We start from the raw sequence: 57,671 nt of genomic DNA on the forward strand, positions 1-57,671 counted from the left end.
ATTTATAACCATTTGACTGGTCGCTCATTGTTCAGTTTTCAAAGAACAAATACTTGGTTTATTTCCTTCCGGCTCATGACCGGAATTAGATCTTATCATGATTCGAAACATGATTGCAAGCTTTATTTTTCAGCTTGTTTTCGTTTCGATCACCGCATCCAAGTTGATGTCTCGGAGGCAGAAATAGAATATACCATGGCTAATCATCATATGGCAAGTCTTTTTTGAAATTGTTTTTCCGGCTCCTTGAGTACTTATACCCCCTCTACTAATACATCAAACGTCCGGCATCCCAATTAATTGCAAGGAATGGCTGTTTATGTACGATGCCGATGCCGGCGTAGAAATTGCTGGCACTACGACTTTGACTGCCGATACTGGCGCAGCAAGGACAGTTGCTTCGTAAGAAAAACAGGTGTATACGGCATGTCGTTACGCAGCCACGAGATGATCGTACCGATCATAGCCGAGGAACTGTACCATATTGCAATATCTTTATGAATCCCCGAGTTGGCGAAATCGCGCTCGCATCCCGGACGTTCGACGCTTTCCGTGATCAACTTCGTCAACAGCTTCAGCAGCCGTTCCGTGAAGACCGTCGTTCGTTTGGCGGCAAGAATGACTTTATAGAACTTGAAATTCTCCGCGATATGCTCCAGTAAATTGACCATCAACGGCCAATCCACTTCTTCCGCTGAGCTCCGATTGGGCCTTGGCGCATTGATAATTGAAGTAATATCCTCAATCATATCGTCGGCCATCTTATCCAACATATCCGGCATATCGCGGTAATGCAGGTAGAATGTAACGCGATTAAGCGTGGCTCTCTCCGCGAGCCGATTGACCGAAATTTTCTCCAGCTCCATCTCTTGCAGCAATTCAATGAACGCATCTCGAAGCAAACGCCTCGTACGTACGATGCGGGGATCGACCTGATCCTTGGCATGCCCCATCTCAGCCTCTTCCTCTCTGCTTCACTATATACTGTAAACTATACAACACCATGTAAATCAGGTCTAGAACACAAATAACCGCACTCGGGCATACGCCCGAGTGCGGTTCATCGTCGTTACTAAGAGCTCTCGTTCAGCTAGCCTTTCACAGCACCCGCCGTTATTCCGGCCACAATTTTCTTATTGAAGAAGATGAACAGGACAAGAGGCGGAAGCGTGATAAGCAGAATGTTCGTATAGAGCAGATTATATTGCGAGATGAACTGACTCATGAAGTTGTAGAGTGTGAGCTGGACCGTTGCATTCTTGGAGCCCGGGAAGAAGTAGAGCGGGTTGGTAAAATCATTGAAGATCGCCACCGACGAGGTCACGATGATCGTCGCGTTCACGGGCTTCAGCAGCGGAAAGATGATTTGGAAAAACAATCGGAAACCGCCGCAGCCATCAACTACGGACGCTTCATCGATTTCTCGAGGGATCGCGCCCATGAAGCCGCGGTACAACAGCACGCCGAACGGAAAGCCGAGCGCCACCTCGACCATGATGAGTCCCAGCATCGTTTTGAACAGGTGAAGCTTATCCAATACCCAGATCGTAGGGACGATCGCAGGGGGAATGATCAAACCCGCCAGCACGAAGAAGCTGATCCAAGGCGTTACCCCATCGGAGCGTCTCTGCATAACGAAGCCCGCCATGGCACACACGAGCAACAATATGGCGATTGATAGGATCGTCAATGTTGTACTGTTAACGAAAGCGAGCACCAGCATATGATCGCGGGATTGAATCACTTCCTTGATATTGCCCCACAAATGGTTGGTCGACGGCCACGCCATGTTGCTCAAGGATGCGCCTCTCTCGTCTTTCATCGCATTTACAATGACGAAATAGAGCGGAATCCAGAAAATAAGAATCGAAGCCAACACCGCCCCGGATTCCAGGCTGAACCGGCGGAGCTTGCCCATCATAGGTCCACCTCTCTTCGGTTCAGGTAAAGCGACAACGGGAAAGCGAGCGCGGACACGAACAGAAATAATATGACGTTGCCGGCCGTAGCCAATCCATAGAAGCCGCCTTGATATTGCTTATAAATAATAGAGGCAATGACGTCCGTTGCAAACCCGGGCCCGCCCCGAGTCATCGACCAAAGGATGTCGAAGCTGCGCAAACCGCCGATAAACGCCAAAATGATGACCGAATTCGTTGCAGGCCGGCTCAGCGGAAGGATGATATTCCAGAACTTATGCCACGAATTTCCTCCATCGATCTGGAGTGCCTCGTAATATTCCTCGGGAATAGACATGATGCCCGCAATATAGATCACCGTAGCAAAGCCGACACCCTTCCACACATCCACGAAGGCTACCGACAACAAGGCAATCCGCGTATCTCCAAGCCAATCCGGACCGGATATGCCAAAGTACGCAAGCGTCGTGTTGATCAATCCTTCCGTAGGATGCATAAGCGTACTGAAGGCGATGCCGACGGCTATCGTGCTCACTAATGTCGGAAAGAACACGACGGATCTCAGGTAATTTTTCGTTTTTATTTTCGAAGTTAGGAAGACGCCGAGCAGCAGTCCGATTACCACCTTCAAGCCGCAGGTGACGACCGCATAGATGAACGTATTCTTGAAGCCGATATTGAGCGATGACTCTTGGAAGAACGTCTTAAAGTTATCCAATCCGATATAAGTCCAATCCTGAAGCGTCCAACGGGTCATGCTGAAGAAGAAGGACATGAACGTAGGCACAATAAAAATAATCAAGTAGATGATCGCCGCAGGCAGCAGGAAGTAGTAGGTATAGGTGCTTTTCCAAACCTTGTTCATTGCGATCCCCCTTGCTGGTATGGTTGAGAAATAAGTAAGCCGAGCAACGAGGTCGATGAAGAGAAGGGGCTCCCGAAGCCGTCCCCTTCCCTATCGCCTTCAGCGCTCAAGCCATTGATTCTACCAGCCGGCGAGTCCGAGCTGCTGCGCTTGTTTCTCTACGTCCTTGTCGTACATGGCCGCCGCGTCGGCTGCGTTCCGTTGGCCGGAGCCGACTTCGACTGTGATCTGCGGGAGGTTTGGCCCTTTGACCGGAGAGACGAATTCGAGCGCCGGTGCGGTTTTGCCGGAATCGAAATACGGGAGCATATCTTTAACGACCTGCGGAACATCGTCCGGGATCGCAGCGCCTTTGATCACGTAAGGGCCGGTAGGCTTGGATACCTTGCCGACTACAGCCATCCCCTCGGGCGAGGCGAGAAAAGCGATGAATTTCTTGGCCTCGGCAGCATGCTGGGTGTTTTTGTAAATATAGGCTGCCGTTGGCATCCACACCGTAAGTCCATTCTTATCCGCACTATCGCCGGGCTGAGCGAAGAATCCAATGTCATTGATGCTCTCGGGATTGTTCTGTGCGATGGTCGGGATGACGAAGGTCAGCATCGGATAATGCGCTCCCTTACCTTCAGCCAGCATCTTGAGCCCCGCATCTAAGTTAGCCGCAAGATAATCCTTGTTCATGTAGCCCACTGTTTCCTCAAGCTTCCGGAAGCCTCTTAACGCTATAGGCGTTGTCGCATACTTCGCCTTATTCGCGGTATAGTCGGCTGCGAAGTTCGTATCGTCGGCTTGAACGTTGTAATAGTCGGCCAGCATGATCAGCTGCGAGGTCCACGAATCCTTGTAGGTCCCGATAATGGCCGTAATGCCCGCATCCTTAATCTTCTTGTTGTTCGCCATCAATTCGTCCCAAGTCTTCGGCACGGTCAGTCCGAGGTTCGCATAGATCTTCTTGTTGTAGAACCAGCCCCCGCCCATTGTTCCGTTCGTTGGGGCTCCGTATTGCTTGCCGTTAAAGGTTACCGTCTGCTTGAAAGAGTCAATAACGTCCGCTTCCCAAGGTTCACTAGAGACATCCAGAATATTCTCCTCCGGATTAAGCGCTTGCATAAGTGAGCCTGCGTTGTAGAAGAAGACGTCGTTCATATCCCCTGTCGAGAGGCGCGTCTTCACGAAGTTATCGCCTTCACTGCCTGCCGGCCTGGTTTCCGTCTCGATGGTAATGTTTGGATTCTTCGCTTGGAATGCATCGACTAAAGCTTTGGCCACATTAACGGAATCTTGCGAGTTATCGACCAGCAGCGTTATCTTAACCTTTTCCTGCGAATTACTGGCAGATTCGGTTGTCGACGAGGATGTGTTACCGGATTGCGTTGTGTTAGCAGCTGCATTGTCCTTGGTGTTGGTATTAGTATTGTTGGAATTTCCACAGCCGACAAGCAGGCCGGCAAATAACGAAACGCACGATAGGACGGCTACATATTTTCTCGATATTGCTGCATTCGACTTCGCCATGAACAATGTCCCCCTGAATAAGTATCGTTCGTCAAGAAAGAAGTAATATAGGGCCCGGGTACCCATATCCCTATTATAAGTCCCGCGCTACATCACGTTCAGTGGGTCATTTCATTGTTCGACGTCCGTATTTTTTAGATCATTTCGCGGTATTGGCCGGGTGTGGTGCCCGTGCATTTCTTGAATACTTCGGAGAAATGCCGATACGTATGATAACCGACTCGCTCGCTCACCTCGTTCACCTTCAACCCTCTGCGGAGGAGCATTTTCGCCAGCTCCATGCGGTATCGGGTCAGAAACTTGATATAGGTTTCGCCTGTTTCCTCCTTGAACAGCACGCTCAAGTAGGCGGCATTCATGCCCACGTGTTCAGCTACTTCCTGCAGGGACAAGTCCCGATTTACATGCTGCACGATATACGTACGAGCCCGCTCCACTGCGGAATTCTTCGGCGTTTGGTCATCTCCCAACGTTTGACCATCCAAGTGTGCCTTCTCCAAGAGCTCCCGCTGGCTCTCCTCCCATTTTCTGCGAATGTCCATCGTTTCTCGTTGACTGGTTATCTTGCTGACGGCCTTATGCAGAGATCGCTCCACGCTCTCATCCGTTATGGGCTTCTCCAGATAATCCGTGACGCCAAGCTGAATTGCCTGCTTCACATATTCAAATTCATTGAAGCCGCTAAATACGATGCAGCAGGTGTCCTCCGCTTCGCGCATGATTTCCTGGATCAACTGAAGTCCATCCATCCCCGGCATCCGAATATCGGTCAACACAATGTCAGGTTTCACACGTCTGAACACCTCCAGCGCAGAGATACCATCACCTGCTGTCCCTGCAAGCTCGACCTCTAACCCTGTCCAATCAATGAGTGTTCGCAATGCCTCGATTACGATATATTCATCGTCAAACACAACGGCTTTAAGCACGGCCTACGCCTCCTCGCGGATAGGTTTGAATCTGACTTCCACTTTGGTGCCCACGCCTTCTTCGCTTGTAATATCAAAAAAACTGCTCGCCCCATAGTAAAGCTCAATCCGTTCCTTCACATTGGCAAGCCCATATCCTTGCTGGGTAACCGACATATCCGCGATTCCAACTCCATCGTCTTCGATGATGAAGACTAGGTACTCGCCTTCTTTTCTCCCGGAAACTACGATCTTCCCTTCGCCGAGCTTCGGTTCAAGTCCGTGGTAAATCGCGTTCTCTACAAGAGGCTGGACGATCAGCTTCAGAATTTCAATCCCCATAATAGACTCGTCAATGTCCGCGTGATACGTGAAGCGATTGTTGTATCGAATGTTCTGAATCGTCATGTAATGCTCAATATGCTTAACTTCCTTGAAGACCGGAATCGTCTCTTTCCCTTTATTCAGGCTGAGCTTGAAGCTCTCGGACAAGGAAAGCGCCATCTGAGCCGCCTCGATATTTTTCTGCAAACGGGCCATCCAATAGATCGAATCCAACGTGTTATATAGAAAATGGGGCTTGATTTGCGCTTGGAGTGCGCGCAGTTCCGCTTCCCTTTCCTTTAATTCCGAATGAAGCAGCCTCTTCGCCAGCTCCTCGTTCTCCGAGGAAATACGTTTGAATGTCTCGCCGATTGTCCCCACCTCGTCTTTGGAGAATGTACTGTCGAATTCCCGGGCTCCTTTGTTCCAATCGACCATCATTTTCTTGATTTGAATTAGCGGTTTCGTGATCGTACCCGAGATAATGACGGACAGCAACAGCGCGACAAGCGCAATTAATGACGCAATCAGCGTGGTTGCCGTACCGATCCGATTCGACTGCTTCAGCAGCTCCTTCTTCTGAATCAGATGCAATAACGTCCATCCTGTCGTCTGGTTACGATACTGGCTGACCAAATAACCTTGTTCGCGCAGCTTATTCACGGAAGCAGCCAGACCGCCTGCCGTCTTCGGCAACTCAATCGCCTGCTCCTCCGGATAGACCACCCGAAGCTCCTCTTCCGAAGAATCCACCGCCATGAACATGCCGTTATTATGGCTTTCGCTGAATACGCTGCCGAACATCGACTTGGATAGATTGACGATCAAGAGGCCGATCGCTCTGCCTTTGGGATCGCCGGAGTCGCGGAACAGCTTGACTGTCGAGAATGTATGGGATGAATCTCCGAGCACATTGTAGTTGAAGAACACCACTTTCCCCTTGGCGGCGACGGCTTGTTTATACCAATCTGCAGCTTCGATCTCTAGTTTCTTGGCAGGGCTCTCATAAATGCCCGCATCATCGGATTTGCCCAGACAATAGGTCTGGTAGTAAAGATCCAGCACGCACAGCGAGTCAACGTAACGGGAATCGTAAGAATCGCTGTTAATGACGCGCTGCAGACGATTGCTGGTCGTGGCATTCATCTCGCTTTGCTGCGTACTCGAATTAAGCTCGCTGGTGCGCAGGTCATTGCGAATCTCATCGTTTAAAACGATCGATCGGTTCAGGTTAAGCACATTGCGGAATAACAAATCGGCCACTTCATTGGACGTCTCCAGGTGGTCGATATTGGTCTGCGTATTGTTAAGCGTCAATGTATCTTTAGCAATATTGAAGGATATGTAGCCGAGGAGGAATAACGGAGGCACGGACAACAGAATCATTGCGGCCAGGAAACGACTTCTGACTTTGCGGAAACGAAACAGGGATAACAGCCTTGTTGTCCATCTCATAGGTTTGGCGCCCGCCTTTGATATAATAAACGGTCTGAACGTGAAGATCAGGCCGGATTCTACTTCATTATATATTATGGACCCATTAGGTAAAGATGGGATAGTTCGGATTTCATAGGATCGAGGTACGATAAAATTGGATATTGAAGTTTCCCGTAATTTAAAGTCAATACATCATTAAATATATATTGAATATAATTAATATGCATGATACGATATTTATGGTAAATAAAGCGCTTACTTTAACGCTTTTCCTCCATCTTGATGCAGCGCCAATTCGCCAATCGTCCATTACGTCTAGGGGTGTAGGTGGTGATCGAGAACGGTTAATGGGACATCTTCTGTTTCGCATAAGCAGAACATTTGAGATCCATTATTAAAGGAGGATAACAATGAAATTAACCAAGAAGTTAGGCTTAACGGTTCTGGCAACCATGCTTTTTGCCGCATCTGCTCCATTCTTCGGCCTGCCGAAAGCGGAGGCTTCGGGATTAACTTGGCCTTCAGGCCAAATACTCCCTTCCTTCTCGGCCCCTGCAGCGACTCTCGACGAGATAAACCTGGTAAGCGAATACCGATATGAAGCAGAAGGAACTGCGGCCTTGCATAACTCCGGACATCTGGACGGCAATGGCTGGCTCTCGCAAGTGGGCATTGACACTGCGAATCAGTACATGGTCTACGGTCCTTATGTTACAGACGTGCCAACCGGAACGAATACAGCCTATTTCGATATGATCGTCGACAACAACACGGCTAATAACGATGTCATCGTCACGTTGGACGTTAGAGACAACGTGAACGGTCAAATACTGGCGACTCGCAATGTGACAAGGCAAGAATGGACACAAGCGGGAAACTATCAACGATTCACCGTGTCCTATAACAATGCGACTGCGGGTCATGCCCTGGAATTCCGAGTGTACTGGTATGGGCGAGCTTACACCAAAGTAGATGCTGTCGGTACGATTCCGGCGGGCAATAAGGATGATGAAGCGCTCGTGTTCACGACGCTTAAAGGTCTCGTAAACAAAACACAGCCCCGAATTTATTCCTACGATAATGCTGTCCGAAACGAAGACGGCAAAGACAGCTGGTTGAATGCGCTGGGCATTGGACATACCGACGTGTCTAACAACTGGTCGCTGATCACCAAGTATGCCAGTGAAATTAACGGGATCGTCATCTATGACACAGCCGTGCCCGATACCGTAAATCTGGCTACGCTTATCGCTTCGCAATCCGGGGGTATCGTAGCGCCGCCAAGTTTAGTTACCACGCTTACCTCCGCACCGTACAACTTGCCGATCTTGGACGATCTGCGCGGCGATTTCAGCACCAAGCTCTCCGTCTATCAACATATCTACAATAATTACTGGTCCTCGCTTTCTCATAAGATGGTTGTCGGGCTGAACCCGGAAATTAAAGGGTACCTGCGCGATTACGCGATGGCAACCGGCGCAGCGGTTATCTGGCTGAACCCTGCCGTTCCGGCGGAGAAAACGCTGCTTCAATCCTTCCTCTCCGATATGCCTAACGGCAGCGGCGTCTACATGGGCTGGTGGCCGGATGAACAGTTAGGCGTTGAAACCGCATCCGCATACGGCATCTCGACAGTCGCCAGCGACTTCTCCTCCAACTTGACGGTATTCAGCGGTACTTCAAGAACGGTGAATGTGAAACCCGTACCGAATAAACCGACACTCCAGAATAAAATCTACGTTTCGCTGATCTTGAGTGACGGGGACAATCTGCAATATATGGAGCATCGCTTCAAGAAGCTATGGGATTCCGCGAACAGAGGTACCGTGCCTCTGGGCTGGACCGTTTCCCCCGCTATGCTCGATGCGATGCCGGGGTTGTTAAACTATCTGTACAACACCGCAACGCCAAACGATGCGCTTATTGCCGGACCTTCCGGCGTCGGCTATACGTATCCGAATGATTGGACCAATCAAACGTATCTGGACAATTTCGTTGCCTTGTCCAATGATTACATGAACCGCGCCGGCTTAAGAGTGGCTACGATTTGGAACACCATTGTCGGCGGCATCAATACGAATGTCGGCAACAGCTTCGCGCAGTATGCACCTTCTATGCTGGGGTTAACGGCTCAAGTCGGAGGCGGTGCCCTCACGGTTTATAACAACACGCTGCCTGCTCAAGGCCTGAACGCAAACTATTGCTACTCGGAAGCCACGCTCATTTACGAGATCAATCAAGCCATTGCAGGCTGGTCCGGCACTTCCCCTCGATTCGTCAGCATTCAAGCCAATCCTTGGGATGTGAATTACCAGAATTTCGTAAACGCGGTTAATAACTACAGCGCCAACAGCAACATCGTATTCGTCAGACCGGATACGTATTTCCAATTAATGCGAGAATACAATCAGCTGCCTATCGAAACGTCCACCATCGTGAAGAAACTCGAAGCAGAGACCCAATTCTCGCATGCCACCGGCGCCGTCAGCGGAAGCGACTGGTCTGCGAACGTAGCTGCATCCAGTGCCGCCTACATGCTCTCGGGACCTTTCGATACAACCGTTCCGGTCGGCACAAACACGGCTACTTTTAAGATGAAAATCGATTCGAACACAGGCACCAACGATAATGTCGTCACGCTGGACGTACGCAACAATACGACGGGAGCGGTTCTCGCCACTTACGATGTGTACCGGAATCACTTCAAGAGCAGCAATACCTACCAAGACTTCAGCCTGACCTTCGAGAATCCAACCGGCAGCTCGTTGGAATTCAGAGCTTACTATCGCGATAAAGCTACAATCAGCATCGATAAAGTTACCGTGACCAGCCGCATCGGCAAGTACGAATCGGAAGGCGCGTATATCGGGCATGGCGTCGGACGCGTAAGCGGCGATGGCTGGCAGGCTTCGTCCGCCTTGGATAATCAAGGGCATATGGTTTATGGACCCTATGATTCGAATGTTCCGATGGGCAATCGCAAACTCACCTTCCGCATCAAAATCGATAACAATACGCTAAACAATGCGAATGTCGCGAAAATCGACGTCTATGATGCCGCGACAGGCACGACAGTAGCGCAATCGGACCTTACAAGGCAGCAGTTCACCTCCGTGAATCAATATCAAAATTTCAGCCTCAGCTTCAATCAAGCACTGGGCAGGAACCTCGAATACCGAGTGTGGTACTATGACAATGCCACGATAACGGTAGATAATGTAACGATTAATTAAGGCTTCGCTAGTCCAATGCAAAGAACCGCCTGGGATGATTGGTTTCCCGGCGGTTCTTTCTCGTATTATCCGCGAATGGCTCGACAGCCACTTTTCTGTCTAGGCTTCATGAACAAAACTTTAACGGTTGCCAGCGTGGCTAATTGATGTAAATAAGCCTATTTAAAAGTCTAACGGTTGTGACAGACCTTATTTGCATCAAATGGATCGATTCCTATCGGAGAACGATCAAATAAGCTCTCTGGCAACCGTTAGACTTTATATAGGGCAAATTCATGCTAAATAGCCGCTTTCACAACCGTTAGAGCTGCAATACGACCAAGCATGCGCTAATGCACGTATCAGTATCCCGAATTGCATCTCTATCCGCCTGGAATCGTTGATTCTACGCGGTTTAATATCCTTTCCCGACACAGGTTTGTAGTGTAACATGGAGGTATGTCATAACTCTATCGGGAGTGAAATCGCATGATTAAGCTTCTAGTCGTTGAAGATGAAACCGTAACCAGAAAAGGTCTGATGAAGCACATCAAGTGGAGCGAGCTTGGTGTCGACGTTGTAGAAGAAGCCAAGGACGGAGTAGAAGGCCTCGAAGTAGCTCGCCGCATGCATCCCGATATCGTTGTATCTGATATAAGAATGCCCGGGATGAACGGCATCGAATTTACCGCCTCTCTCCGAGAAGAGTTTCCCGCATGCAAAATTATCTATATGAGCGGATATTCCGACAAGGAATACCTGAAAGCTGCCATTCGCATTCATGCTGTCAGCTATGTCGAGAAACCTATTGTTATAGAAGAGTTGCAAGAGGTGATACGAAAAGCCGTACAACTGTGCTTGGAGAATAACAAAGTCAATCATATTAACATGGCCCTGTCGAGCAGCCTTCCATTTATCAGACAGAATATCGTGAACGATCTGATTAGTAACCCAATCGATAGCGATGAACTGCGGAGAAACTTAAACCTTGCCGGCATATCCTTCAACCAAGGAGACTCCTATACGGTTTCCATCATAGTCCCTTCCTATGATGACGACGAGACAGGTGTCCTCAAACAAAGCTGCTGCAATCGTAGTATTGAATTTCTTCATCAATCGTCGCACGACTTTACCCATTTGGCGGTAATGAAGGATTCCACCCATATTATCGTCATCTCCGCACATAAACCGGAACGTAAGCAAGAGTTTGCTGCGGTCTATCATCTTCTTTCCGAGCATTTGAAAGAGCAAGGAATGACCTGCTCAAGATTATCCTGGGTAGTCGGAGGCACCTCGGCAGAAGTGTCGAGAATACGTGATTCCTATGAGACAGCAGCCGGCTTTCTCAAGCACCTTTTTTATTACGACTTTGGCAATATTTTTTACGCCGCCAACAGAGAAGTCTCCGTATACCCGATCCACGCCGAAATTCTAAAGTCCTATGCCGAACTCTTACAGGAGCTTCAGAAAGATAAAATCATGCAGTTTACAGAACAGTTATACACCGTTATTAGGACAAAGACCGGAACGCCTGTAGACGAAGTCAAGAATCTATTCTATCAAATGCTGCACATGCTGATTGAACAAGCAGCGAAGAGAGGATTAGATCTAAGCATCTCCGATCACCGGAAAGAGGAATATGATTGGGCGATGATGTCGCGAATCGATACGCTCAAGCATCTGAAAGGCTACTTCCTGAAGAAGGCAGCCGATCTCCTGGACCGTATCGAGAATATCGAATCCAACAGCAGAGCCGTTCTCGACGTGATCAAATACATACGAAGCCACTATAGTGACAAGGAAATATCCATAAATATGCTTGCCGATCACGTTCACCTAACGCCCACGTATCTCTCCTCGTTGTTTAGGAAAGAAACAGGCAAAACGATAAGCGAGTTTATTACAGAGGTTCGAATCGAGAAATCCGCTAATTTGCTAATGAAGCCGCAAGCCAAGCTATATGAGATCGCCGACCGATCCGGCTATAATGACGCCAATTATTTCGCAAAGGCCTTTAAGAAAATAACGGGAATGACACCTACGCAATTTAGGAGAAAACACAAATCGTGAACAATTCACTCCGGGCTCTGATCGGATTTTTTACCCATATGAACATTAGGGGAAAGCTTCTCATCTCCTATTTTATTCTCATCTTCTTCCCACTGGCGCTGCTAACTACGATATCCTACAAAAACGTATCCAGTGATTACGAGAAACAAATTCTCCACTCCGCAGATCAGTCATTCGACCAAGCCTATACGTTCTTAAACTATAAGGTGAACACGCTGATAAAGGCATCCGATGTCATCTATTTCAATGCTGACGTTCAAACGATTCTGGCAAGAAAGAAAGAAGAGTTTGAGAATGATTACGTGCAGCAGAACATCGATCGGCTGAAATTGGAAAATTTCCTGAGCAGCTTCCAGAACTCCGAAGATGTCTATCGGGCGAGCCTGTACGTTCCCGGCTGGTTTATGTATGCAGCGCAAAACTTCAACTTTTACGATAAGGACAGCTTCTCGCACACGCAAAGCTATCAAATTCTGATGGCATCCAAGGATAAGGTCAACTGGCTTCCACCCCATACCATTACCAACAACAGCAGCAGCCTCGACCCGGTACAGGTGATTTCCCTGCTAAGAAAAATCAGAAACACGGAGCAGACAACCGAATATATCGGCATGATCGAGCTAAGCATTTTAAAAGAAAACATCGAGGATATGATTCAAAAAGCAAATATCACGTATGACGGCGTCGTCTATATTCAAAACTCGAACGGCGATATCGTAAGCTGCTCCAACCTGCAAAATTTTAATCGCATCGACCCCAACACGGAGCTTATAAAGGAGCTTCAAAACAACGATACCACATGGAATAACGCGGCATTCGGCAACAGCGATTACGTTATTAAAGCAAGAGCCATCGAGAATACGGATTGGACGATGGTTACGGCGATCCCTAATACGGAAATATACTCGCAAAGCATCCGAATCAGAGACCTCATGCTTGTATTGATGCTGGTATGCGGACTGATCTCGTATGGACTTGCCTATTTCATTACAGGCGCCACCGTCAAGAGAATCCAGCTGCTTAGGAAAAAAATGAGGCTGGTACAGGAAGGGTTTCTGAACGTGGAAGTGAATTCCAAAATCCACGACGAGATTGGGGACCTGACCGACAGCTTCAATCATATGGTCAAACGAATCAAGCTTCTCGTTGATGAACAATATCAGAACGGCAAGGAGATCAAGAATCTGGAGCTCAAGGCGCTCCAGGCGCAAATCAACCCGCATTTTCTGTACAATACGCTTGAAATGATCAACTGGAAAGCCATAGACAATGACGTACCCGAAATTGCCGTCATCTCGCAATCGCTGGCCAAATTTTATAAGCTTAGCTTGAATAAAGGCAAAGATATCGTAAGTCTTGAAGATGAGCTCGATCATATCCGCATCTATGTCAAAATACAGAATCTCAGATTCGACGATAAAATCAAACTGGCTATCGACATTGACCCTGATCTATACAGCTGCGCTATTCTGAAATTAATACTCCAGCCGATTGTTGAAAACTCGATTATTCACGGCATACGTGAAGACAGGGATAAAGAGAAAGGCTCCATTACGATAACCGGATTTCCGGACAAGCATGATCTGGTCTTGATCGTCAAGGATGATGGCGTGGGAATGCCGCAGGACAAAGCCGAAGAAATACTTGCAAACGGAAATCCGGCCGATGAGGTCCATGGCTATGGCGTTCGAAACATCAACCACCGGATCAAGCTCTGCTACGGCCAGGAATACGGCCTGACCTACCGCTCCTCGCCGGGTAACGGAACAACGGTGGAAATCAGAATACCGGCGGTACGTCCTTCTAAATAACAAAAGGTTCAGGAAGGGTGACTTGATCCCTCCTGAACCTTTTGTTATTCTGCTTCCCGTTAACTATTTGTTGGCTGCAAGAAAGGCATCCAGCTGTTTCTGCATTTCGGCTATGATCTTATCCGAGCCGGCATTCTTGATTTTATCAACCAGCGTCTTGAGACCTTCTTCCGGATCCTTGATATAACCATAGTTGAGCGGAAGCGCATACTGCTGCACGACGTTGTTCACGGCAGCCATTTCGTTTTTGACGGGCTCGAAATCAGGCGTAAAGAGCGCATAAGGATTATCAAGTGCTCTGTCTGCCAGCTGCTTTCTCACTTCATCGATGTTTGGCGGAGAATCGACCGGCTCTTTATAGAACTCAGGCGATTTAAAGCCCCACGAGCAATACCCTTCAGGTGCAAAACCGTCCAAATCAAGTGCTTTCAGCTTGTTGTCCGCGGTAATCTCGTAATGCTTGCCCTCGATACCGTAAGTAAGAAGGTTATAGTAGCTTTGATCCGTTCTTAGCAATTCCAGGAACATCAGCGCCCGCTCAGGGTTTGCGGCCGATGCTGGAATGGCCATTCCGTCCTGCATGGCTGATGTTTTATACGTGTATTTGCTGTTCGGGAAGAATCTGACATCCCAATCCGGATGCTTCATGTAAGCACCTTTCCAGGAATCCTGGTTATGCAAATTGCTGGCCGCTTTTCCGTTCTCGAACATCTTGTCGTCTTTATTGGACAAGATCGATTTCGACCAGTAGTTTTTATCGCCCCACTCCTTCATTTTCTTGTAGTAATCCGATATGCCGTCGGATTCATACAAGTTGAAGATTTTAGCGGAAGTATCATCCATGCTCACCATGAACGGGGAATACTGCGTCGCCAGGATATTGTAGAAGCCATTTGCGTTTGCGTAATAGCTTTCAAGACCGCCCGATGAGCTGATCTGACCGCTTGGATCCAGCGCGGAATCGTTCTTCACGACGGCATCCAAATATTTTCCGTAATCATCCAAGTTTCCGATCGTTTTCAGGCCGTATTTGTCCATGAGATCGCCCCGCACGATATACCCCATATCTCCATACTGGAAGAACTGAGCGGGCATTGCGTAGAGATGACCGTCAACTTCAGTCTGTTTATACGCATCAGGGGTAATTTGAGCTAAGCTCTTCGGCGCATATTGCTTAGCCAAGTCCTCAATCGCCAGGAAAGCGCCTTTTCGAGCATTCGAATAGAAATTCGTCCATGTGGATGCATAAATAAGATCGATCGGTTCGCCTGATGCCAGCAGCAGCGGGTATTGTGTTCCGAAATCGGCCCAACCTACCCAGTTTACTTTGACCGTAGCATTTAAATCTTTCTCCAGCTTTTTGTTAACTTCGGCCAGCACCATATCGTAATCCTTGGCAGGCGAGCCGATCAGGTACATGTTTAATTCAACCTTTTTGGAAATATCCGCAGCTACGGCATTACCGGTATTTTCATTCGTGCTGTTCGTATTGCCGGTTGATTCATTGGATTCCGCGCCGCCGCAGCCTGTAAGCACAAGCCCCATAATGAGTGCCAAACTTAACAGCAGCGTTAGTCCTTTTACCTTCCTCACATGTACTCCCCCTTATAAATATTGTGTATGTGATAAACCGGCTTGACCGAGATTATCCTTTGATGGCACCGACAGTAAGGCCTTTTACGAAATACTTCTGTACATAGGGATAGACGAGGATAATGGGACCCGTAGCAATGACCGCCATTGCCAGCTTTAACGATAAGGTGGGGACATCGATCATGGATACGCTTGCGACGCTTGATAGTCTGGCTATGGCTTCGGACGATTGCAGCGTCGAGAATAACAAATATTGAAGCGGATACAGCTTAATATCCGTTATAAAGAGCATCGCGTTATACCAGTCATTCCAGTATTCCAGGGCATAAAACAGTCCGATTGTCGCAAGTCCGGGCTTCGTTAGCGGTAAAATCAGCTTTAAGAAAATGGTGAAGTCTCCCGCTCCGTCGATCTTGGCGGACTCGCTTATGGAATCGGGTATCGAGCTTATAAAGGTTCTCATCACGATCAAATAAAACACATTGATGATCAGCGGGATGATTAAGGAAAGCAGGCTGTTTTTCAAATGCAGGTATTTGACGAAGAAGATATACAACGATAGAATCCCGCCATTGAATAACGTGGTGAAGTAAAAGAAGAACGCAAGCTTGTTTCGATATAAGAAGTCCTTTCTGTTCAGCACGTAAGCCGTCATCGAAGTAACAAACAGTCCTACGGCGGTTCCAACCACCGTTATGAAGATGGATACCCCATATGCCCTTAAAATGTCCTGGGGGTATTTGAACAGAACTCTATAAGCCTCTAGTGAAAATTCGGCCGGGATGATTCCGTAACCATGCTGCGTAATGGCGCTTTCCGAAGTGAACGAGCCGGACACCAGCATTTCAAATGGCAGCAGGCATAGGATGACGGCCACGATAACCACCGAATAACTGATTATGTTGAATATCAGATAGGTTCCTTCAATCTTCTTGTGCGTTTTTTCATTCGTGCCGGAAGCATAAGTTTGCTGCATTGTTCTTCTCTCCTGTTCCTAAAACAGAGCGTTGTCCGGTTTTGTCTTTCTGATGATGCCATTCACCACCATGATCGTGACGAAGCACAGCACGGATTGATAGAAGGTTGCCGCAGCCGGCATCGCGATATCGCCGCTTGTAATCAGCGACCTGAATACGAACGTGTCGATCACGTCGGTGGCGTCGAAGAGCTGGCCGTTATTCCCGACAATCTGGTAAAACATCTGGAAGTCGCCGCGTAATATCCTGCCCAGATTCAATAGGAAAATGATGAAGATGGTCGGCATGATCGATGGGATGGTGATATAAAATATTTTCTGAAAAATATTGGCCCCATCAATTTCCGCCGCTTCAAAGCACTCGGAGTCGATGCTGACAATAGAAGCAATATAGATAACCGACGTATAGCCAACCCATTTCCACGAGTTGAAGAAACAAATGATGAATACCCATACATAAGGCATGCTGTACAGATTGACCGGATCCAGGTTGAATGCCTTCAGCACCGTGTTCAGCGTTCCGGTCTCATAGTTGAAGATGTTGAAAACAAAGACGCCAACAATCGTCCACGAAATAAAGAAGGGCAAGAAAATAATCGATTGCGATATTTTTTTGAAATATCGGCCTCTCATCTCATTGATAAAAATCGCGATCATAATGGCAAACAATTGAGAGGTTACCAGATTCAGCATGTTGTATAGGATGGTGTTTCTCGTAACCAATAAACCTGTACCTGAAGTAAAGAAGTATTTGAAGTTCTCGAACCCGTTCCATGGACTGCCAAACACGCCAAGGTTAAACCTGTAATCCTTGAATGCCAGTATGATTCCGGCCATAGGGATATAAGCGATCAATAGAATCAAGGCGATTGCAGGTAAAGCCATCAGAAATAAGGTTCTGTTTTTTCGAAGTTCATATAGAAAGCCGTGCTTGTTCAAACCATTTCACTTCCTTCGTCTGCAAGTCATAAGGAAACTAGTAGCAAACCCTATCCATATACAGCTTGATAAAAGCTTCCGAATCCACGTTTTTGGCAGCCTGGATGACGGACTGCTCCGCATTGCCGCGCCAGTAGAGCGCGGTTTTGTTATAAGTCGCCCCGCGGGTGAACTCCCCCTGCGTCTCCACGACAATTTCATCCCGTTGGAATTCCAGAATGGTATTGTCGAATACCGCGCAGATCGCCAGAGGATCATGCATCATCGGATAATGATCCGTTACCTGCTGCCACCGTCCGACTAATTCTCGAATATAAGCGGCCGATCGTTTAGGCTTGGTGAACAACCGGTCGACATCTTCTTTGGTCAGTACGCATTGGACCGTAACATCCAGTCCGACAGCCTTTATCGGTATGCCTGATTCAAACACGATTCTTGCGGCTTCCGGGTCGCATCTGATATTCCATTCACTGAGGTGGCTGTAGAAACAGCCTCCCATCATGACAATCTCTTTCACCTTGTTTCTGAGCTCCGGCTCTTTGAGAATAGCTACAGCTATATTGGTCAAAGGACCGATCGGCACCAAGGTAATATCTCCATCCGATTTCATGACCATATTGATAATGAAATCGATCGCATCCGTACCGTATCCCTCCGCATGTCCATCCTTTTCTTCGGAGAACTGGTTCGGAATTTCGTTTAAATCAACCTGATTCAGAATCGGTTTGCCGATTCCCGCGTATACGGGGATATCTGACCGTCCGGCCATTTCGAGCATGTTAACCGCTAATTTGGCCCGGGCCGTCACATTTTTAAACACTGTAGTAATGCCTATAACTTCCAGTTCGGGCGACTCCAGAGCAAAGGCGATCGCCAGTGCATCATCGATATCGTCACCAATATCCGTGTCTATGATGATCTTTGTTCTGTCCATATTCATCCTCCTTGAAAGGGCTTACATTCGCTTGCAAGTAATATTGTAGTCCTAATTCAGAAACGGATATATATACAAAAATATGATTATAAGTAAAAATATACGATGTTCTGAGTTTCCCCTCGTTCGATCCTATAACGCTCAGACAACAAAAAAAACCTTGATAGACGCTAGTCTATCAAGGTTTCTGATCTCAATCTCCGGCCGGGAGAACCACTTCCACTTTGTCTCCTGCCATACATTCGTACGATAATTGTACACCATTCACGTCAACTTGAAAGTGGAGTCCGTTGTGCATTCTGGTCACATGAAGATCGAAGCTTCTTCCGAAAGCTTGAATGGAACGTAGCGTCATGTTGTTCCATTCCGCCGGCAGCTGCGGGGCGCATGTGAAGGAATTTAATCCGGTCGGCTTTATGCCGAATACCCCTTCCGTAAAGATACGACAATATAATGCGCTCTCCGCGGATAAATGTCTCTGGTTTCCTTCAGGGAACGCTTCGACCGCATAGGGTACGTGGTCACCAAGAAGCCTTCTTCTCGAGTAGGCTTTCAGATATTGATGCGATTGCTCCGCTTCTCCCGCCATGAATGTCGCTTGAAATCCGTATAACGTCGAGCGATCCCAGAACGTCTTGTCTCCCGACTGCGTGGCAAGGCCATCGATCGTCCACAGATTAGGCGAATATAACGCTCTGACCGTGCCCTCTTTGCGATCCATGATCCCCATGGTCAGCGGCAAGCAAATCCAAGAGCGCAACGTTACATTTCCTTCGTAATAACGATAGGTTTCGTATCCATCGACGGTTGCGCCGAAATAACGTTCTATCGCTTCTCTTAATTGCTTTGCCTCCGTACTATACTTTTCTTCCAGCGCTTCTTCACTCAGAGATCGAGCTAATTTAGAGGCTGCACATAAAGCCCCGTAATAGAGGGAAGAAGTAGAGAGATTAGCATGCCCTGTGGGAAATCTGCCCTCAAGCTCATCCGAGTCCGATGCAACTACGCCTTCGCTGGTAAGCATTCGTTTGCAGTATTCCAAACACCATTGAATAGCCGGCCATAATTCTTGGGCAATGACCAAGTCCCCTTGGGCAAGCGTAAATAAAGAGGCGCCATATGCATACATGGCGGCATCTCCCCGGTCCCCGGCACCTTCCCAAATATCAACGCCTTCCGCAATGATAGAGGAAGGAATACGCGAATAATCGGGCCCCATGAAATTGCGATATAACCGGTAGCAGTTCAAGGACGCTTCGATTCCTGCAGGGTCTCCCAAGTACGGAAAGAACGGACCCACGTACTCCGCTTGATCATTGGCCCAAATAGCTGCATAATAGGAGCCTCCTCCAGGTCCATGCATTAAGCCGCCTTTTGTAGCAAATATGCTCTCCGACGCCCGTAACTTCGCAAAATCGAACATTTGGTTTAGAACGGGATCCGGTGTTTCAAGCTGCAACGTGGAGCGAATTCGACTAACGAAACTTTCCCGCTTCTCCTCTTCCTCTTGACCATGATAGACTTGTACCGCATCAAGCAGCTTTCTTCCGCTAATCGTCAAATAGAAGGAAAGTGCCTCATTCGGCAGCAATGTCGCTTGGGAAGGTGCATCGTGCACAGCTTCAAGCAAATAGATCCCGTAGATTCCTCTCCTGGTGAGCGTATGGGTCAGGGGAGAGATTTCAACCGTCATCGGCTGCTGCGAATCGTTAACAAGCGTGTATTTCTCCATAGCTGCGCCGTAATCCGTGCTTGGGAAGAGCAAATGTTCGATTCGAAGGTTGTTTTCTGTACGGCTCTTTATGGCCAGCATGCCATTAAACGTTACTTCGTATGGTTTCTCCGCCGGAACTCGCTCGCCATTGATGGTGAACGCCGGCATGATCTCCGCGCCATATTCTTGAATCAAGCTGGCATGCGTATCATTCGGAATCGTCCTGAGCATAGGCCAGATCACGCCGCGCTTCAGTACCAGCTCTCCTTGTCGATCCACGCCATAATGAACGATCATGGATACTCTCTTCCCGCTCATTTCAATATGATCCTCATGCGGAAGGCTTGGATCCTTCTGGATATCCCAGCTAATAAGATGCTGATTGTTTAGTGTCCAACGGTCGATTGTTTGGATCGCATTCATACCCATCACCTCTCTACTATTCGTTCGCTTCCTGCTACCCCTCTCTTATACTAGGAGACTTTAACAAAATTGAGGATGTACATACCTTCACGGCAATGTCTTTTTCATCACTCAATGACAACGTTTACATCAATATATCAAATGCGGTTCGGCGTTACTACACTCGAACCTAAAGAAGCCTCCATCCTCATCATGAGAGGACGGAGGCTTCCGGCCAATCCCCGTATCACGAGGGTTAGCCTGCACAAGCTTATTATTTACGTACGGCCGGCTGATAGTCGCCGGGTACCATAGCCGTAGAGATCGCCATGCGATTCCAGCAATTGATGGCATTAATCGCCATGATCAAATCGACGTATTCGGCTTCGTCGTAATATTCACGGACTTGCTCGTATAACTCCTGCGAAACGCCGCCGTCAGAAATCTTCGTCACGGCTTCCGTTAATGCAAGCGCAGCCCGTTCCGCTTCCGTGTAGAACGGAGCTTCCCGCCATGCGTTAAGCAAATACAAGCGTTGTTCCGTCTCGCCCATCGCGCGTGCGTCTTTGGTATGCATGTCCAGGCAGTAAGCACATCCATTGAGCTGGGAAGCGCGGAGCTTAATCAACTCGATTAACTTCGCTTCGAGGCCGCTCTTGTTCACATACCCTTCCAATTTCAATAGCGTCTGCAACGAATCCGGTTGTACCTTCATGTAATTTAATCTCATTTCCATCGATAAACACTCCTTTTATTATATGAGAAAATAATTTTCTTTATTAAGCTGCGTTTCATCAACTCCGGCAGCGCGATGCCGCATAACGTAATGCACACGCCAACCCACTGCTGCCAGCTGACCGTCTCCTTCAGTACGATGTACGACATCATGACAGCCATCGGCAGCTCAGCTGCACTCAAGATGGAGGCTAGTCCGCCTCCTATACGAGGCACGCCAATCGCATAGAATAACGGCGGAATGACGACACCGAAGAGTGCCAGCAGCAGCCCCCAAGGCAACAGCCCTTCGTACAAAGAACCATCTATGATAAAATGCGGTGGAAACACCAGCATGGCCAGAATAAACGAGCCGGACAGCATGATCGCGCTTCGTGCAATCGGGTCAACCTGTTTGGCTGTTCTCCCGCTAAACCAAATGAAGAGCGTATAAGTAACGGCGGACAATAAGCCAAGCGCGACGCCTATGAAGGAAATTCCCTTATGACTCCCGCCCAGAAAGCCGCTTGCCATTATTATTCCGACGAATAAAGCGATAAGCGACAGCACTTTATCTTTGCCGGGACGTTTGCGTTCAACCACGGATTCCAGTAATATGCCCATCCAAGTAAATTGAAATAGCAATACTATTGCAAAAGATGCCGGAATATATTGCAGGGCCGTATAGTATAACATTCCGGTCAAACCTGTTGTCGTGCCTACAGTCATAAGCAAGGGCACCTGACGAAACGTTATGCGAAAGGCCTGCGAAGCATTGGATTGTTTCGCGGATCTCTTGGTCATGAGAACCAACAGCCATAACATGGTCACGCCGAACAGATTCTGACTGCCGACAACGTCGCCAACGCTAAAGCCGGTTTCATAAGCTTTCTTGACGAAAGTAGCTAATAAACCAAAGCTGCATGCCCCTGCTAAAATAACAATCACGTATTTCATAATAAACCGGCTTTAGAAGCTGCAAGCAGGTTCATGCGCCTGTCGAATGGAATGAATAATCTCGTGTCCGACGGACAAGCTATGACATGCGCTCCTATCCAGCGGGTGTGCGTTTACGTATAAGACCACGGCCATAGATGATACCTCCCTTGAATTCGCGCATTTCGATTCTGACCTTATAGCAAGCCCAAACTACCTTCATCATCACTTCCTTTGGGCACATTGATCACTCGTTTAATCGTAGATAATATATATCGTGGATTAACCTTGTCTATAATATAATCATTTGCTTTAACTCTGTCAACCACAAATCTCGGAGTTAGCCGGTTGAGAAATGGAATAAGCGACAAGAACATCATGGTTCTTGTCGCTTTTCTTTGTGTTGCCTGTATAGCAGCTTTCTTCATCGCCACAAAACCGTCAAACGCTTCCCATTGTGCATCATTGCCCATTGTGCAATAATAATCCCATGTTCATTAATCATTGCCCATTGGGCAATCAAGTTCTAAAGGATAGGAATACGAAGTGAGGTGAAGGCCTACGGCCGAAACACATGAACAAGCAAAGCTTGCGTGACGTCAAAAGAGAGGCAACCGCAAATCTACTTGCCGAAGCCGCATTTGATCTCGCGCTGGAACACGGGATGGACGGCTTTGTTGTCGAGGATGTTGTACAGCGCGCGGGATATTCGAGGAGAACATTCGCAAATCATTTTTCCTGTAAAGAAGAAGCTGTAGTAATGGGGGCATCCGCCTTCAATAACGTCGATGAAGTGAATGAGTTGCTCGAGAATCTGGCCGATACGTCTACCCCGCTTGAGGTTTTGGAGCATCTGGTCAGGATGGAGCTTACGGCAGGTTTATTCCAGAAGACACGTGAGCTCGTGAGGCTCTCCAAGACTTATCCGTCGTTAGAGCCTTATATCCTTAGCTCCCTCCACCGTCATCAAGGCGATGCTCAGGAATTGCTGCTGGATTTATTCCAAGCCCGCTATCCGATTGGCTACATCCAACTTCTCGTAGGCGCCGTATACGGCGCTGCATTGCCAATGCTGTACGGGAACAGCAACATCCTCTTCCCCGGTCAAGCAAAGGATGAGTCATCCGAGTCGATCCTGTTAGATCAGTATCTGAACGAAATGTTTGGCTATTTAAAAAAAGGGTTCTAAATGACTGTACCGAATTCGCAATCCCTATATAAAAAGGAGAACCGCACTGTATGTCTACGTTCCTGTACAAAATAGGTAAAACAGCTTACAACAAGCCTTGGCATTTCATTATTGCTTGGATCGCCATTCTTGGTGTCGTCGGTGCCTTCATTGGCATTAACGGCATCCATACCAGCTCCGAGATGAAGATTAAAGGCACGGAAGCGCAACGGGTACTCGATCAGTTGGTCGAAGAATTGCCGCAAGCATCCGGCGGGCAAGCAAGTGTTGTCTTCACCGCTCCCAAGGGCGAACGTCTGGATACGCCGGAGAGAATACAAGCCGTTACCAAAGCAATTCAAGACGTATATGGAATTGAGTATGTCATTAATCCAATTGAAGCGGCCGCAGCAGCAGGCGCAACGGCTGCCGATGCTAACCAAGCAGGGGCAGCGGCTGCGGGCAGCCAGCAAGCAAGTGATACGAACCAAACCGCTTCAGCAGCACAGCCTCAGTATGGCCCGCTGATCGTGGATGGAAATCCCGTACCCGGCGTGATGATTTCCGGAGACGGCAACGTAGCTTTGTTCCAGTTCCAGTTTACCGTTCAGCAAATGTCGCTGCCCCAAGAGGTTATCGATACGGTCGTGAAGTCGGTTACTGCGGTTGAGCAAGCTGACTTAGGCATTAAAGCCTTGCCAAGCGACACGCTTGTAGGCAAACCGGCTATTGGTGCCACAGAAGGGATCGGGATTGTGGTTGCAGCGGTCGTTCTGTTCATTACGCTTGGCTCTGTTGTTGCAGCCGGGCTTCCGCTCGTAACGGCACTCCTTGGCGTAGGTATTAGTATTGGAGGCGCTTATTCCCTCTCCAAATTTATTCCGATGACGGATATCACGCCCGCACTCGCCATGATGGTTGGTTTGGCCGTTGGCATCGACTATTCCTTATTCATCGTGAATCGCCAGCGCCGCATGATCCTGGATCAAGGCTTAAGTGCGCGCGAAGCTGCGAGCAGGGCGGTTGGCACTGCGGGCAGCGCCGTGTTCTTCGCAGGATTGACCGTTATTATCGCGTTATGCGGCATGGTTGTCATGAATATTGATTTCCTAACTGCCATGGCGCTTGTGGCGGCAGCCAGCGTCTTCATTAATGTATTGGTAGCCTTGACATTGCTGCCGGCATTGCTTGGTCTCGTCGGCGAACGCATCTGCTCGAACAAAGCACGGAAGAACAATAAGGAACAAGTGAAGGCAGCCCGTCAAGGAATGGCGCATCGCTGGGCGAACGGCGTTGTGAACCGCCGCTGGCTCGTCATCATCGGTGTCATCGTTATTCTCGGAGTCGCTGCCATTCCGGCTGCCAAAATGAAATTAGGCATGCCTTCCGGAGATACGGCTAACCTGGATACGGCAGCAAGACAAAGCTACGACGCCATCTCTGCCGGCTTTGGCGAAGGCTATAATTCTCCGCTGCTGCTGGTTGCCGAACCTTCGAGCTCTACCGATAAAATCACGCCTGAAGTGCTCGGCAAGCTTGTTCAAGCCATTCAGAAGCATGAAGATGTCTCCATCGTAACTCCGATGGGAATCAACCAGACCGGAGACATCGGCATCATTAGCGTCATTCCTAAATCCGGCCCGACGGACGAAGCAACGAGCAAGCTCGTTCAAGACCTTCGCGCTAAAGACTCCGGCATCGCGCAAAGTAACAACGTGACCCTTGGCGTGACCGGCTTTACGGCCATTAACATCGATATGTCGGCCAAATTAGCGGAGGTGTTCCCGCTCTATATCGGCATCATTCTGATCCTATCGCTTATCATTTTACTGCTCGTATTCCGATCGATTATCGTGCCGGTTAAAGCAACAATCGGGTTCCTGCTGAGTATCGTGGCTACCTTCGGCATTACAACGGCTGTCTTCCAATGGGGCTGGCTGCATGCTTGGTTTGGCTTTGACACCGGCGGCCCGCTTCTCAGCTTTATGCCAATCATGGTATCCGGTATTCTGTATGGCCTGGCGATGGATTATCAAGTTTTCCTCGTCAGCTCTATGCGTGAAGCCTATGTCCATGGCCATAAAGGGACTTCAAGCGTCGTTGAAGGCTACCAGCAGGCAAGCCGCGTCGTTGTGGCGGCTGCCATCATCATGGTGTCCGTCTTCGCCGGTTTCATTCTGACCGAAGACATCATGCTGAAGCAGATCGGTTTCGCCCTCACGATCGGCATTCTGATCGACGCCTTCTTCGTTCGTATGGCGCTTGTTCCGGCGATTATGGCCGTCTTCGGCGATAAAGCATGGTCATTCCCGAAATGGCTGGACCGTATTGTTCCGAACCTGGATGTCGAAGGTGACAAACTGATCGCGGAGCTCAAAGCTGCGGCAAATCCAAAAGATACGAAAGATTTGAAGAAAGCTGCACCAAGCCGTGCGCATTAAGTTAGACCGTTAGACATAGGAAGGACCACTGCAGAAGCAGTGGTCCTTCCTATGTCTATACATCGTGGAGAAAACTTTAACGGTTGCCAGCGTGGCTATTTCATGAGGATAAGCCTATTTGAAGCTCTAACGGTTGTGACAGGCGTTATTTGCGGCATAGGAGTCGATTCCCAGCGGAAAACGGTCAAATAAGCTCGCTGGCAACCGTTACAAAATAATCAGGGGCCATTTCAGCCATCTAACCACTGTCACAACCGTTAGAGCTGGAATGGGACAATGCATTCGCTCATCGCGGAAGTGCCGCACATAAAGGAGAGTGCCCTCGTGATGTGAAGTGCCGGAAGCTAATAAACACTGAGAGAGGACCACTGAAATATCAGCGGTCCTCTCTCAGCAGCAGCAGCAGTTTTAGTTAGTTTAACGAACTTACTTATAAGCACGCATCGCTTTGAACAGCTCTTTCATCGACGGCTTCTTGCCATACATCAACACGCCTGCGCGATAAATCTTCGCGGACAACCAGCCTGCTACCAGAATGGAAGCCAGCAGCGTCGCAATCGAAAGCCATACTTGCCATAGCGGCGGATCGGACAGTCCGAGCCGGGTGACCATGGCATAAGGGGAGACGAACGGAATGAACGCGCATACCTTCATAAGCATCGAGCCCGGACTGTTCATGCCTCCGAAGATGCAGATATAGAACCCGGCGAGCGACAGCATCGTAATCGGCAGCACGGCCTGGCCCAGATCCTCCGTACGGCTGACGATGGAGCCGACTGCGGCGAAGAGTGTAGCAAACAAGAAGTAACCGGTAAGGAAGAACACCAGCGCATAGGTAACCAGAACCGGATCGATATCGCTCAGCGTAATACCGAGATCTCCTAGTTTATCGATATTTTGCGGCAGGGACATATTGATCACTATGACTGCGATATACAGCGCCAACTGCAGCAGAACGATGAGAAACATCCCGAAGATTTTGCCGAACATCGCTTTCAGCGGCGAGACGCTCGTGATGAGAATCTCCATGACGCGAGAGCTCTTCTCCGCGGTAATTTCGCTTGCGATCATCTGACCGCTGATCATAATCGCCATGAACAGCATGATAATGATCACGTACACCGTCAAGAAGTCTATCCCTTGTTGTTCCTTCGTTTTCCCTGAACCGATCGATCCGGCGCCTTCCACCGTGGAAATTTGCACCGTATCGAGTTCAATCGGCTTCGTCAGGAGCGCCTTCACTTCATCGCTCAGCCCGCCTCCGCCAATGACCGCTTCCATCTTAACTACTTGAAGCGCGGCGGTCAGCGAATCCGATACCTTCGATTCCATCAAGCTCTCGGACTTATACGTAATGGCAGGAAAGTCGCTTTCCTTGCCCGGCGAGAATTCGATATAACCATTAATGGCATCATCGGCAACCGCCTGTTTCAATGCCTTCTCGTTCGCTTCCGCCGAACCCGCATCAGCAATGGGCACCAGCTTTAGCTCAGGCTTCTCTTGTTTCCCGTAATACGTATTCAGCATATCGGCAATCCGCGTGGAGGTGAACAGCTCCGACTTGACTTTCTCACTCGAGCTGTCCAAGTAGCCTACCGCAGTCGGCTTCCCTTCGCCGCTGAATTGCGAGATCAAATACGGTAGATTGATGACGATACTGATGATGACTGCAATGATAAGTGTCGTGACGAGAAAGGCTTTCCCTCTCAGCTTATTCTTGGCCGTAAAACCGACAACTGTCCAGAAACCGCTATTCATGGCTCTCACCTACCGTCTTAATAAAGATCTCATTGAGCGTGGGTTCCAAGATTTCAAAACGGTGCACGCCGGTTTGCGCCATAGCCAGCTCCAACACCGGGCGACCTGCCGCTTCATCATTGATCAGCAGCTCATAACCATACTCGTGACGCTTCACCTGCATAACGCCTCCAACCGCTTCAAGGCCGGAAACGTCGCCGTCCGTTGACAGAATGATGCGCTCCCGCGGAAACTTCTTCTTGATCGCTTTCAAATTGCCTTGCAGAACCGTGTTTGATTTATGCAGGATCGTAATGTTGCGGCACAGCTCCTCGACATGCTCCATCCGGTGCGTCGAGAACAAGATACACGAACCGGCATCGCGCAACTCCTTCACCGTCGACTTGAGCAGCTCCACATTGACCGGATCCAATCCGCTGAACGCTTCATCCATAATGACGATGCGGGGCTGATGGATGACAGCAGCGATGAATTGGATCTTCTGCTGATTTCCTTTGGACAGCTCCTCTACCTTCTTGTTGTAGTACTCCGGCACGCCGAACCGATCCAGCCAGCGCTTCAGGTTCTGGTCGGCATCCCGCTTGGACATCCCGCGCAGCTGGCCCAGATAGATGATCTGATCGCTTACTTTCACTTTCGGATACAAGCCTCGCTCCTCCGGCAGGTAGCCAAGTCCCTTCAGCTGCTCTTTCCCGTAAGCTTTGCCATCATATCGAATGCTGCCTGAATCCGGGTAGATGAGGCCGAGCACCATGCGCATCGTCGTTGTTTTGCCTGCACCGTTGGCGCCAAGCAGTCCGTAAATCTCCCCCGGCGCAACCTCGAGGCTAATGCCATTCACAGCCGTCTTATCTCCATACTGCTTATAAACCTGTTCAATCGACAACGCATTCATCTTCTACAAAACTCCTCTCGCATGTTCGATATGATGCAGCAAAATCTCATCGAGCTCCAGCTTCTGCTTGCTGATTAATGCCAGCTTCTGTTCGGCCAGCCATCGTTCTGCCTGCAGCGCATCCTCAGTTACCACCTTGCAGGTAGTTCCCCCCGAGATGCTCGCCGCATGGCGATAACCGGGCATCTGCTTCCAATTGATACCGACTCCGGCAGCATCAATGTACATCACCTGCCATGAATTAAGCAAAGTATCCTTCTCATAAAACCCGAGCACCTTGCCCTGCACCACAAACACGATATAGTCGGCAAGCCGCCTGACTTCATCGACAATATGGGATGCCATGACAATGGTCCGATTCCCTTGCTCCATATAACGATGCAGCACGTCGATCATCGTTTTCCAAGCGATTGGATCCAGACCTGAGGAAGGTTCATCGAGCAGCAGCAGGTCCGGATGATGCGCCATCATGAGCGACAGATCGAATTTCCGGCGCATCCCCTTAGACATCTTGCCGAGCTTAATCGCTGGGTCTACTTCGAACCGCCGCAGCAGCTCCTGATACAGATGAACATCCCACTTCGGGTACCATTGCCGAACGAAATCCGTTTTCTGATTCCCGCGCAGCCCATCCTCCAGATCGACCGGTTGTTCCGGCATATAACCGATTCGAGCCTTCAGCTTCGTATCGTTGTTCGATCCGACGGGCTCGCCCAGCAGCTCCATTCCCCCGGTATTCGGCTTGGCCAGATCCAGCAGCAGTCGGAAGAGCGAGCTCTTCCCCGAGCCGTTGGGACCCACGATTGCCGTCACGTATCCGCTCGGAATGACCAGATCGATGGGACCAAGTTCGAAATTCGGCCTGCGCTGCGTCATTCCGGTAATCCTAACAGCAGCATCACTCATCCTTGTCCGCCTCCCCGCCCTGAAGTAATGCCGTGCTTCCTTCTCGCTTTCGGCGCAGCACGTCTTGCAGCATGTCAATCAACTCTTCATCGCTGAAATGTACCCGAAGCCCCGCTTCCGCCGCCTGCTCCATCGCTTCCATAACCGCGGTTCGCCGCTGGCGATCCCTTGAATCCGTATCTACCTTCGCGACAAAAGTACCCGTTCCCTGCCGCGTGCGAAGCAGTCCTTCATTCTCTAGATCCTGATACACCCGCCGAACCGTTATAACGCTGCACTTGGTCAGCTGCGCCAACTCTCGTATGGATGGAAGCAGCGTACCTTCCGGCAATTGACCGCTGACGATGAATGCACGAAGCTGCACCTCAATCTGATGGTATAACGGCTCCGCGCTATGTTCATTCAGCTGAATGGGAATCCACACCGTCCACACCTTCTCTCGCATTCATTACGCTATTCCAGCAAATTGCGTTTCGTATTTCGCTTCCGAATCAGCACGCCCATCCATGCGGATACGGCGATTCCCATGAGCACCGACAGAATCGGCCAGAGGACGGCCTGATCGCGGGAAACCTCAATGGTTCTGTACATCAGATGCGTATCCGCCAGCCACAGCACAAGACCGATTACAGCATATAACAGCAAGTAACCGCAGCAGATCAGAAAATAAATTTTCCCTCTGAAGGTCTGTTCAAAGAAGATATAAGTTGAACCCGCCGTCATGGCATAGCCATACCAGATGAAGGCGAAGAAGACATACTCTCCGGGCGACATCAGCTCGCGAAGCTCATTTAAGGCGACATATTGCAAAGTAAAGAAATACAGCTCAACAATGGTCAATACAATGACAAACTGCAGCAGCCTTGCCAAAATAATCATATTCCAGCTGATCGGCATCGCGCGCAGGTAAGCATTATTTCGCGTAAACGGATCCCTTCCCCAGTAATGCAGCACACTTCGGTTCAGCAGAAACCCCATGGTAGGCAGAATGGACAAATAGACGAAATCACTTCCCCACCCGGTGCCCACGCCTCCATCTTCAAGCAAATCGTTAAACAAAGGCATCATCATAACGACCATATAGCTAGCGATTATTATCGTAAGCAGCAGTCCCAACCAAGAACGGCTTCCTTCAAAACGAAGCAATCTCCATGCGCCTTGCCAGCTCGTCATCCCAGCTCGCCTCCTGCTCTATATACTGTGTATATTCATATATACAGTATAATCAGTCGAATGCGCAGCTGTCAATGACATCCAACTTTAAGATATTTTAAAGTTGCGGCGCCGCCTCGGCGATGGCATGGCTTGGCCCGCTCAAGATTGCAAAGAACGAGGTAAATGATGCCTCCCGGAATTTAAGTCTAATCCCCGACCCGACCCGATCCGACCCTACTCTCCTACTCCCGCTCCGTCCCAGAATTCATTCGTGCATACCAAATGCTGCCGTTTCTGCAACATTACCGAGGATCAGTGTTCTAATCTTGAGGAATGTTGCGCGAAAGGCAACATTTGAAGCTACTTCGGCCACCTAGAGGCCAAAGTGCTTAGAATTGTTGCATATTCTGCAGCAATTGCCCATCTACAGCTACTATGAAGATTAATATGTTGCATTTTCTGCAACATAGTCCAAACTTACCAGTCCCATATAATAGCAAAGGCGGCTTTAACAGCCGCCTCTTCTCATAGGCAAGCAAGCTTGCCATTCTCAAAATAATAGATATCCTCCCGCTTAAAACCATATTCGCCATGCTTCCGGCTGATATGCGGTTCAAAGGTAAACAGCTTCGCTTCGCCGAGCGTCATCGTGTTTCCTTGCTCGAAGTATTTACGATCATCCTTATGAAACGCAATCGTATGGCCCACATTACCGGCAAAATCCAGATTCTCGTAGCCATGCCGAAGCAGTATCTCATTGCTATATTGATAGACTTGCTCAAACGTCTTGTCCGGCTTCGCATAGTCGATAAACGCCTCGTGCAGTGCGATTCCCATTCGGACCCCGCCGGCAAAATCGCTGTCGCAAACCCGCAACTCCCGTTCCTCCATCACCCTGCCATCACGGACTACATAAGTTCGAGCATGATCGCCCCAATAGGTGCGATATTCCGGGCTGAGGTCGACAGTCACAATATCATCGCGGCCAACAGCACACTCGGACGGCTCATAATTTCTCCCGGACTCGGAGATAAGCGTACGCTTGCCGACATGGACGAAAGCGCCGATCCCATAATACCAGAAGGTTTCAATGCCTCTGCTCCGCATGAAGTCCTCGGCTCTGCCCGCGATGTCGCGCTCCGTTATGCCTTCACGGATATAAGTCTGCAAGTCATTCATCGTTGCTCTCGCAATCGATTGAACGTGACGGTAATCGGACAAGTGCTCCATGCTATGGCTAACCCGCTTTCTTTACGATCTCTTCTTCTTGTACCTCAATAAGCCGATAATGCCAACAACCAGTAAGCCCGCGGGATAAATTAACCGAAGAATAAGCACTCTTAGAACGGCAGCATCGTCGGGCCCGTTGCCCACCGGACCAACCCGTGGCCTGTACACATCCCAATATGCGAGGATGGCTAAACAAATCATGATGCACGCAGCAGCAATTGCGAACACGTAACGCTTCAACCACTTTCACTCCCTACCGCTAATCAGGTTACTCCATTATAAGAAACCGCCCTCTTGTTTGTAAACAATTGGAAACCAGGTTTATTTTTGACCCGGCTTCTCGTTCAACTGATTTACGATGCGAACGATCTCCTCCTGCTCTTTCAACTTCGCGGCAATGTCATAATAAATATCGCTGAGCTGCGGCGGAGATTCCTCGTCATTATAATAACCGGAGAAGCTTCCCAGCCGGTCTTCCTTTACGCTGCGAATGGGAGGAAGCTTCGCGACTTCGCGTTTCAATATAAAACGAAGCAGCAATGCCGACACGAGCATTACGGTTCCTGATTTCCATGAATCCGAAAACCCCAGTACCAGCATGGCGAACAGAATCGCAGGGTAGATGAATAGCAGCGTAAAGAGGAGGATCAGAAGTTTCGTCAGGAGAGACTTGAACGCTTCCATACTTACCACCTCTGCCTCGGTTGTTAGTTATGTGTATGCCGCGAGGGGTTATCCATATTAGAATAGATCTATAAAACGATTCATATAAGGAGGCATTATTTTGACTGCTATGATTTTGTCAGGCGAACCAAGCGCAATCGTTATCCGAACAGAGGAGAAGTGGCACACGCTATCACGCTCCGGAGCGGATCGCTGGGAAGCGGCCGGACTGGCACTGACGATAGAGCGCAACGGGAATGTAATCTCGCTTGAGCTGGAAGCGCCGGTACTGCCCGTACGCACAATCAAACTGCGCTGGAACGAAGCACCGGCAGGCAATCTGCTTATTCTCGGCGATCACTGGGAGCGCGGCTATGGAGATTTGGAATGGCGGGGTATTGTGCCGGAGCGCGTTATGCCTTGGTATTTTCTCGCTCACGACGGGCTGCGCACAGCCGGATATGGCGTGAAAACAGGCGCTAACTCGCTCTGCTACTGGCAGCTGGATTCGGATGGAATCACGTTCACTGCCGATGTCACGAGCGGCAGCAGGGGCGTATGTTTGGGTGCACGCACACTTGCCGTGGCCCATATCATTTACGATCCGGGCACGCCGAGCGAGACGCCTTTCGCTGCTGCAAGACGTTTCTGCGCGATGATGTGCGACAATCCGCTAATGCCGAAGCAGCCTGTATATGGCGGGAATAACTGGTACTACGCTTACGGGGAAAGCTCGCATAGAGAGATTTTGGAGGACTCGCGCTTCATTTCTTCCTTGTCTTCGAACAAGCTCAATCGTCCGTATATGGTTATTGACGATGGCTGGCAGTCAGCCAAAGATCACGGAGGCACTTGTAATGGCGGACCTTGGATCGGCAACAGTAAGTTCCCTGATATGGAACGGCTCGCCGGTGAAATGAAAGAGACCGGCGTGAAGCCCGGACTCTGGTTCCGCCCCCTCCTGACGACCGAGAACGTGCCTGCACAATGGATTCGCTATAAGGAAGCATCAACAGGAAGCAGCGTGCTCGACCCTAGTATGCCGGACGTACTGGCCCATATACGCGAATCGGTAGAACGAATGGTAGGCTACGGATTTGATATGCTGAAGCATGATTTCACGACGTACGATATGCTCGGGCAATGGGGCTTCACGATGAAATCCAAGCCGCATGCGCTGCCTAATGCTTTCCATGACCGTTCCAAGACTACCGCCGAGATTACGCTCGCGCTGTACCGGACAATTGCCGAAGCATCCGGGCAGGCGGACGTTATTGGCTGCAACACCTTCAGCCATCTCTCCGCGGGACTGTTCGAAATTCAGCGAACCGGCGATGATACCAGCGGACGCTGGTGGGAAAGAACTCGTTACATGGGCGTGAACACGATGGCGTTTCGCATGGCGCAGCATGGCACCTTCTACAGCCACGACGCGGATTGCCTCGGCTTAACGAAGGACGTGCCTTGGGCGTACAACCGGGAATGGCTGCGCCTGCTTGCCGGCAGCGGCACGCCGCTATTCGTCTCGGCCGATCCGGCCATCGTCACGAAGGAACAAGAACTCGCGCTGCGCGCCGCTTTCGAGCTGGCGGCTGAGCCGCTGCCGGTTGGCGAGCCGCTGGATTGGCTGCGCACGACATGCCCGAGCCGCTGGAAGCTCGCCGGTGAAGAAACTTCGTTCCAATGGAACGAGGTTTCCGCGGAGCTGCTGGATGAGAAGGATAACGGTTGGTGGGTATAACGAAACTTAGCGGTATCAGATAACTCAGAGGGGCGCATGCGCTCCTCTTTTTTATATGGATTTATATGTAAGCTGGTTAGCCATCTATTACCGAACCTGTCCTCCATTCATATAGTAATTAATAGACTCTCATATAGCAGAGAACGAGGAGGACGAGTTATGCCCATCTATGATTCCGGTCCAATCTGGAACGGCCAATTTCCACAAATCACAAGCCTTGAGATATGTGTGTTCAGCACCGACAGACAGCCTGCCGCTGCGGCGATTGAAGTCTATCAAATCGTGCCCTCCGGCACCGGATCCGGTGAGAAAATCCCATATGTCATGAAGCTGGTATCGCTAAATCCGATCGGAGAGCCTAACTCCAGCTATACGCTGGACAATGTATATGCAGGTGTCAATGTCTTCGGCGTTCGTATTGAGACAAGCGGAATCGGAGGCAGCAGCGTTGCTTTTACCGTTGGAGTCACTTGGGACCATGTTCACGTCGAGGATTACTTCCTAATCGGCAGATGTCAGTGAGGTGAAAACAGTCCGGGAGGTCAAGCCTCCCGGACTGTTTCTATATCGGACTATTTCACTTACATATCCGCTCATGCAGAAAATCAACCAGATGGACGGCTTCCATCTTGCCGCTCATGCCATGCTTCTCGATACCGAGCTTCATCTGCAGCAGGCAGCCGGGATTGCTCGTGAGCAAGTAATGGGCATCCGTTCGTTGCACATGCTCCATTTTATGAGCGAGAATTTGACCGGCCATGTCCGGCTGGGTCAAGTTATAGATTCCTGCCGAGCCGCAGCAGCGGTCCGCTTCGTGGAGCTCGATGAATTCCGCGTTCGCCACGCTGCGCATCAGCTTGCGCGGCGCTTCGGAGGAGCGCATCGCGTTACGCAGATGGCAGGAATCCTGGTACGTGATGCGGACCTTATCCGCGGAGGCGAAGCTTACGCCGCCTCCTCCGCAGGAGCCGCCACACCCGTCGGCCGCCGCCTCGCTGCCCGGGACCGGCTTCGCGCCGCCGCTGCCGCAGCTGGGCGCGACGGCAGCCTTGCTCGCCGCGACAGCCTGCGTTGCCGCGGCCTGTAAGCGGCCGTGCTCCACGAGCAGCTTGCTCACATCTAGCGTACGCTTAGCAAACCATGCCGCGCCTTCCGCCCACTGCGGATCATCGTGCAGCAGGTGATCGTATTCCACCAGCAGCGCGCCGCAGCCGCCGGCATTGGAAGCAATCCAATCGACGCCTGCGGATTGGAACGCCTTGATGTTGCGCTTGGCCAGCTCCTTCGCTCCTGCTTGCTCGCCGCTGTGCGCATGCAGAGCACCGCAGCAATTTTGCGTCTCGGGTATAACGACGTCGAAGCCCGCTTCATTCAGCAGTTCGACCGTATGCTTATTCGTTTCCGTGAACAAGACATCCATAATGCAGCCGCGGAACAAGCCGACAGTGCCCACTCGCTCCCCTTTCGCCGGATGGCGGGAGCCGATTTGTTCGACCACGCCGCGATACGAGGCATCCGGCAAGATGCTCTCCATCTGCCCCATATGGGCCGGGAACAGTTTCATGAGACCGACGCCGCGAACGAGCTTGCGCAAGCCGGACTGCTGATAGATCTGCAGCGCACCGCCGAGCAGCCGCATCCGTTTCTGATGGGGGAACATTCCCTCGAAGGCGGTTTTGCGTGCCAGCTTCACCCACCAGCGGTGGCTAGTCGTATGCTGCTCGATGGAATCGCGCGCCTGCTCCAGCAGCTGTCCGTATTTCACATCCGCAGGACATGCCGGCTCGCAAGCACGGCAGCCCAAACAGTGATTCATCTGCGTCTCGAATGCATAATCCGGATCCATAATGCCGTCCGCCACTGCCTTCATCAGCGCAATCCGTCCACGCGGCGATTCCGCTTCAATGCCCGTTTCGCGGAAAGTTGGGCATGCCGGCAAACAGAAGCCGCAGCGCATGCAATTGGTGAGCTGATCATAATCGAGCGTGCTCTTCAGCGTTGTCGCGAGCTCGCTGCACTTGCCGCCTTCCTTGGATTCAAGCAGGGAGACAAGGGAGTTAGCCATGGCCGAGCACCACCCTTTTGCGCGTTGATTTGGCGAACATTTTGCCCGGATTCAAGATATTGTTCGGGTCGAAAGCCGTCTTGATCGCCCGCATCATCTCCATGCCGGCCGCGCCTACCTTCCACTCCAAATACGGCGCTTTCACAAGGCCAACGCCATGCTCGCCCGTAATCGTGCCGCCAAGCGCGATTGCGGCCTCGAAAATTTCCTCGAAAGCCAGCTCCACGCGATGAATTTCATCCTGATCGCGCGCGTCCGTCGTAGCTGTCGGATGCAGATTGCCGTCCCCGGCATGGCCGAACGTGCAGATCGTCACGTTATGCCGCTCCGCAATCTCGTTGATCGCGAGCACCATCTCGGCGATCTTCGAGCGCGGCACCGTCGCATCCTCCAGAATCGTCGTCGGCCGCAGTCTCGCCAGCGCCGTGAACGCGCTGCGCCGCGCAGTCAGCAGCTTCAGCGCCTCCGCCTCGTTCTCCGCTATGGAGACGCGCTCCGCATTTTCGCTGCGGCAAATATCCGCGATCCGCGCGATGTCCCGCTCCACCATCTCCGGATCGCCATCCTGCTCGATGAGCAGGATGGCATCCATATCCAGCGGAAGCCCCAGCTTCGCGAAATCATCCACGACGCGAATCGTCGGATTATCCAGAAACTCCAGCGTCGCCGGAATAATGCGGTTCTCAATAATCTTCGAAACAGTTCGAGCCGCGCCATACAAATCCTTATACATCGCCAGCATCGTCTTCTTCGTCTTCGGCGGCGGGATCAGCTTCAGCGTTGCTTCCGTAATCACGGCAAGCGTTCCTTCCGAGCCGACCAGCAGCTTCGTCAGATCGTAACCGGCAACGTCCTTCATCAGCTTGCCGCCGGTGCGCAGAATTTCGCCGTTTGCCAGCACAGCTTCAAGGCCGATGACGTAATCCTTCGTCGTGCCGTATTTCAGGCCGCGAAGCCCGCCCGAGCACTCGGCAATATTGCCGCCGATCGTCGAAATCGCCATGCTGCTCGGGTCCGGCGGGTAGAACAGGCCAAGCTGCTCCACATGCGTAATAAACTGCTTCGTATTTAAGCCGGGCTGCACGGTAGCTGTGAGATTTTCCAGATCGACCTCCAGAATGCGATTCATCCGGTGCATCACCATGACGATTCCGCCTTGAACCGGCACGGTTCCACCGCATAGATTCGTGCCGGAGCCGCGGCTGACAACCGGGATGCGATGTTCCTGCAGCAGCTTCAATATAGCCGACACCTGTGCCGTATTCTCGGGATAAATCACGCCATCCGGCAGCGATTGCAGCATCGGCGTCCCATCATAGGAATGAGTAATTAACGATTCCGGATCATCTTTGAACCACTGCTCGCCAACGATGGCGCGCAGCTTGATTGTGACCGTGTCATGAAGCATGAAAGAGTTCCCCCTCAGCGATAAATAGATCAGGTCGTCTGATGACTTTGCTTTGAAAAAAGTATATCATAAGATGGAGAAATGTGACATCGATAAATAGCCGTCATCCGTCATCATGAACATCAGCCACTCAGGAGGGTTCTCCCTATGCATAGAATTGAACGCCCGCTTAAGAGCAATGAATGGGTTTCACGCGAGCTCTACAGCCGCATTACCTCCGGTGCCTTACTGCCCGGCGACAAGCTTCCGTCCGTTGTTGACCTCGCCGCCGAATACGGAGTCGGCCGCTCAACGATCCGCGAAGCGCTAAGCGCACTCAAAGCAAAAGGCCTCCTCGACATTCGCCAAGGCGGCGGCACCTTTGTCAGAGCGCCTGAACCGGAGGCACTTGAAGCCGCCAACGCCAACCTCAAGGAAGACTGGCTCGCTCGCGCAGACTCCTTGCTTCAACTGCTGGAAGTGCGCAAAGTGCTCGAAACCGGGTGCGCCTCACTCGCCGCTAAGCATCGCAGCGCTGATGACCTTGCCGCCCTTAATGAGACGCTCAGGCAAATGGAGCAGCAGCTCGCAGACGAAGCATTCGGCGAGCAAGCAGACGTCCGCCTGCATGAACAAATCGTAGCCGCGACCCATAATCCGATGCTCATCGAGCTCATGAAGTCACTTTCGCTGCGGCTCCATGAGAGTATGCGCGACACGCGTTCCCTCTGGTTCTATGCCGAACGCCAGTCCGCGCGCAGGCTGCTCGAAGAGCATATCGCCCTCGTTGAAGCGATCGAACAGCAGGATGAAGCACTCGCCTCCTCCCGCATGGAGATTCATCTGACCAAGGTCGAGCAGGTGCTGCGCGACCAAACCGGGTAGCAGCGGCTACAACAAAGCCGGTATCCCATCGCGGAGATACCGGCTTCCACTCTGCACGTCTATTGATCTTCTTCAATAACAGGAATACGCAGTACGTTCGGATCGGTGAAAATATCAAATTCATCGCGGCTCGTGCTGGAGAACTCCGACACAATCGCGCCTTCGCTGCCCGCTTGGAACCAATGCTTCGTGCCTGGGGAGATCGTATATTGCTCGCCCGGGTTCAGCTCAATCTCATGGAACACCGTATAATACGGCTCACTTCCAGCCGGCACCTTCGCTTGGATCGCGGCAGCTGGCTCTCCTTCGACATAGAGCCATACTTTACCGAATCGGCAGCGGAAGGTTTCCAGCTTGCCCGGATCTGACCCGACAGGCGGATGCAGATGTTCGGGGCAGGTTTGGCCGGCGAACAAGACCAGCTCCTTCGCGCAATAGCGATCATTATTAATATAGGTGATGAGTTCGAGCCCTTGCGATTCCAAATTCTCCAGTCCGAACGTGGCGACTTCTATGTTGTCGCGTTCCGCCGCCGTCAACACAATCCCGACTTGACCAAATAACTCCGCCGTCCGCTGCTGCGCGGCCCGCACTTCGCTTCTCTTCACACTCATCCGCCTCCTTAGGATTCAGCCATTCGCGTTGTTGTAGTCGCCGCTTCCAGCGGTCCATACCAAATGCCTTCCTCAGCTCGACCGGTTGCCGACGAGGAGGCAACTACACGGCTCCAACCGGGCAACGCCAGCGTCACCGCTTTCCTTCCCCAGCCCGCCGCCATCCGCTGCTGCACGGCTTCCCATGCCGGAACGCCGCTCGTCGCATCCGCATGCTCCACGTTGCTGGCACCAACCGCAACCGCGCCATTCAAGACCGCTTCCGGGCTCAGCCCTTTAAGCAACCCGGCAATAAATCCGGCAATCGTGCAGTCCCCCGCACCGGTTGTCCCCGCTACCTCGACCTCGAAGCAGGATACAAGCAGCTCACGGTTCAGCCACGCTTCTACATCCGCAGGACCGCCAGTCCCCATCGCCGCCAGCTTCGTTCGATTATCCGTTGTCCGCAAGTACAGACCGTGCTCACCCAGCTTCAGCACCACTACGCTGACGCCAAGGTCAAGCAGCTCTTGCGACAGCTCTCTTAGAAGCGTTCCATCGGCAAAAGGCAGCAAATCATTCGTATCATGGACAGACAGCAGCCGGTCATACTCTTCGCGCCGCAGCATATACAGAATCTCCTCGAAGCTCGGCAGGAACACGTCCACATGCGGCAGCGCTTTCACGAATACGCTGCGCCAGTCCGCCAATCCCGCAGGCGACTCCGGATCAGGTTTCGCCAAATCCAGCGATACCGTCAGTCCCGCTTGCTTCACGCGCGACAATAGCTCCGCCAGCTCCGTTCCGCCATCCTCGTACATCTTGCGCATGAGAGGCGGGTAGCCAAAGTGAAACAAACGCGCACCTCGCAACGCTTCAACAGGCAAATCATCGGCCGAATACGTATCGTTCGCCCCCGTACAGTGGAGGAAAATCCGGTCGATATTCGGAGGACTGATCACAAGCGAATAGGACGTGTGCTCTCCGTCGGCGACGATCATGCCACTTGCAAGCTCCTGACCATACCCGCGCAGCACGTCCAGAATGGCCCCGCCGAACAAATCATCGCCGATTTTGCCCATCAGCTTGGTCCCTACACCGAGCCGGTGCAGCGCAAGTCCCGTGTTCGACACCGCCCCGCCGGTAGATATCACGGCTGCGCCAATATCCACCAGCTTCCCGGGGACGAGTATCGCACCCATCCCGTCCTTCTTCGCTTGCATGGCGGGGATTACATCTAAGCAGATATGGCCTGCCACCACGACTTCGACATCTAAGTTTGCGCGTGCTGCGCTCAAGGTTAATCCCTCCAGTCGATCGTAACGGTTTCTCCGGTTTCCTGCGATTCAAGCGCCGCCGTAAATAAGAGGTGGCTGCCACGCGCCTCTTCCGGGGTTGCACAGTAAAACGGCTGCCTCATCCCATCCTTGCCGCTGACAAGCTCATCGCAGAACGCCGCCCACATTTGCAATATCGAATCGGAAAACCCAAACTCGAAGATTCCTCCCGTAATCGTTCCATAAGCCGACTTGTACGGCACATCCACCGTATGCCAGGCCTGCTGCTTACCCGGCGTATAAGGGAGCGACGATACTTGCTTCGGATTCTTCGTGCTGAATTCCGCGGACATCTCTGTTCCTTGAATGCGAATAAACCAGGTATTCGCGTGTCCGGGCGCTATTCGTTTCGTCGAAAGCACCATCGGAAACGCTTGATCGGCTGTCTTCACTTCGCAGGCTAAGATTGCATTATCCCATGTTTCGCAAGGAACCATATCGCCTTTGCCATCGGGCCGCTCCGAAACAATTTTGCTCAGTAAAGCGCGCACACTGTTCGGCTGCCAACCGAATCGCATCGGAAGATGCAGCACATGCATCCCCAGATCTCCCATGCAACCATACTCTCCATTCGTAGCAACGCGGCGTTTCCAATTGATCGGTTTCGTCGGATCGAGATCGCTGGAATGCCAGAAGCCTGCCTCCACCTCGATGATTCGCCCGAATTTGCCTTCGTTTACCCATTGAATGATTTGATGTGCTCCCGGATAGAAGGGGAACTCCGATGAACAGCGCACAATCACCTCGGGATGGGCCACCAGCGCGGCATTGATGCGTGAATTCGCTTCTTTGTCGATGCCGAAGGGTTTCTCCCCGAGCAAATGCTTGCCCGCGGCAATAATGTCCACGTAAATTTGTGCATGTAAATTATGAGGAACCGCGCAATAAACAGCATCCACTTCAGGGTCGGATAACAGCATCTTGTAGTCCGCGTACACGCGCTCCACGCTTGGCACTTGGCGCTGAAACCACTCCGCCGCAGCCGGATTCGCATCACATACCGCCACAATGCGGGGTTCAAAATCAACGCCCTCCAGGTGCAGCCATCTTGCCGCCGCGCTGGCGAACTCCTTGCCCATCAAGCCGCAGCCGATGACGCCGAAACGAACGATATGTCTGCTCATCCTACTTCGCACCCTCTCCGCCTAGAATAGCCAGTGCCTCGGATGCCGCAGCGCCATGATGCACGATCGACATCAGCGCATTCGTCATACCTGCCGGATTCGGATGCTGAATGACATTGCGGCCGTATACGATACCCGATGCGCCTTGGTTCATCAGCTCTACCGTACGGTTTACGATCTCTTCGTCGCTTGCCCGGCCGCCTCCGCGAACCAATACCGGAATACCGGAAGCTACTTCAATCACGCGGTGATATTCCGTTACATCGTCACAAGGATCGGCTTTGATGACGTCCGCGCCAAGCTCCACGCCTTGGCGGACGAGCGGCATGATTTTGTTAATGTCACCGTCGACCATGTAACCGCCTTTCGCCTCATTCGGCAGCATGACCAGCGGCTCTACCATCAGCGGCATGCCGTATTTCTCGCATTCGCTCTTGAGCAGCGAGATATTCCGCACACATTGATGATGCAGCTCCGGCTGACCCGGCAGCAGCAGCAGGTTCACGCATACCGCGACGGCATCTAGCGCAACCGCCTTCTCAATCGCGCGATCAATCAGCTCGCTAAACAAGAAACGCGGCAGCTCGGTTCCATAGATATTCGCCGCATCCGTACGCAGGACAAGACCGGGCTTCTTCTTGCCGGGAACCGCCTGCAGCCACTTCGCCTGGCCAATACTAAGCTGAATACAGTCCGGGTTCGCCTGCACGATCGTTTCAATCGCCTGCTTCATATTCTCTATGCCCGATAGGAACGAAAATTCATTGAAAAAGCCGTGATCTACCGCTACATCAAAACACTTTCCTTGCTCGCTAAACATCCGATTGAGACGTGGTGCTGCCGATGCCATATCTACCATTCCCCTCTGTTCTGTTGGAACAAATAATGTTCGTTTATAACATTATTCTATATGAGCGCCGCATTACTGTCTATACTAATGTTTAAAACAAACATAATAATGTCGCACGCCCACTAGGCTTCCAACAGTTGCACGCCATGCTCACGGCAAACCTCGACCAGCGGCTGTTCCGGCAGCCGATCGCAAATAACGCGGTGGACGGCGGACAGCGGAGCGAATGAGAACAGCTCCTTCGCCCCATATTTCGTATGGTCGACTACGACATTGACCTCAGTCGCTTGCACAATCGCCATCCGTTTGATTTCAGCCTCGTACATATTGGAGTTGCTGAACCCATGTTTTGCCGTAATCCCTGTAGTGCCTAGGAATACGCGGTCAAACGCCATTTTCCCGATCGCCTCTACCGTTCCCGGACCTACTAACGTCGATGTCGTCTCCAATGCCATACCGCCCGTGACAACTGTGGTGATCCCCCGTTCCAGCAGCTCGAGCGCAATATTCAGTGCATTCGTCACAACCGTGATGTTCATCCCGGGCTTCAAATGCCGCGCGACATAGAGGGTCGTAGTCCCCCCATCGATAAATATCGAATCGTTCTCGGTCACCAAAGCAGCTGCCGCCCGGCCGATTCGATTCTTCTCCTCGGTCATGACGACGGACCGATCCTGCAGCGCCACATCCTTCGATGCCAATATAGCGCCGCCGAACGTACGCTTCACATAACCTGCCAGCTCCAGCTTCTCCAGATCACGACGAATCGTCATTTCCGTTACTCCGAATGTTTCCTTAAGTCCGGCTACCTTCACCTCGCCGCTGCTCTCCAGCATCCCGAGCAGCTGCTGCTGCCTCTCATTCATACTCATCGTCATCCGGTTCACTCGCCCTTCCGCGCTGCTCTTAGCTAATTGTCAATTCCAATTCATAGGTTAGCGATGCTCCCGGCTCCAGCATGACCAAGCTTCCCCGCTGCCGTTCCATCTCCATCCCTTCAACATCGCAGTTCGAAGGCTCAATGCCAAGGGCATGAACGCCGGCACCGGGCATTTTCCACTGCACCAGCTTCGGAAGGGTATCCGTATTCCAGCTCAGTTTAACGTCTATTGGAGCAGAATGTGCTGCCGCAATCGGAAAATCCGGCTGATGGATCGTTACAGATGCTTTCCCGCCTGCTTGCTCGGCCAGTTCATGATAATACACACGCTCTGCATATTCCGGATCAGGCGCATTCCAGCTGTTATAGCCCTCAACCGGAACTTCAGCTTCCCGCGGCACTACCTTTCCCCCATCCGAAAAATCAATCCGCGACTGCTCCGTCAGCAGCGGATAACCAAAATTCACATGATACAGCATCATATGCGGGCAAGCTTTAAAGCCCGCATTCTCAACAACATCGCGGATCGTTACCCGATTCTCGCCAAGCTTGCACCTAATTTCACGTCTCAGCCGGAGATGCCCGCCGAACATAGACGTTTCCTCCACCGTACCTGCGATTCGCATTTCGTACTCGTCACCTTCCCACCAGCCTTCCGCGACCACTTGCCTTGCGGGTGTATGATGAGCTCTGCCGTGCAAACCATAAGAGCGGCCATCCACTTGACTCGGCGATCCCGCGCTAATCAAGCCGCAGGTCATCAGCAATCCACCAGATGCGGTGCGAAGCCAGCCTAATCCCTGATCATCATAATGAGAAGGATGCACGTCCCCATTCGCCGACTGCCATGATAACGACCCGCCTCCGAATGATGCGGATGAGATATCAAGTCCTTTATCAGGCATCACATCAAATGCTAAACCTGCTCCTGTTCGAACAGACAGCACCGATGAACCTGCTTCATTGCCTTCTGTCAGCGCCAGCCTGCGAATCCCGCCGATTTGCTCGATTCGTCCCACTCTGGCTTCTATTTCCCTGCGTGTATATGGTTGTCCGTGCAGCTGCATCGTTACGCACTCTCCTGTTCGAATCAAACATCATTTGTTCCTTATTCACATATTTTACTGGTTCACTACCGGTCTGTAAACAGAACAAAAAAGCGGTAAATCCCTATAAAGGATTTACCGCTTTGACACTCCGGCAAATTAACCGCCGAACAAAACGTCAAGCACCGGTTTCGTATGACCGCCCGGATACAATAGGTAAAGCAGCACGTATACGGCGATGCCCGTTATTGCCGTGCATAACCATACGACTGACGTAATGCGTCCCCATTTGCGATGCTTTGCGAACTTTTCCTTGAACGCAAGGGTAAGCGTCGTAAGACCGAACACGGCTCCAACCGTTGCAAGCACGATGTGAAAGAATAGGAAAGTCAGATAGTAGGGCTTAAGCTCATCCGAACCGCCCCAGTCCGTATTGCCAACGAATATCGTACGCGATACATAGATGATAAAGAAGAGCAGCGCTGAAATAGCGCCTGCAATCATCACTTTCTTGTGAGACTCAAGCCTTCTCTTAATTGCCAGGTTCCAGCCGATCGCAACAAGAATCGCACTTAGTGCGATAAAGGAAGTACTGATAGTAGGTAGTAATGTGTAAAGTGACAAGGAGCATCCCGTCCATTCATGAAATATCAAACTTGCTTACTAGCTGAGCGCGCCACTGTCCGGCAATTCGTCATCGGAATCGGCATGCTCTTTCCTATACCAATGGAAGAACACATAGGCCAGGATAGCGCCGTACATGACTTCCTGTACGAGCTTCATGACGATTCCGCCAAGCTGCTGATCCTCGTTTTGACCCATTAAATTGAAGAAGGTAGGTCCCTTAAAGTTGGCTAGCAGTGCGCTAGGATCACCGGATACGCAGTACCCCATCGCTTGCGCCCATACTTCCGGGTCGTTATAAGTGGCATACATCGTATGGCTGGCGAAAATAATAAGAGCGCACGCAGGCGTAAGCAGCATGCCGCTTGCGAAGATGTAGGCCATCTTCCGTACATCCGTCAGACGGTTCCACTCCGGTACCGGGCAAGTAATTTGCCACCACATCATAAACGAAGTAACAAGTAATACCAAGTAATAGATTCGGTGGATCGTAAAATGCGTCATCACGTAATCATGTACAACCGGAACGTGATAGACGGAGAACAACATATTAAACAAAACCAGCGTAAAGATCGGATTCATCAGCGATCGATACTTCGACCAGAACGGTCTTGCGAATACATAACGCCATATATATCCTGGAATGCCGAGCAGCAATAGCGGCGGAGCAATTAAATACGATAGTGACATATTCACCATATGGAACGTGAACATGAGATGTCCTAGCAAACTAAGCGGCCCGCCTTGTGCCAAGTAATACAGCACCATACCGGTAACGAACCATGTTTTCTGCATTCCCCTGACACGAGGTTCATTGGGCGCATGTTTTTCCTTCCAAGGTCCAGCCAAGTAGAAATAGAGAATAACCAATGCTGTCATAAAGAAGAAAAACCACGGGCTCCATAACTCTTCAAAGCTAAAAAATTGCAATCCGAGCATGATGGTACCCCTTTCCATTCCAACCTACATTTACAACAAAAGAGGGGGCCAACTAGGACCTCCCTCTCTTCAATTTAGAACCGTATTACCACCAAGCCCAATATTCGGCCATGATGACAATCGTGAATACGACGAACACACCCATTAGAATACCGACAATCGGGAAAATATGACCGCGGTCTTTCATATGCATCCAGAAGCCCATTTGGACGAAAACTTGCACTAACGCCATCATAACAAGACTGATGTAGATAAACGAAGTGTTAATCTCGCCTGCAGCTACCATTGCAAATGCAATGACAGTCAGCAGAATCGAGAAGATAAAAGCAATGATATGCTTCTTAGGACCTTCATGTTTATGGTGTTTCTTCTCTTCGGCAGCAGAATGTTGACCAGCCATTCGTTAGCCCACCTTTCCCATCAAGTACACGACGGTGAAGATGAATACCCACACAACGTCGATAAAGTGCCAGTACATGCCGGCAACATATATCTTAGGAGCAGTTACGACATTTAGACCTTTTTTGAAGATCTGCGCGATCAGAATCGAAATCCAGAGAACCCCGAACAATACGTGAGCACCGTGGAAGCCGACAAGCGTATAGAACGATGTACTGAATGCGCTGGTTGAGAACTTATGTCCTTCGTGAACGTAATGCGTGAACTCATAAATCTCCAGGCCCAAGAAAGCAAGACCGAAGAGAACGGTGATAATCAGCCAGTTAATCATCGACTTTACTTTGTTCGTGTGCATCGATTGAATCGCGAACACGCTAGTCAAGGAGGATGTTAACAAGATGAACGTTGCGATTGCAACGGTTTTGAGATCGAACAACTCCATCGGAGTTGGGTTGCCGTCGCCGACTTGATGGCGGAGTGCCAGGTACGCCGAGAACAGCGTACCGAACAATACCGTTTCACCGCCTAGGAACAGCCAGAAACCAAGAACTTTATTACGTCCCTCGAGGGTTGCTTTTTCCGGCTCATGAGGGAGTTGGCCGTCTACGTGTGTATGTCCGCTCATGCTTTAACCCCCTTATTCCCTTGAATCTCATCCACTTCGATATGGAAGCCATGATCGTCATACACCGAACGCAAGAACATGCATGCAAGTGTAATCAGCATTCCGAATATAGCGATAATGTGATGATTTAGAATATACGCCCAAGCGCCTGTACCGTAATCGCCTTTCGCGTACATGAATCCAAGACCTGCGATGAACAAGCCGATGGACATAAAGAACGGAAGAATGGATGGTGAAGGCATGTGAATCGGACCAAGCGGCTCAGCCGGTACCATTTCTGTTTTGCCTTCCATTTTTTCTTTCCAATAAGCATCGTATCCGCGAACGAGCGGAGTTTGTGCAAAGTTGAATTCCGGTGCCGGAGAAGGAATCGTCCACTCCAGTGTACGGCCGTCTTCCCACGGGTCATTGCTTGCATTACGCGGTTTCATTGAAGTAATAACAATGTTAAGCAAGAAGATGATCGTACCAACACCCATCAGCATTGCGCCGATTGTACTGATCAAATTCAGGTTGTTGAAGCCGAGGCCGTCCAGGTAAGTCCATACACGACGCGGCATACCCATCAAACCAAGGAAATGCTGTACGAAGAATGTAAGGTGGAAGCCGATAAAGAATGTCCAGAACATGATTTTACCGAGTGTCTCGTTAAGCATGCGACCGAACATCTTAGGCCACCAGTAGTACAGACCTGCGAACAGACCCATGATCAAACCACCAACGATTACGTAGTGGAAATGGGCAACTACGAAGTAGGAATCGTGATATTGGAAGTCAGCCGGTGCTGCTGCAAGCATAACGCCTGTTACGCCACCCATTACGAATGTCGGAACGAAGCCTACCGCGAACAGATTTGCCGTTGTGAAACGGATCGAACCGCCCCACATCGTGAACAGCCAGTTGAAGATTTTGATACCTGTCGGAACCGCGATCAACATCGTTGCAATGGAGAACAACGCGTTCGCTACCGGGCCAAGACCCGTTGTGAACATGTGATGCGCCCAAACCATGAAGCCCAAGAAACCGATCAAGACCGTTGCAAATACCATGGAGCTGTAACCGAACAACCGTTTACGCGAGAATACGCTGATGACTTCGGAGATAACCCCGAAAGCAGGCAGGATCAAGATGTAAACCTCAGGATGTCCGAAAATCCAGAAGATATGCTCCCATAGGACTGCATTACCGCCGTTGGTCGGTTCGAAGAAGTTACCGCTGAACACACGGTCAAACATCATCGCGACCAGACCAACTGTCAGTGCAGGGAAAGCGAACAAGATAAGCGCCGAAGTAATGAACGCAGACCATGTAAACATTGGCATACGCATGAAGCTCATTCCCGGTGCACGCATGTTAATAATTGTTGCCAAGAAGTTAATACCGCCAACCAACGTTCCGATACCGGCGATTTGAAGACCGATAACATAATAATCGAGACCGTGCGTTGTACTATAAGTCGATGTCGAAAGTGGTGCGTATGCTGTCCACCCTGCATCCGGCGCGCCGCCGGCAAACCAGCTGACGTTTAGGAGAACGCCGCCTGCAAAGAATGTCCAGAAACCAATTGCGTTAACGAATGGGAACGCAACGTCCCGTGCTCCGATTTGCAATGGTACGATCGCATTCATTAAGGCGAATATGATCGGCATCGCAGCAAGGAAGATCATTGTTGTACCGTGCATCGTCAGCAATTCGTTGAACGTATGCGCCGCTACGAAATCATTTAACGGCTTCCATAGCTGAATCCGAATCAGGAGTGCTTCCAATCCACCAACCAGGAAGAAGAATCCGCCTGATATCAGATACAGAATGCCGATTTTTTTATGGTCAACGGTCGTCAGCCAATCCATCAGGCCACTATACCGTTTAACCGCATGTCCGTGAGCCAAAGTAGGTACCTCCTTCATTCCGTAAGTAATTAATATTCTAGCTTCAAGCCTGCCAGGTATTTCGAGATGGCATCGACTTGCTCTTTGGTGAGATCAACCTTAGGCATCAATGTGCCTGGTTTTACTTCTTGTGGATCTGTCAGCCATCTCTTCAGATTCTCTTCAACCGTACCTTCGTTCGCATATTGCGCTTGGTCCGTGTTAACCAGAATACCTGCTACCGATTGACGGCTTCCGATGCCTGTCAGGTTCGGATAGATTTGACCACCGTTACCACCAATAGCGTGGCAAGACAAACATTGTTTATTGAGCAGTTCCGCAATTTCCTGATTCTCAGGAAGCGCAACCGGATTCTTCATAGCAGCTACCCAGCGTTCAAATGAAGCGCGGTCTACAACCTTCACTTTGAAATCCATCAAGGAGTGAGAAGGTCCGCAGAGCTCGGCACATTTACCTAGGTAAACACCTGTCTTCGGTGCTTTAAAGTACATGATGTTCACGTTACCGCCCGGATTCGTATCTGTTTTACCAGCTAGCGATGGAATCCAGAAGGAGTGAAGCACGTCCGCTGTTTTCGCTTCGATCGAGATAACCGCATCGTTTGGAATGAGCAGCTCTTGTGCAGTCTTCACGCCAAGGTTCGGATATTCGAACTCCCACCAATATTGGTGAGCCGTAACTTTAACTTGAATTGCGGCAGGATCCTTCGTGTAGTCCTTCGCAAGTCCGAATACGGACTTAACCGTTGGAACACCGAGGATGATCAGCAGGATAATCGGAATGACTGTCCAGATAATCTCCAGCTTGTGGTTCCCTTCCACTTGTACAGGGATCGTTTTGTCGCCTGGACGGCGGCGATAGCGAATAATTACATAAACTGCAATAGCGAAAACGACTAGAACGACCCCGATCATGATCCAGATCGTTAATTTCATTAGTCCGTACTGTTCTTCGGCAACCGGCCCTTGCGGTCTAAGCGTCGACAAGTCAGCTCGTCCGCAAGCTGACAGCAGCAACACCATTCCGGCAAGAAGCGGCATTAGCCGTTTTAGAACGTGCCACCGATTCATCATCAATCAACCCCACTTTTTACGTTTTCGCAGCTGCCGTAGATGGCGCAAAAAGCGGCTGTGCTGCGTGAAATCCTAGATGTTTAGACAACTTCTGCAATCTAATCACTTTATTAAATATAAAGTTGAAGGTGCTATTTGTCAATGTTCCCAGGCGTGTTCACAAATTGTTCTCATACCAGTAAAATCGCCGATTTTTAGCGTTTTGACGCTTGCCATTTTACCGTTTCGAACCACCATGTCTATCCTACATTGTGTGCAAAAACCATGGTTCTTTATGTATCGAAATAGCATGCATATTTGTTTCCCGCTAGCCCATCCTAAAGCTAGGTTAATGAAAGGAGCTACCCTTAATGAAAAAGCGAGCAGCTTATCGTTTATTTCTCATTTTGATTGCAGCCAGTGCAATGGTAACCGTCATGGCCTTAAGCGGCTGTAACTATGAGCGCCACGTTCAGAACAGTACGTTCGACTATGGCTCCAAGAAGAAAGGCGATCCGAAGATGCTCGGCAGCCGCATGTACGGCACGATGAGCGGATTGCCGGGACAGCACGACAATGACTGGTTTGAATACAGCTCCCTCATTTCGAATGATGTATCCAATATTAACGGCGTTGCCGGCGCGATCGTCATGCTTACCGATAAGAATGCCTATGTAGCGATCACAACAGACTGGACTGCAACAGGCACACGCAAAACGGGCGGTCCCAAAGAGCAAAATAACGGCGGTACAACGGAAGGCGTCTATAATGTCGACAACGGCAGCCCCTATTGGAACAACCAGCGGGTCGCAACGCCTTATAACTCTGCGCTCACCATCAATGACCATAATGAAATCTCCGGCGAGTTGAAGCAGACGATTGCCATTCATGTCCGCAAGCTGGCGCCGGCTGTACAGGAAGTTCATATTTCGGCGAACAAAGAGTTCAACAATCATATGGTGCAATATGCGCAGGAAGCTTGGGCAGGACATTCCCTCACGCCATGGCTCTCTTCATTTAATAAGCTGGTCAAGCATCAATTCGTAGGCGGGGACGAAGTTCCTCCACCGATCGAAAGCCAGCTCAAAGCTCACGCTCACATGAACCATTAATAAAAATCAAAGCAATATCGATAACCGGACTGAAGCGCAGCTCGCGTTTCAGTCCTCTTTTGCGAGTTGAAAATTACATCTATATAATGAAGGAAAAAATTCGCGACTGGATTCGTCCGCCTATATAAGTGTGCTCAAATTACGGATGCGGCAGTCTTGACAAACAGCCGGAAATGATTTATCTTTAAATTAAGATATTAAGTATTAAGACATAAAACTTCAGCATTCGAGGTGATAATGATGGCCAACGCATCCGATCAGGAATTGCATCTCTTCATTATATTGTCCCGCGCCCATCAGTGGGTCAGCGCTCATGTTCATCAAGATATTCGCAAGCACGGCTTGAACCCGACGGAGTTTGGCGTTCTCGAGCTCCTTTATCATAAGGGCGAACAGCCGCTGCAGCAGATTGGCGAGAAGATTCTCATGACGAGCGGCAACATCACTTATGTGATCGACAAACTTGTGGCCAAGGGATTGGCGCATCGTAAAGCATGCCCAACTGATCGTCGCGTTATCTATGCTGAAATTACGGAGCAAGGCATACAATTTCTTGATGATGTGTTTCCGAGCCACCGAGAGGTTATCTCCAATGCCGTCAGCGGTTTATCGTCCGAAGAACAGAAACAAGCGATCCAATTATTGAAGAAACTCGGTATCGCGGCACAGAACAGCTTCACGTAGAGCTTCTTAACTTCAATGGCACGGTTCTGATATCTTAATGTTAAGAAACTTAATATTTTTATTTTATGGAGGAAATCATTCATGAGTATTGCACTGGGCTTGTTGCTTATCCGGCTGGTTGTAGGGTTGACGTTTATGGGGCATGGCGTGCAGAAGCTGTTCGGCTGGTTTGGCGGATATGGCCTGAAAGCGACCGGAGGCTGGATGGATTCGATTGGTTTAAAGCCCGGCGTTCTGATCGCGCTGGCCGCCGGTCTTGCTGAACTGGTCGGCGGTTTGCTCTTTGCCCTTGGCTTATGGCTGCCGGTAGCTGCTATCCTTATTGTCCTTACAATGCTCGGTGCTATCATTGCCGTTCATCGCAGAAACGGCTTCTGGATTACGGGTAATGGCATGGAGTACAACGTTGTCCTCATCGCAGTTGCAATCGGCGTTACGCTTATCGGCGCAGGCGAGTACGCAATCGGCGGTTGATCCATTGTGATCCCTTTAACCATACATTCACTCATTGGAGGTTATTATTATGATACAAACACTCGTATATGGACCATCACTTCAAGCTACCGGCGCATTTGACGGCGGCAAAATTACGGAACAGAAGCCAATCGGTTTCTCCGGAGAAGGCTCAGTCGTGAAACGTGTAAGCCCATTGTTCTACTGGGCATGGGCTCATTCGAAACAAGGGGGCTATATCCCGCTTCATCCTCACCAAGCGTTCGAGATCATGACCTATGTTGTAGCCGGCCAAGCGGAACACGGCGATACGCTCGGCACCAAGAGCACGATCGGTCCCGGCGGCGTGCAGCTGATGCAAACCGGCTCAGGCGTCAGCCATGAAGAACGTTTTGTCGGGCCGGACATGGAGGGCTTCCAAATCTGGTTCGAGCCATCCATCCAAGAAGCCATTAAACGTCCGCCTACGTACAACCAATACGAACATGAGGACTTCCCTATTGCCGAAGGCGATGGATATACCAAGAAAACGGTCATGGGTGAAGGGTCGCCAATCTCCATCGCAGCAGATGCGCACATGTGGGATGTTGAGCTTGCACCCGGCGCGCAGTATTCCCATCCGATCGCAGGCGGACGGACCTTGACTGCTCTGGCCATTCGCGGTGATGGCTCATGGACGTATACTTCGGACGAAGCGAAGGATACTTCGTTTAAACATAAGGATTTTATCTTAACCCGAGCTGACGAAGCACAAGATGCGGTCATTACGGCAACCGGCGACACGCCGCTGCGGCTCATTCTGATTGATGTCCCCAGCCATGTAGACTACCCGCTCTATCCTAAACGATAAGATGCTTAAATCAAAAGGGGATCAAAGCGCCATCGGAGCTCTGATCCCCTTCATCTATTTAATGCGCTGCCGCCGGACGTTCCTTCGCTTTGTCCGCTTCACCCGCATTACGAGTTGCCGCTTCGCGATCCTCCAGCATTTCTTCAATGGATTTGGTTTTGAGACGGGCCGCGCCTTTATAATCTTGGCGTGTCGGAATGAGATTGCCTGCAGCGAGGCGCTCCTTCGCTTGCTCGATAGAAGCGCTATATTGCGGCAGCCATTTCTCCTGCGCGACAAGCATTTCATCGACCATTTGCCAGATTTCCTTCGGATTACATACAGCACCTACAAGCGGATCCATCATCATCGCTTGGCGAAGCAGCTTATCGTCTCCATGAACAGCCGCTTCCACCGCGAGTCGTTGCACGGAAATGCTCACGTTGCACACGGCCGCGCAGCCAAGAGGCAGGTCGCCGACGACAGGCATATTGATGCCATTCGCATCGACATAACCCGGCGCTTCAATAATGGCATCGTTCGGCAGGTTCGCGATCACGCCGTTGTTCACGACATTGAAGTGTCCGCGGTATAACCGGCCCGTCTCCAAGCCTTCAATAATGTAGGAACCGTGCTCCTCCGAACGTTTCTCCGGGCTGTATACGTAAGGATCGCCTTTCATCCAGTTCGGGAAGTCGGTCTCGAACCAGTTCCGCCCTTCCGTACATACTCGCAAGTAACCGCCTGTTTCCCCATTGATCCACACGCCCATATCGATCCAATCCTGAATCTCATCCGCGCGTTTGCGGTACCAAGGCACATACTCGCTGAGATGCCCGTTCGATTCCGTAGAGTAGTAGCCGAATCTGCGCAGCATATCGATGCGCACCTTCTCCGTCTTCTGATACTCCGGATGGTTCTCGAATGCCTCAAGCACATCGCCTGTCTTATCTGCACCGTTATGCTTAACGGATATATACCAAGTCTGATGATTAATGCCTGCGCAAATAATATCGACTTCTTGCTTCTTCAGCCCAAACGCAGTCGCAATTTGATGATGGCCGCCTTGAACGCCGTGGCAAAGTCCGATTGTGTTCACGCCGCCGTATTTGTTGCATGCCCATGTCAGCATCGCCATCGGATTCGCATAGTTCAGCAGCAGCACATCCGGTCTGGCTACCTCGCGGATATCTTTGCAGATGTCCAGCATCGCGGCAATCCCGCGCTGGCCATACATAATTCCGCCTGCGCAGAGCGTATCGCCAACACATTGGTCTACGCCATATTTTAGCGGAATGTCGACATCATGCTGGAAAGCCTCTAGGCCGCCGATCCGGACGACGGTAAGCACGTATTTGGCATCCTTTAACGCTTCGCGGCGGTCGGTCGTCGAATGGATTTGGATATGAAGCCCGTTCTCGATAATGTCTCGTTGGCATAGTTGCGTCACCATGTCCAAATTGTGCGCATTAATGTCCGTAAACGCAAGCTCGATGTCACGAAATTCAGGCACTGCAAGCAAGTCACGCAGCAGTCCCCTCGTAAATCCGATACTGCCCGCTCCGATAAAAGCAACTTTAAAAGACATGCTAAGCCCTCCTGAGGTTGATGGAATAGGATACACATTCATTACCCTCATTCTAGCAGGAGCCCGAAGAATGCGTTTCCACAAATCCAACCGGATTGCGCCAAGCATGTCAACTATTGCAACTGCTTATCGAAGCCTTGCATCGTTTCGATGGATTTGCGATATGCGGCAGGAGACATTCCGGTCACTTTCTTAAACAGCATGCTGAAATATTGCCGGCTGTTCAAGCCGATATAATCGGCGATATCGATGATCGGTACATCGGAGCGCGCGAGCAGCATCTTGGCTTTCTCCACGCGCAGCTCGGCCAGATACTCCGTGATCGTCACATGCATATTCGCTTTGAAAATTCGCTGCAAATACACCGGATGCAAGCTTACCGCTGCAGCAACATCCTTCGCCTGAATATCGCAATCATAATGCTGATGGATATATTCCGTTGCCTTCCGCACATAGCGGTGATGCTGCCCTTGGGCAGCATCCTTCGCTTCTTCTGCCGCAAGCCGCGCGACACGAACGAGCAGCTGCGCAAGCAGCAAATGTGTCATGCTGCGGCGCTGCGCACCGCCGGTATCCATTTCCATGACGATACTCTTGAGCGTATGATGAACCTCATTGGGATCGCGAAGCACGATCGTGCTAACCTTGCGGTCCAGCAATTGGACAAGCGCCTCATGACCTTGGGCCAGCTGCTTCATAGAGGGATAAATCCCGTCGCAATCCGTAAATATAAACTCCACATTGAGCATCCGGCACGGACTTTCTTTCGGTACGATAAGCTTATGCGATACGCGGGCATCCAATAAAATCAGATCTCCTTTGCGCATCTGAAACACGTCACTCATCGTCTCCACCGTACACGTTCCGGAAATCACGTACATAAATTCAATGGCGTCGTGAGCATGAAAGTCCATATCGTAATCGAGCCATTGCTTATAATAGTAAGCAACGATATTCGGGCGGAAATCTCCGCCTTCTCTCAAGTAGGGATCATATAAACTGTAAGATCGCATGCAAGCATCCGCCTCCATTATCAGCGTATCGGGGTAAACTTACAGACTACGGGACTACGGACAGATTCCGCTTATCCTTCAAGCGAGCCGCGCTTAAAGGACTTCTGCAGCAGAACGATCAAGAAACTGAGTAGGACGCCGACGATAACTCCGATCGCTAGGTCGTGTGTCACGACAACCGAAACCACGGTAACCACCATGACAATCGTTTCGCTGGCAGGGACCGAACGCATTTTGAATACCGATTTCCAGTCGAAAATCGCGATACACACCATCAGCATAATGCCAATTAGGGCGGCCATCGGGATAAGCGCGAGCAGATCGCCAAGCAAGACAACAAGCAGTAAGAGGAATACTGCTGCAACGAGCACCGAAAGTCGGTTTCGGCCGCCCATTTTCACGTTAAGCACAGACTCCGCAACAAGCGCGCAGCCTGCCATTCCGCCGAAGAATCCGGCGATGAAATTCGCGATTCCCTGACCGCGCATTTCTCGGTTCTTGTCCGTCTTCTCGCCTGTCATCTCGTCCAGCAGGTTTTGCGTCAGCATCGTTTCGGTGAAACCGACGACGGCCAGGGACAGCGAGTACGGCAATATAATGAAGAACGTTTCCCACGTCAACGGAATATCCGGCAGCAGGAAGGATGGCAGCGAAGCATCGATCGCGGCAATATCCCCGATCCGGGTGACGTCGCTGATGCCAAGCGCCCATACCAGCACCGTCAGCAAAGCCACTGCCACGAGCGGCGAAGGTACGGCTTTGAAGTAACGCGGAAGGATATAAATGATGAGGAGCGCTGCCGCGATCAACACGTACATCATGAACGACGCGTCTGTCAAATAGCGCAGCTGCGATAGGAAAATCAGTATCGCGAGCGCGTTTACGAATCCCGTCAACACGGGCTGCGGCACGAAGCGCATCACTTTTCCAAGTTTGAAGACACCCATTAAATATTGGATAACCCCTGTTAATACGGTCGCTGCGAACAAATATGCAATGCCATGCTCCTTCACCAGCGTCAGCATCAGGACGGACATGGAGCCGGCAGCCGCCGAAATCATGCCGGGCCTGCCGCCCAAGAACGTAATGACAAGCAAAATGCATATGGTCGCGTAAATCCCAACTTGAGGCGGCACTCCGGCCATAAACGAAAACGCCAAAGAGTCCGGTATTAAAGCAAGTGTCGCCGTCATGCCGGCAAGCACATTCAGTCTGACATCCGATGTCCATTGGTCACGCCAAGATCCTTTCACGAACCGTTCACCTCTAACTATGATATAGATGCCGAAATTCCGGTATTCTATCGGTTAGCATAACCCCCGATTCCTCAGACGGTCAACGTTCTTTTTTGGTAGCTGCCAAAATAAAAAAGTCCGCAAGCCGGCACCTTTCGAAGAAAGGCGCAGCTTACGGACGAAGTCGGAATTAACGAATCCGATATTCGTCAAAATAACGCGGGAGAATCGTCGTCGAAGCGCCGGGCTGCTGCGGAAGCGTGTAGAAACCATCCACTACAGTAGCAGGCTCTTCGAAAATATGGCGAATCCACGGGATGTACTCCAGCATAATCGCATTAGAAGTGGAAGCGACCAAATGCTGATGGATTTGGCCCATATCGCCGACATGCGGGCATATTGGCAAATCGTACGCCGCCGCAAGGCCGGCAACCTGCAGCCATTCCGTAACGCCGGCTACACGTGTCACGTCTACCTGCACGTATTCAACCGCGCCTTGGTGAATGTAGTCACGGAACGCATATTTATTGTAGACATGTTCGCCGAGCGCAATCGGCACATTCAATTCATCCGCCAATTTGCGGTGGCCGGCCACATCATCCGGATTGAGCGGCTCTTCCAGCCACATGAGATCAAATTGCTCCAGCTTCTTGCCCCAAGTCATAGCCGTCGTTATATTCCACTGCTGATTCACGTCGATCATCAAGCCGATATCATCGCCAATGGCTTTGCGTACCGCTTGCACACGATCAAAATCCTCGCGCGGATCCGGTTTCCCGACCTTCATCTTCACGGCCGTAAACCCTTGATCGACAATGCCCGCAATATCAGAGAGC

Annotated in this window: 53 protein-coding genes (1 of these 53 running past the window's edge); 13 read left to right on the forward strand and 40 right to left on the reverse strand. The window is 50.6% G+C overall.

The window, feature by feature from the left end; translation table 11 throughout:
* Window positions 1–228: hypothetical protein (locus BM412_RS32390; protein ID WP_218163202.1), on the forward strand; the 228-nt coding region annotated here is incomplete at its 5' end.
* Window positions 229–356: 128 nt separating this feature from the next.
* Here BM412_RS32390 and BM412_RS29560 read toward each other — a convergent pair.
* The 6 genes from BM412_RS29560 to BM412_RS29585 all read right to left on the reverse strand — a co-directional run bounded on the left by BM412_RS29560 (window position 357) and on the right by BM412_RS29585 (window position 6,986).
* Window positions 357–953: a TetR/AcrR family transcriptional regulator gene (locus BM412_RS29560; RefSeq protein ID WP_091225310.1), complete on the reverse strand. Its 597-nt coding sequence runs from the start codon at window positions 951–953 to the stop codon at window positions 357–359.
* Window positions 954–1,090: 137 nt separating this feature from the next.
* Complete coding sequence (locus tag BM412_RS29565) at window positions 1,091–1,918, reverse strand: carbohydrate ABC transporter permease (RefSeq protein ID WP_091225311.1); 828 nt, start codon at window positions 1,916–1,918, stop codon at window positions 1,091–1,093.
* A complete protein-coding gene (locus BM412_RS29570) occupies window positions 1,918–2,784 on the reverse strand; it encodes a carbohydrate ABC transporter permease (protein WP_091225312.1) in 867 nt (288 codons plus the stop codon). Before BM412_RS29570 ends, BM412_RS29565 begins: the two co-directional genes overlap by 1 nt.
* A gap of 120 nt (window positions 2,785–2,904) precedes the next feature.
* Window positions 2,905–4,299 carry an ABC transporter substrate-binding protein gene (locus BM412_RS29575; protein ID WP_091225313.1) on the reverse strand — a complete coding sequence of 465 codons (1,395 nt, stop codon included), beginning with the start codon at window positions 4,297–4,299 and terminating at the stop codon, window positions 2,905–2,907.
* Window positions 4,300–4,433: 134 nt separating this feature from the next.
* A complete protein-coding gene (locus BM412_RS29580) occupies window positions 4,434–5,228 on the reverse strand; it encodes a response regulator transcription factor (RefSeq protein WP_091225314.1) in 795 nt (264 codons plus the stop codon).
* 3 nt (window positions 5,229–5,231) lie between these two features.
* The gene (locus BM412_RS29585) at window positions 5,232–6,986 is read right to left on the reverse strand and encodes a sensor histidine kinase (RefSeq protein ID WP_091225315.1); all 1,755 of its coding nucleotides are present in this window, start codon (window positions 6,984–6,986) and stop codon (window positions 5,232–5,234) included.
* 392 nt (window positions 6,987–7,378) lie between these two features.
* Between BM412_RS29585 and BM412_RS29590 the strand changes: the two genes are divergently transcribed.
* The 3 genes from BM412_RS29590 (at window position 7,379) to BM412_RS29600 (ending at window position 14,061) form a co-directional block, all read left to right on the forward strand.
* Complete coding sequence (locus BM412_RS29590) at window positions 7,379–10,201, forward strand: GxGYxYP domain-containing protein (protein WP_091225316.1); 2,823 nt, start codon at window positions 7,379–7,381, stop codon at window positions 10,199–10,201.
* Window positions 10,202–10,669: 468 nt separating this feature from the next.
* A complete protein-coding gene (locus BM412_RS29595; protein ID WP_091225317.1) occupies window positions 10,670–12,250 on the forward strand; it encodes a response regulator in 1,581 nt (526 codons plus the stop codon).
* The gene (locus BM412_RS29600) at window positions 12,247–14,061 is read left to right on the forward strand and encodes a sensor histidine kinase (RefSeq protein ID WP_091225318.1); all 1,815 of its coding nucleotides are present in this window, start codon (window positions 12,247–12,249) and stop codon (window positions 14,059–14,061) included. Before BM412_RS29595 ends, BM412_RS29600 begins: the two co-directional genes overlap by 4 nt.
* Window positions 14,062–14,124: 63 nt before the next feature.
* Here the strand turns inward: BM412_RS29600 and BM412_RS29605 are convergent, their stop codons facing one another.
* The 8 genes from BM412_RS29605 to BM412_RS29640 form a co-directional block, all read right to left on the reverse strand.
* A complete protein-coding gene (locus BM412_RS29605; RefSeq protein ID WP_091225319.1) occupies window positions 14,125–15,654 on the reverse strand; it encodes an ABC transporter substrate-binding protein in 1,530 nt (509 codons plus the stop codon).
* 52 nt (window positions 15,655–15,706) lie between these two features.
* Window positions 15,707–16,630 carry a carbohydrate ABC transporter permease gene (locus BM412_RS29610; protein WP_091225320.1) on the reverse strand — a complete coding sequence of 308 codons (924 nt, stop codon included), beginning with the start codon at window positions 16,628–16,630 and terminating at the stop codon, window positions 15,707–15,709.
* Window positions 16,631–16,648: 18 nt separating this feature from the next.
* Window positions 16,649–17,515, reverse strand: a complete 867-nt coding sequence (locus BM412_RS29615) for an ABC transporter permease (protein ID WP_091225452.1) — start codon at window positions 17,513–17,515, stop codon at window positions 16,649–16,651.
* A gap of 91 nt (window positions 17,516–17,606) precedes the next feature.
* Window positions 17,607–18,503 (reverse strand): nucleoside hydrolase, encoded by an 897-nt coding sequence (locus tag BM412_RS29620; protein ID WP_177246155.1) that lies wholly within the window; start codon window positions 18,501–18,503, stop codon window positions 17,607–17,609.
* Window positions 18,504–18,696: 193 nt separating this feature from the next.
* Window positions 18,697–20,640: a glucosidase family protein gene (locus BM412_RS29625; RefSeq protein WP_091225322.1), complete on the reverse strand. Its 1,944-nt coding sequence runs from the start codon at window positions 20,638–20,640 to the stop codon at window positions 18,697–18,699.
* Window positions 20,641–20,893: 253 nt separating this feature from the next.
* Window positions 20,894–21,355, reverse strand: a complete 462-nt coding sequence (locus BM412_RS29630; protein WP_091225323.1) for a carboxymuconolactone decarboxylase family protein — start codon at window positions 21,353–21,355, stop codon at window positions 20,894–20,896.
* Window positions 21,346–22,290, reverse strand: a complete 945-nt coding sequence (locus BM412_RS29635; RefSeq protein WP_091225324.1) for an EamA family transporter — start codon at window positions 22,288–22,290, stop codon at window positions 21,346–21,348. Before BM412_RS29635 ends, BM412_RS29630 begins: the two co-directional genes overlap by 10 nt.
* Before the next feature lie 176 nt (window positions 22,291–22,466).
* Entirely contained in the window at window positions 22,467–22,742 is a 276-nt protein-coding gene (locus tag BM412_RS29640; protein ID WP_091225325.1) for a hypothetical protein, read from the reverse strand.
* 101 nt (window positions 22,743–22,843) lie between these two features.
* Here BM412_RS29640 and BM412_RS29645 point away from each other — a divergent pair, with 101 nt between their 5' ends.
* Both BM412_RS29645 and BM412_RS29650 read left to right on the forward strand, forming a co-directional pair.
* Window positions 22,844–23,458 (forward strand): TetR/AcrR family transcriptional regulator, encoded by a 615-nt coding sequence (locus BM412_RS29645; RefSeq protein WP_091225326.1) that lies wholly within the window; start codon window positions 22,844–22,846, stop codon window positions 23,456–23,458.
* Between the two features lie 50 nt (window positions 23,459–23,508).
* Window positions 23,509–25,878, forward strand: a complete 2,370-nt coding sequence (locus BM412_RS29650) for an MMPL family transporter (RefSeq protein WP_091225327.1) — start codon at window positions 23,509–23,511, stop codon at window positions 25,876–25,878.
* Between the two features lie 426 nt (window positions 25,879–26,304).
* On the opposite strand, the gene BM412_RS29655 is transcribed toward BM412_RS29650, so the two are convergent.
* The 8 genes from BM412_RS29655 to BM412_RS29690 form a co-directional block, all read right to left on the reverse strand.
* Window positions 26,305–27,636 carry an ABC transporter permease gene (locus tag BM412_RS29655; RefSeq protein WP_091225328.1) on the reverse strand — a complete coding sequence of 444 codons (1,332 nt, stop codon included), beginning with the start codon at window positions 27,634–27,636 and terminating at the stop codon, window positions 26,305–26,307.
* A complete protein-coding gene (locus tag BM412_RS29660) occupies window positions 27,629–28,531 on the reverse strand; it encodes an ABC transporter ATP-binding protein (protein WP_091225329.1) in 903 nt (300 codons plus the stop codon). The genes BM412_RS29655 and BM412_RS29660 overlap by 8 nt, the downstream gene beginning before the upstream one ends.
* A gap of 3 nt (window positions 28,532–28,534) precedes the next feature.
* Window positions 28,535–29,437, reverse strand: coding sequence for an ABC transporter ATP-binding protein (locus tag BM412_RS29665; protein WP_091225330.1), 903 nt, complete (start codon window positions 29,435–29,437; stop codon window positions 28,535–28,537).
* A complete protein-coding gene (locus BM412_RS29670) occupies window positions 29,430–29,861 on the reverse strand; it encodes a GntR family transcriptional regulator (RefSeq protein ID WP_091225331.1) in 432 nt (143 codons plus the stop codon). The genes BM412_RS29665 and BM412_RS29670 overlap by 8 nt, the downstream gene beginning before the upstream one ends.
* A gap of 29 nt (window positions 29,862–29,890) precedes the next feature.
* A complete protein-coding gene (locus tag BM412_RS29675) occupies window positions 29,891–30,610 on the reverse strand; it encodes a hypothetical protein (RefSeq protein ID WP_091225332.1) in 720 nt (239 codons plus the stop codon).
* Between the two features lie 507 nt (window positions 30,611–31,117).
* On the reverse strand, window positions 31,118–31,822 hold the full coding sequence (locus tag BM412_RS29680) for a M24 family metallopeptidase (protein WP_091225333.1): 705 nt from the start codon (window positions 31,820–31,822) through the stop codon (window positions 31,118–31,120).
* 21 nt (window positions 31,823–31,843) lie between these two features.
* Window positions 31,844–32,062 carry a hypothetical protein gene (locus tag BM412_RS29685; protein ID WP_091225334.1) on the reverse strand — a complete coding sequence of 73 codons (219 nt, stop codon included), beginning with the start codon at window positions 32,060–32,062 and terminating at the stop codon, window positions 31,844–31,846.
* Window positions 32,063–32,143: 81 nt separating this feature from the next.
* A complete protein-coding gene (locus tag BM412_RS29690; protein ID WP_091225335.1) occupies window positions 32,144–32,506 on the reverse strand; it encodes a hypothetical protein in 363 nt (120 codons plus the stop codon).
* 109 nt (window positions 32,507–32,615) lie between these two features.
* Between BM412_RS29690 and BM412_RS29695 the strand changes: the two genes are divergently transcribed.
* Window positions 32,616–34,226 (forward strand): alpha-amylase family protein, encoded by a 1,611-nt coding sequence (locus BM412_RS29695; RefSeq protein ID WP_143111727.1) that lies wholly within the window; start codon window positions 32,616–32,618, stop codon window positions 34,224–34,226.
* 159 nt (window positions 34,227–34,385) lie between these two features.
* Window positions 34,386–34,748, forward strand: coding sequence for a hypothetical protein (locus tag BM412_RS29700; protein WP_091225336.1), 363 nt, complete (start codon window positions 34,386–34,388; stop codon window positions 34,746–34,748).
* A gap of 55 nt (window positions 34,749–34,803) precedes the next feature.
* On the opposite strand, the gene BM412_RS29705 is transcribed toward BM412_RS29700, so the two are convergent.
* Both BM412_RS29705 and glcD read right to left on the reverse strand, forming a co-directional pair.
* Entirely contained in the window at window positions 34,804–36,291 is a 1,488-nt protein-coding gene (locus tag BM412_RS29705; protein ID WP_256256662.1) for a (Fe-S)-binding protein, read from the reverse strand.
* Window positions 36,284–37,699, reverse strand: coding sequence for a glycolate oxidase subunit GlcD (glcD, locus tag BM412_RS29710; protein ID WP_091225337.1), 1,416 nt, complete (start codon window positions 37,697–37,699; stop codon window positions 36,284–36,286). The genes BM412_RS29705 and glcD overlap by 8 nt, the downstream gene beginning before the upstream one ends.
* A gap of 147 nt (window positions 37,700–37,846) precedes the next feature.
* Between glcD and BM412_RS29715 the strand changes: the two genes are divergently transcribed.
* Window positions 37,847–38,563, forward strand: a complete 717-nt coding sequence (locus BM412_RS29715; protein WP_091225338.1) for a FadR/GntR family transcriptional regulator — start codon at window positions 37,847–37,849, stop codon at window positions 38,561–38,563.
* Window positions 38,564–38,622: 59 nt separating this feature from the next.
* On the opposite strand, the gene BM412_RS29720 is transcribed toward BM412_RS29715, so the two are convergent.
* The 12 genes from BM412_RS29720 to coxB all read right to left on the reverse strand — a co-directional run bounded on the left by BM412_RS29720 (window position 38,623) and on the right by coxB (window position 49,942).
* Window positions 38,623–39,177 (reverse strand): D-lyxose/D-mannose family sugar isomerase, encoded by a 555-nt coding sequence (locus BM412_RS29720; protein ID WP_091225339.1) that lies wholly within the window; start codon window positions 39,175–39,177, stop codon window positions 38,623–38,625.
* Between the two features lie 8 nt (window positions 39,178–39,185).
* The gene (locus BM412_RS29725; RefSeq protein WP_256256663.1) at window positions 39,186–40,454 is read right to left on the reverse strand and encodes a carbohydrate kinase family protein; all 1,269 of its coding nucleotides are present in this window, start codon (window positions 40,452–40,454) and stop codon (window positions 39,186–39,188) included.
* 2 nt (window positions 40,455–40,456) lie between these two features.
* Complete coding sequence (locus tag BM412_RS29730) at window positions 40,457–41,617, reverse strand: Gfo/Idh/MocA family protein (protein WP_091225340.1); 1,161 nt, start codon at window positions 41,615–41,617, stop codon at window positions 40,457–40,459.
* Window position 41,618: 1 nt separating this feature from the next.
* Window positions 41,619–42,467 (reverse strand): class I fructose-bisphosphate aldolase, encoded by an 849-nt coding sequence (locus BM412_RS29735; protein WP_091225341.1) that lies wholly within the window; start codon window positions 42,465–42,467, stop codon window positions 41,619–41,621.
* A gap of 122 nt (window positions 42,468–42,589) precedes the next feature.
* Window positions 42,590–43,339 (reverse strand): DeoR/GlpR family DNA-binding transcription regulator, encoded by a 750-nt coding sequence (locus BM412_RS29740; protein WP_256256664.1) that lies wholly within the window; start codon window positions 43,337–43,339, stop codon window positions 42,590–42,592.
* A 34-nt stretch (window positions 43,340–43,373) separates the two neighbouring features.
* Complete coding sequence (locus BM412_RS29745) at window positions 43,374–44,414, reverse strand: aldose 1-epimerase family protein (protein ID WP_091225343.1); 1,041 nt, start codon at window positions 44,412–44,414, stop codon at window positions 43,374–43,376.
* A gap of 138 nt (window positions 44,415–44,552) precedes the next feature.
* Window positions 44,553–45,017, reverse strand: coding sequence for a DUF420 domain-containing protein (locus BM412_RS29750; RefSeq protein ID WP_091225344.1), 465 nt, complete (start codon window positions 45,015–45,017; stop codon window positions 44,553–44,555).
* Window positions 45,018–45,056: 39 nt separating this feature from the next.
* Window positions 45,057–45,974, reverse strand: coding sequence for a cytochrome c oxidase assembly factor CtaG (gene ctaG, locus BM412_RS29755; RefSeq protein ID WP_371264877.1), 918 nt, complete (start codon window positions 45,972–45,974; stop codon window positions 45,057–45,059).
* 67 nt (window positions 45,975–46,041) lie between these two features.
* Window positions 46,042–46,356, reverse strand: a complete 315-nt coding sequence (locus BM412_RS29760) for a cytochrome C oxidase subunit IV family protein (protein WP_091225346.1) — start codon at window positions 46,354–46,356, stop codon at window positions 46,042–46,044.
* Between the two features lie 3 nt (window positions 46,357–46,359).
* Window positions 46,360–46,980 carry a cytochrome (ubi)quinol oxidase subunit III gene (locus tag BM412_RS29765; RefSeq protein ID WP_091225347.1) on the reverse strand — a complete coding sequence of 207 codons (621 nt, stop codon included), beginning with the start codon at window positions 46,978–46,980 and terminating at the stop codon, window positions 46,360–46,362.
* The gene (gene ctaD / locus BM412_RS29770; protein WP_177246164.1) at window positions 46,977–48,830 is read right to left on the reverse strand and encodes a cytochrome c oxidase subunit I; all 1,854 of its coding nucleotides are present in this window, start codon (window positions 48,828–48,830) and stop codon (window positions 46,977–46,979) included. The genes BM412_RS29765 and ctaD overlap by 4 nt, the downstream gene beginning before the upstream one ends.
* Before the next feature lie 68 nt (window positions 48,831–48,898).
* Window positions 48,899–49,942, reverse strand: coding sequence for a cytochrome c oxidase subunit II (gene coxB, locus BM412_RS29775; RefSeq protein ID WP_091225349.1), 1,044 nt, complete (start codon window positions 49,940–49,942; stop codon window positions 48,899–48,901).
* A gap of 350 nt (window positions 49,943–50,292) precedes the next feature.
* Here coxB and BM412_RS29780 point away from each other — a divergent pair, with 350 nt between their 5' ends.
* The 4 genes from BM412_RS29780 to BM412_RS29795 all read left to right on the forward strand — a co-directional run bounded on the left by BM412_RS29780 (window position 50,293) and on the right by BM412_RS29795 (window position 53,020).
* Window positions 50,293–51,033 (forward strand): hypothetical protein, encoded by a 741-nt coding sequence (locus tag BM412_RS29780; RefSeq protein ID WP_091225350.1) that lies wholly within the window; start codon window positions 50,293–50,295, stop codon window positions 51,031–51,033.
* Window positions 51,034–51,273: 240 nt separating this feature from the next.
* Window positions 51,274–51,717, forward strand: a complete 444-nt coding sequence (locus BM412_RS29785) for a MarR family winged helix-turn-helix transcriptional regulator (RefSeq protein WP_091225351.1) — start codon at window positions 51,274–51,276, stop codon at window positions 51,715–51,717.
* Between the two features lie 81 nt (window positions 51,718–51,798).
* Complete coding sequence (locus BM412_RS29790) at window positions 51,799–52,191, forward strand: DoxX family protein (RefSeq protein WP_091225352.1); 393 nt, start codon at window positions 51,799–51,801, stop codon at window positions 52,189–52,191.
* Between the two features lie 52 nt (window positions 52,192–52,243).
* The gene (locus tag BM412_RS29795) at window positions 52,244–53,020 is read left to right on the forward strand and encodes a pirin family protein (protein WP_091225456.1); all 777 of its coding nucleotides are present in this window, start codon (window positions 52,244–52,246) and stop codon (window positions 53,018–53,020) included.
* 58 nt (window positions 53,021–53,078) lie between these two features.
* On the opposite strand, the gene BM412_RS29800 is transcribed toward BM412_RS29795, so the two are convergent.
* From BM412_RS29800 to BM412_RS29815, 4 genes are all read right to left on the reverse strand, one after another.
* The gene (locus BM412_RS29800) at window positions 53,079–54,587 is read right to left on the reverse strand and encodes an alpha-glucosidase/alpha-galactosidase (protein ID WP_091225353.1); all 1,509 of its coding nucleotides are present in this window, start codon (window positions 54,585–54,587) and stop codon (window positions 53,079–53,081) included.
* 113 nt (window positions 54,588–54,700) lie between these two features.
* Window positions 54,701–55,600, reverse strand: coding sequence for an AraC family transcriptional regulator (locus BM412_RS29805; RefSeq protein ID WP_091225354.1), 900 nt, complete (start codon window positions 55,598–55,600; stop codon window positions 54,701–54,703).
* A gap of 71 nt (window positions 55,601–55,671) precedes the next feature.
* On the reverse strand, window positions 55,672–56,853 hold the full coding sequence (locus BM412_RS29810) for a SulP family inorganic anion transporter (protein ID WP_256256667.1): 1,182 nt from the start codon (window positions 56,851–56,853) through the stop codon (window positions 55,672–55,674).
* A 172-nt stretch (window positions 56,854–57,025) separates the two neighbouring features.
* A protein-coding gene (locus tag BM412_RS29815; RefSeq protein WP_091225355.1) for a mandelate racemase/muconate lactonizing enzyme family protein crosses the window boundary here: on the reverse strand, window positions 57,026–57,671 show its 3' portion. Its footprint extends 452 nt past the window's final position; only the last 646 of its 1,098 coding nucleotides appear in the window; its start codon lies off the right edge, out of view — the gene reads right to left on this strand; it ends in the stop codon at window positions 57,026–57,028.

It is taken from the genome of Paenibacillus sp. BC26 (genome assembly GCF_900116125.1).
Lineage (GTDB): Bacteria > Bacillota > Bacilli > Paenibacillales > Paenibacillaceae > Paenibacillus_Z > Paenibacillus_Z lignilyticus.

Coding starts and splice junctions, on each gene's coding strand:
- BM412_RS29560 (WP_091225310.1), bottom strand. CDS start 953: ATGGGGCATGCCAAGGATCAGGTCGATCCCCGCATCGTACGTACGAGG.
- BM412_RS29565 (WP_091225311.1), bottom strand. CDS start 1,918: ATGGGCAAGCTCCGCCGGTTCAGCCTGGAATCCGGGGCGGTGTTGGCT.
- BM412_RS29570 (WP_091225312.1), bottom strand. CDS start 2,784: ATGAACAAGGTTTGGAAAAGCACCTATACCTACTACTTCCTGCTGCCT.
- BM412_RS29575 (WP_091225313.1), bottom strand. CDS start 4,299: ATGGCGAAGTCGAATGCAGCAATATCGAGAAAATATGTAGCCGTCCTA.
- BM412_RS29585 (WP_091225315.1), bottom strand. CDS start 6,986: ATGAGATGGACAACAAGGCTGTTATCCCTGTTTCGTTTCCGCAAAGTC.
- BM412_RS29590 (WP_091225316.1), top strand. CDS start 7,379: ATGAAATTAACCAAGAAGTTAGGCTTAACGGTTCTGGCAACCATGCTT.
- BM412_RS29595 (WP_091225317.1), top strand. CDS start 10,670: ATGATTAAGCTTCTAGTCGTTGAAGATGAAACCGTAACCAGAAAAGGT.
- BM412_RS29610 (WP_091225320.1), bottom strand. CDS start 16,630: ATGCAGCAAACTTATGCTTCCGGCACGAATGAAAAAACGCACAAGAAG.
- BM412_RS29615 (WP_091225452.1), bottom strand. CDS start 17,515: ATGGCTTTACCTGCAATCGCCTTGATTCTATTGATCGCTTATATCCCT.
- BM412_RS29620 (WP_177246155.1), bottom strand. CDS start 18,503: ATGGACAGAACAAAGATCATCATAGACACGGATATTGGTGACGATATC.
- BM412_RS29625 (WP_091225322.1), bottom strand. CDS start 20,640: ATGAATGCGATCCAAACAATCGACCGTTGGACACTAAACAATCAGCAT.
- BM412_RS29630 (WP_091225323.1), bottom strand. CDS start 21,355: ATGGAAATGAGATTAAATTACATGAAGGTACAACCGGATTCGTTGCAG.
- BM412_RS29635 (WP_091225324.1), bottom strand. CDS start 22,290: ATGAAATACGTGATTGTTATTTTAGCAGGGGCATGCAGCTTTGGTTTA.
- BM412_RS29640 (WP_091225325.1), bottom strand. CDS start 22,742: ATGGGCAATGATGCACAATGGGAAGCGTTTGACGGTTTTGTGGCGATG.
- BM412_RS29645 (WP_091225326.1), top strand. CDS start 22,844: ATGAACAAGCAAAGCTTGCGTGACGTCAAAAGAGAGGCAACCGCAAAT.
- BM412_RS29650 (WP_091225327.1), top strand. CDS start 23,509: ATGTCTACGTTCCTGTACAAAATAGGTAAAACAGCTTACAACAAGCCT.
- BM412_RS29655 (WP_091225328.1), bottom strand. CDS start 27,636: ATGAATAGCGGTTTCTGGACAGTTGTCGGTTTTACGGCCAAGAATAAG.
- BM412_RS29660 (WP_091225329.1), bottom strand. CDS start 28,531: ATGAATGCGTTGTCGATTGAACAGGTTTATAAGCAGTATGGAGATAAG.
- BM412_RS29665 (WP_091225330.1), bottom strand. CDS start 29,437: ATGAGTGATGCTGCTGTTAGGATTACCGGAATGACGCAGCGCAGGCCG.
- BM412_RS29675 (WP_091225332.1), bottom strand. CDS start 30,610: ATGACGAGCTGGCAAGGCGCATGGAGATTGCTTCGTTTTGAAGGAAGC.
- BM412_RS29680 (WP_091225333.1), bottom strand. CDS start 31,822: ATGGAGCACTTGTCCGATTACCGTCACGTTCAATCGATTGCGAGAGCA.
- BM412_RS29690 (WP_091225335.1), bottom strand. CDS start 32,506: ATGGAAGCGTTCAAGTCTCTCCTGACGAAACTTCTGATCCTCCTCTTT.
- BM412_RS29695 (WP_143111727.1), top strand. CDS start 32,616: ATGATTTTGTCAGGCGAACCAAGCGCAATCGTTATCCGAACAGAGGAG.
- BM412_RS29700 (WP_091225336.1), top strand. CDS start 34,386: ATGCCCATCTATGATTCCGGTCCAATCTGGAACGGCCAATTTCCACAA.
- BM412_RS29705 (WP_256256662.1), bottom strand. CDS start 36,291: ATGGCTAACTCCCTTGTCTCCCTGCTTGAATCCAAGGAAGGCGGCAAG.
- glcD (WP_091225337.1), bottom strand. CDS start 37,699: ATGCTTCATGACACGGTCACAATCAAGCTGCGCGCCATCGTTGGCGAG.
- BM412_RS29715 (WP_091225338.1), top strand. CDS start 37,847: ATGCATAGAATTGAACGCCCGCTTAAGAGCAATGAATGGGTTTCACGC.
- BM412_RS29720 (WP_091225339.1), bottom strand. CDS start 39,177: ATGAGTGTGAAGAGAAGCGAAGTGCGGGCCGCGCAGCAGCGGACGGCG.
- BM412_RS29730 (WP_091225340.1), bottom strand. CDS start 41,617: ATGAGCAGACATATCGTTCGTTTCGGCGTCATCGGCTGCGGCTTGATG.
- BM412_RS29735 (WP_091225341.1), bottom strand. CDS start 42,467: ATGGCATCGGCAGCACCACGTCTCAATCGGATGTTTAGCGAGCAAGGA.
- BM412_RS29740 (WP_256256664.1), bottom strand. CDS start 43,339: ATGAGTATGAATGAGAGGCAGCAGCAGCTGCTCGGGATGCTGGAGAGC.
- BM412_RS29745 (WP_091225343.1), bottom strand. CDS start 44,414: ATGCAGCTGCACGGACAACCATATACACGCAGGGAAATAGAAGCCAGA.
- ctaG (WP_371264877.1), bottom strand. CDS start 45,974: ATGGAAAGGGGTACCATCATGCTCGGATTGCAATTTTTTAGCTTTGAA.
- BM412_RS29760 (WP_091225346.1), bottom strand. CDS start 46,356: ATGGCTGGTCAACATTCTGCTGCCGAAGAGAAGAAACACCATAAACAT.
- BM412_RS29765 (WP_091225347.1), bottom strand. CDS start 46,980: ATGAGCGGACATACACACGTAGACGGCCAACTCCCTCATGAGCCGGAA.
- ctaD (WP_177246164.1), bottom strand. CDS start 48,830: ATGGATTGGCTGACGACCGTTGACCATAAAAAAATCGGCATTCTGTAT.
- coxB (WP_091225349.1), bottom strand. CDS start 49,942: ATGATGAATCGGTGGCACGTTCTAAAACGGCTAATGCCGCTTCTTGCC.
- BM412_RS29780 (WP_091225350.1), top strand. CDS start 50,293: ATGAAAAAGCGAGCAGCTTATCGTTTATTTCTCATTTTGATTGCAGCC.
- BM412_RS29785 (WP_091225351.1), top strand. CDS start 51,274: ATGGCCAACGCATCCGATCAGGAATTGCATCTCTTCATTATATTGTCC.
- BM412_RS29790 (WP_091225352.1), top strand. CDS start 51,799: ATGAGTATTGCACTGGGCTTGTTGCTTATCCGGCTGGTTGTAGGGTTG.
- BM412_RS29800 (WP_091225353.1), bottom strand. CDS start 54,587: ATGTCTTTTAAAGTTGCTTTTATCGGAGCGGGCAGTATCGGATTTACG.
- BM412_RS29805 (WP_091225354.1), bottom strand. CDS start 55,600: ATGCGATCTTACAGTTTATATGATCCCTACTTGAGAGAAGGCGGAGAT.